The sequence below is a fragment of the Chryseobacterium sp. Marseille-Q3244 genome, from assembly GCF_940807095.1.
Classification (GTDB): Bacteria; Bacteroidota; Bacteroidia; order Flavobacteriales; family Weeksellaceae; genus Chryseobacterium.
On the sequence record NZ_CALNWX010000017.1, the window covers coordinates 35,001 to 92,671 of the forward strand.

Consider the following 57,671-nt stretch of genomic DNA (forward strand, 5'->3'; position numbering starts at 1 on the left):
CATCTCAGTTCTTAAAGGAGGAGCAGCTTCTGCTTTATATGGATCCAGAGGGGGTAATGGAGTTATCTTAATTACCACCAAAACAGGGAAAAGGAAAGGTGGTTTAGGAATTACTTATTCTACAAGCTTAGGTTTTGAAAGTATTTTTATGAAGCCGGATATGCAGAAGAGTTTTGGTTTAGGACTAAATGGGGTAGCTAACTCGGTAATTAGCGATAATTCTAGCTCTTGGGGCCCTGCTTTAGATGGATCTAATATGAAAAGATATGATAACCTGAAAAATTTCTTTAAGACAGGTATCAATTCACAACATACTTTGAGCTTTCAGGAAAACTTAGGAGAAGGTACCAGCTTATATACCTCGGCGAATTATCTGAACGATAATAGCCAGATCCCTAATTCTAAATTTGAAAGATTCAATTTTATGGCTAAGATGAACTCAAATTTTGGAGCAAATAAAAGATGGACTTCTGAGGTAAAGGTACAATATATAAGCACAAAGGCTAAAAACAGACCTTCAGGAGGAAAAGGAGATGGCAATTATTATCCTAATATTCTTCTCATGCCTCAAAACATTGATATAAGAGATTACGAACAAGGACAAACCCAAAATGATGTAAAATCACGCTGGATTACTCCTAACGGGATAAATCCTTATTGGTCTGCTTATAATAGCCTTAATGCAGATAAGAAAGATCGTTTCCTGCTAAATGGGTATCTTAAATATCAGTTTAATGATTGGCTGAGTGGAGATGTAAGAGTGGGGACGGATTTCTATGCTTTAAATGCTGATGCAAGAGTATGGACAGGATCTTCACGTAGAAATTCTTATGCAACCAGCGAAGAGAAATTCTATGAGAATAATTATATTGCGAGCCTTACTGCAAAAAAAGATAACTTATTTGGAAAATGGGGTGGATCGCTTTCTGTATATGGACAAATGATGGAGAGCAGAACCAAAGCCATTTATTTCAGTACTCAAAACTTGATTGTTCCTAATGTATTTAGTGTTAATAATACTAGTGATATTGCTGGTATTGCTAATAATGAAATTGATTTCTGGAAGAAGATTAATTCTGTATTTGCTTCTGCTGAGATTAATTATGACGGGTATTGGTTTATTAATGCAACGGCAAGAAATGACTGGTCTTCCACCCTCATTCTTGAAAATAGATCTTATTTCTATCCTTCTATCAGTACTTCTTTAGTTTTAACAGAGATGTTGAATAAATTAAACGGGACCAATTCTAAAGTATTAACTTTTGCTAAGCTTCGTGCTGCTTATGCGGTAACCGGAAATTCTTTAAATCCTTACGAACTGTATAATACTTATAAACTAGGTGCAGATCCAGGTGGTCATGCCATTCTTGGCAGAAAAAAAATTCTTTATGATCCTAATTTACATGCTGAGAAACTTAAAACTTTTGAAGTTGGTGCAGATCTTAAATTCTTTAACAGAGTTTCCTTAGATGTAAGTTATTTCAGGAATACTGCAACAGATCAGTTAATAGATTTACCAATGAATCCACTTTCCGGATATGAGTATAAAAAGATAAGTTCAGGAGGCCTTAGTAATAGCGGAATTGAAATAGTTGTAAATACAGATATTTTTAAAAAGCAGAATTTTACATGGAATGTAAATGCGAATTTTTCTAAACTAAAGAGTGTGATTGACCGGATTGATGGAGAAGTTTTAAAATATCCTTTGGCTGGTTTTGATAATGTAGGTTTTTTTGCAGAAGTAGGTAAGCCCTATGGATCTATTTATGGAACAAAATTTTTAAGAGTAGAGGATCCTAACAGTCCTCAATATGGAAAACTTATTGTTGGGCTGAATGGTTTGCCTCAGGCGACTGCTGAACAATATTATTTAGGTGATCAGACACCAAGGGCTTTGTTTGGAATAACCAATAGCTTTGTATATAAAAGTTTTGGACTTTCATTCCTTATTGACGGAAGAATTGGAGGGAAATTCTATTCATCCACTCAATCTGCTTTACAGAAAGTAGGTCTTGCTTCTGATACAGCTCCCGGAGGAAGAAGAGATAATATTGTGCTTGATGCAGTAGTACAACAAAATGGGGGTTATATAAGCAATACAAAAGAGATAACACAACAGGATTATTGGGCCGCTGTAACAGCTGGAAACTTAGGAATTACAGAACAGAACATTTACGATGCAACCAATATCAGGCTAAGAAATATTCAGGTATCATATAATTTTCCTAAAAGTTTATTTCAAAAATTTGCACTTCAGAGTGCTAAGGTTTCTTTCACAGCCAATAATGTATGGATGATCTACAGTAAAGCAAAGGGAATAGATCCTGAGTCTGTATTTGCTATCAATTCTAATGCTGTAGGATTTGAAAATCTTTCATTTCCAACCACAAGATCTTATTTATTCTCAATTACATTAGGCTTTTAATATTAATACTGACATCATGAAAAAATATATTTTATCCCTCATTGCGTTGGCTGTAGTTTGTACATCATGTAATGATTTTGAAGACATCAATAACGATCCGTTTTCTGTAGATATTAATAAAGCAGAACCGGAGTATTTTTTAAATAATTCTATTTTAGGAGCACAGCAAGATCCCAATATTGCTGAACGTACTTTTGTTTTGTATTGGAAAACTGCTGCAAGACAGCATTTGTCGACAGGCATTGCAGGTGGATCATATGATGATTCCTGGACTGTAGAATATTGGAAAGGAATTTCAGAATGGCTGAATAATGCCAATGCAACTATTGAAATTGCCAATGAAAAGAAAGCAATAGGTCAGGGCAAACCTCATTATGATAATCTTATCCAGGTAGCCAGGATTTGGAGAGCTTATCTGATGAGCGAGTTTTCTGATAATTTTGGTCCACAGCCTATTCAGGCATTTAAAGGAGTAAATCCCGGTTTTAATTCTGAAAAAGAGGTGTATTATTTTATTTTAGATGAGTTGAAGGATGCAGTTGCTAAAATGGATGTGAACCAACCTATTCCTTCCAATCCTAATGCTTATGATATGGTCTATAGCTTTAAATGGAGTCAATGGGTAAAATATGCTAACTCCATGAGAATGAGAGTGGCGATGAGAATTTCAGAAGTGGATCCTGCCAAAGCAAAAACAGAGTTTGAGGCCGCAGCTAATTCTAATATGCTCATCAGGACAAGCGATGATAATTTTAAAGTTAAAGAAGATACCGGTTGGAATCCTTTATCAGGGGTAATGTCTAGGGAATGGAATTCGCAGATTTTATCAGCTACCCTTAATAATATGTATATTGGTTTGGGGGGAGTTAATTCTACAGATCAATTGCCTGCTGCTCAGCATACAGCTGTGAAAGATGCTGATTATATCGGCATAAAATATGATGAACAGTTCTCAACAATGACCAATGACCCAAGTGCAGGATATTGGCTGGATGGGCTTCCAAATAAAATCGATCCAAGGGCTTATAAAACATTTTATATTCCCGGAGATTTCAACAATCCAATTTATTCCCTTTATCCTATTAATACCAATCAAGCGTCTACTAATAGTGGAGATCTTACTTTTGCCAACGGTTCTAAAGTTACTATCAATACGGTAAATACCTGGAATACGACTACTATAGGGAACTGGGGTGTAAAAGGCCAAAGAAACGGGTTAAGAGGAGTTATTGGATGCATGCCGGCTTTAGGAAAACAATATAGAGAAGGTAAGAACTTTCGAATCTTTTTTGCAAGTTGGGAAACTTATTTCCTGATGGCTGAAGCAGCCCTGAAAGGATGGGCAGTTCCAATGAGTGATGATGCGGCCTATAATAAAGGAATTCAGGATAGCTTTGCGTATAATGGAGTTTCACAATTTTATATTCAGTATATTACCTCAACGGATTATAACCGTGACGGAACTTCTGTAGCTTATAGCCATGTGGCAGAGCCTGGAGCCAGTCATACCATGAATTATAAAGATCCTTCTACTGGAAATATGGTTTCTGTTGAAATTAAATACCCGGTAAATACCATTTACAAAAATGGTTCAGTGAAAAATGATAAGCTTACAAAAATCATTACTCAAAAATATATTGCGAATATGCCATGGCTTCCTTTAGAATCCTGGAGCGATCAACGAAGACTGGGATTACCTTTCTTTGAAAACCCTGCAATAGAAACACCGTTGGTTAATTTACCTAATTTGAATTCAGGAAATTATATGACAAACTCTATTCAGAATTTCCCTCAGAGGTTAAGATATCCAAGTACTTTCAGGAATACAGACCAGGATGGGTACACAAAAGCAGTACAGTTACTGGGCGGACAAGATGTAGTTCTTACCCCTCTTTGGTGGGCAAAGCACTAAATTTAATATGCTTGAAAAAGAACCCTTTCCAAATTTTGGAAAGGGTTCTTTTTTATATCATAGAAGATACAATTTTATTTTTTTGGTTATCATTTTCAATAATCTTCCCTGGCATCAATTGGCAACGATGGTGAAAACTACCCGCGCGCCATAAGTGCTTGCAGGAATGGTGACAGAAACACCAGATACCTGTAGGAGTAAAACAATATCTGAGAAAGTAACACTATTCCCCAGTCCTAAAACCCCACCAAAAGTAAACGTTAGAAATGTTACATCAGGTGATTGTGGTATTGGAATATAGGTTGTTCCTCCATTGATTGTTGCCGTACACAGAAGACAGACCCCATGTATTGCTGTTGTTCCTCCGGTTCTTCTTGCAGAAAGCGTCATAGAAGTATTCCAGGGGTTGGAGGTGTAATGCATGGTCATTTTTGCTCCCGTACTTGAAAGGAGGTTGAGAAAAGATCCTGGTAATGTTCCGGAGAGTATGATCTGATTAGTACCGGTGTTGCCAGTGTTATCATAAGTTCCGGAATAATTATTTCCCGCTTCAGTAATAGAAGGTATACTGGCGGTCCAGCTTCCGGAGACATTTACTACCTGTGCCTCCATATAGCTGCTGCTTACAAATAAAATAAAAGTAAATAAATACCTTTTTATAAGTGTGTTTCCGAAGAAGAGTCCATTCATTTTCATATTTCCGTTTTATTCTGTAATGGTATAGACAATGGTAAGAACGGTATTGGTTTGTGCAGATAAATTTGCATACGTGCTTGGAACAAGAGATATCGTAAGACGGTGTCCATTATTAACCCCATTGCCTGTGTAAGCTCCTCCAATACCACTTATGATGGTAATAGGAGTATTGGTAAGGGTTACTTGTGCAGAAGGAGTTCCTAAGGTCCCGCCTCCTGCTCCGGATGCTGCTGCTGCCTGTAGCCTGATATTCACTCCCGGAATGAGGGTAGTACCGCTAATAGCTGCTGTAATTCTCCTGGTAAGTCCTCCTGAAGTAATTGCAGAAGTATAATTGATCCACTTTGAAGTATCAGGTGTTGGGTTGGCAAGAGGATTTCCGGCTTCAGTAGGTGCTGTAAATTTTAAAGTAATATTTCCTGTTGGTTCTATATCCATTAAGGTCACAACAGGTAAAGTTAGAGTAATGTTTGCCTGAGAATATAATACACCCGAAAAAATAAAAGATGCTAGTATTAGGGAGTGTTTCAAAATCATTTCTTATTTTTTATTTGATTATATCCTACTTTTAAGGATTCCTGCTGATATTTAATTTCTATCTGTTGTTTAACAATCTGGATGTTGAGTTTTTTTATTTCTGAAGGTTTTAAAGTAATTTGAAATTTATCTGTTGAAATTTTATATCGTTTATCAAGACCATTTCTATACAGTTTAACTGTCCAGTCTCCCGGCCGGAGATAGGTAAAATCGAATGCTTCTCCTATAAAACATATTTTACGAAAAGTCTGATCGTTGCCAATGGCTTCTACAATGATGCTTTCTCTCTTATTTTTTCCTTTTTTAGTTTGTAATGTTTCAATATCCGTTTGATTTTTTTCTTCCGTTTCCGAAAGTTGGATATAGCCTTGTATATTTGCGGCTGTAGTGAGTCCGAAATTAAAAATGTTTTCCTTGTTATTAAGGGATAATGCTGCTGGAATTGAGAGGGTTGGGATATCATTGATTTCTATGGTGGAACGATCTAATTCCAGGAAATAATTACCTGGAATCACATTTTTAAATAAATAATTACCTTCTTTGTCTGTAACGGATAGATAGCTTCCCAGCATTAATCTTATGCCTTCCTTTTTTTTGATTCCAAGGGTATTGATATTACCGGATAACGAAACATATTCGGCAGTTCTTTGCACAGGAATATTTGGCCGCCAGGTATAGCGCATTGAAAATATAAAATCCTTATCTCCTATTTGTCCCCTTTGTAGTGAGTATCTTCCTGAAAGATCCAGGTCGTTTCCTGGAAATAATTGCTGGTGGAATAATAATTCAAATAAATTTCTGTCTTTAAAGTATTCCTCAGGCATGTAGTTGTTTTGGTAAAAAATGCTTAAGCTCGTTTTATCTGAGAACCTGCTAAACACTCTTGCTCCATAATACAACTGTTTTTGGTTTTGTAATTGATATCTGGAAGTCATGGCATAACTTCCAAAGACGTTGAATGATGTTTTAAATTTTTCAAATGATAGATTTGCAGAATATAAAGTTGAATTTCCATTAAATCCTGTCAGATAATTATCTGTTTTTCCAAATTGCCCTTCAAGGTTAACCTGAAATATTCCGATATGCTGGTCTACAGAGACTCTGAGGAAACGCTCATAATAATCAAACTGTTTAGGCTCTAAACGATCCTGGTATTTTTGATAGCCATTATTAAGCATTATAAAGCCATTGGAAAGGTACTTATACTGTATTCCATATTGAAAATATTTTCTGTAAGGTGCGGCCAGAAATAAAGTATCTCTCTGAAAGTTTTTAGCATCCTCCATATAATTGGCAAAAACATTGATTTTTTTCGATACTCTGTATTGAAGATATCCACTGAAAGTACTGGTATTGGTAAAGTAGCCTGCAAACTGCGGGCTTGCTTTCATATACATCAAATTTCCATTGAGCTTTTCAAAATTCACTTCAGCCTGCGCCATATAGGCTGTCCCTTCATTTTTCTTTGTGGTGCTATAAGCAAATTCTCCCGAAAGGTTAATGTTTTTCGAAACTTTGAATTTTCCTTTAGTATAAGGAAGATGAGCTTCGGAATCTAATTGGATATTCCTAAAATCAGAATTTTCCTTCATCGGTATTTTGTAAAGATATCCAACGGAAATTTCAGACTCTTTACGGATTTTAAATGCTGAGTAAATATTAAATTCATCCTTAATATCTCTGAAAAATCGGGGATGGTTGTAAAAACCACCTAAACTTATTTTATTAAAATCATATCGGATTTCTGCCCCACGACCATATCTGGCAAATTCAGTTAAATAGGAGGAAGAGTATGTTTTATCACCCAGATGAACAAATAATTTATCCCTTTTATAGTTCACAAAATATTCTTCATACTGAGTAAAAGTATTGAATTCAATAGGATTGTGTGTGGCGGCATGAAACTCAATCTGGTTTTTATTTTCTTTATCCAGTGTTCCTTTGCCATAGATTTCGCCTTGAAAGCCATCATGATAAACTCCCATATTTTTCATTCCGATAAAGGATAATGAAGCAACCACCGGAATCCTGTGATAGATATCCAGACTGGCAGGTTGTACAGAGATCACCTGGGTACTGATATAAACGCTTTGATTTTCTTTAGGATTATCTTTAGAATATACCGAAAGATTTAGATTTTGAAATTCATTTTGACCAACTTCCGGATTGGTTTTTTTATGGATGGTAATAACTTTGGATTCGTTTGGAGCAAGAATAATTGATGCATCATGATCTACAAGGGCATTCTTACTTTCCAGGGTAAGATTTTCAGTAGTATTTCCATTGTTTTTTAAAAGGAAGGAAGCCTGGATGGTTTCTCCTGCCCGGATAAATTCCGGAGAATCCAATGCAGTAAGGGAAAGCTTTCTGCTTGCGGAAACCGTAATCTGTGAAGCTTTTGTAAAAATGAGACCCGTAGATCGATCTGTAATATGTAATACAATAGAGTAGTCACCCTGAACAGCTTCTGTTGAAATACGTAAAGGGACAAGATATACGGACGCTTCATGGGACTGAATCTGAAATTCCCCTTTTGCAAGGATGGGAGTGATAAGCGGGCTTGAAGTAGTGACTGAAATGTCATACACCTTATTTTCAAGCGAATTATTTTCCAGACTGAAAGGAATAGAAGTAGACGTTCCCGGCATTAAACTATCTTTTTTACTCGTTAATCGGTTAGATGACTGTTGAGAAAAAGTAAATAACGGGAATAATATAAAAATTAATAACGTCCAGGTTTTAATCATTTTTTACTTCTAGTTCCACATTGAGCGCGAAAGCATTCTCATCTTCGTCCGTTGCTATAACAGTAGCTTTGTACTGTGCAGGTGGTACTTTACTGATATCAATGTAAAATGTTTTAGAAGTAGAAGGCAATAACCCCATTGTCAAGCTTGAAAAAGTCCCTATTTTTTCTCCTGTTTTGCGGTTATAGATTTCAATAGATGCTGTAGGTTTGCAATAGAGATTTCCATTATTAGCTATTGCAATTTTTACAGTTTTTTTTCCTTCTTCTTTTTCTACTTTGATATTTTCAAATGTAAGGTCCGGTTTGGCCTTTTCCGTGTCGTAATCTGTAATGACCTGAATCGCATACCGTATCACAGAGGTAATGCTTACTCCAGGTTGCTTATCGCTGGGTTTGATATCATCTACAGGTTCTACGATGATAACACTCCAATAACTGCCGGGATCTATTGACTGATTAGGAACAGTTATTTCATAAAACACTTCTGTTTTTTCTTTCCCTTTAAGGGTTACTAAATTTGTATTAAGTTTTATCCAATCTCCATTAGTCCTTTTTTGAGTATGTAGAGCGGTATAATTAATCGTTCCGTCAGCATGATAAGTAAAGTCCTGCAAAAACAATTTTACACTTTGAGGATTATTACTTGTATTTTCAATGGCAACTTTTCCTTTGTAAACTTTCCCGTTTTCTACTTTATAGGAATGCGTAAGCCCGTTAAGAACCACAATGCCGGCATGTAAAAAGCTAAACTGCAAAATCAAAGTGATTAAAAAAAGAATACGCTTTATCATTATGTCAAATTTGGAATTTTTATTATTGATAATACAAAAACAGGAAGAAACTGGGATCCAATTTCTTCTTGGTTTTGAAATGCAGAATTGAATTTTATTTAAATTCTAGTTATCTGATATGGTATAAGTAACAGTAGCTACAGTAGTGGCAGTAGCTTGCAGGTCTGCATAAGTTGCTACACCCCCAGGTCCACTTCCTGCAGCAAGAGCATACGTAAGGTTATGGCCATTATTAGCTCCATTTCCAGTATAGGCACTTCCGATTCCGGAAATAATAGTCTGGTCAGCAGCACTTAATGTTAGTAGCCCTGCAGATGTTCCCAAAGTACCAGCTCCTGAACCTGTAGCAGCAGCAGCTGTTACGTGGATATCTACTCCTGGAATGATAGCATTAACCTTTACACTTACATTACGGGTAGGGTCTGCAACGGATTTGATAGAAGAATAATTAAGCCATAAAGTAGTGTTGGCTGCACTTGCAACAAGAGGGTTACCAGCTTCTGTAGGAGCCGTAAATCCTAATGTAATGTTTTTGGTAGCGGCAGGTTCAATGTCTACCAGTGCAACTTCTGGAATAGAAATCGTAATGGTGTGATTATCTGTATTAGTGTCCTGAGCACTCAGGTTTCCGGATATGGCTGCTGCAAATAAAGACATTGCAACGGTTAATTTTAATTTATTCATGATCTTAATTATTAGTTAAGTGAAAATAATAAAAATCAAACAGATTATGAAATAAATATATAATAATTTTTATATTGTTGATGATTTTTCTATCGTAATGCAATATAATTGAAAAATATTTCACTTTCCGTATATAAAAAATCCTGCACGTTTGTACAGGATTAATAATGTTTTTATAAGAATATAACTTTACGCCCAATGTGGATCCGAAACAGAAACTTTTCCTGTTTCTAATCTTCCTGCAAAATGCCAGATATGCTCGCCCCATGTTACTTTTAAGTCATACCAGCCTTTAAATGGGTTAAGGTCAATCACTATTTTCTCTTCCGGTTTGTGGATAGAAATTGTTTTTTTAGTTTTTTCATACAGGTTTTCCAAGATAATACTTTCTTTTTTCCCATTTTTAACGATCAGTTCAACCTGGCTTTTTGAAGCATTATTAATTAAGATAATTTCTGATTCCGGAATATTATTTCCTTTGAATTTTCGGAAGAAACCATTAGGACCAAAAACTTCATAATCATAACTTCCTGATTGTCTTGTGGGATGAGACAGTTCTTGCCCGGAATACAATGCATAAGAAAAATAATAATGATGGCTGTTCAATTGGGTTCTGTCATAAAGATGGAGAGGAACTCCATTTTCTTTTGCATTAGTCATTCTAATCTTACCTGCTTCCAGATTCACATGAAAATTATAAGGAAGAGTATGGGAAGGCTTCATTCCTCTTTCCTGAATTTCAAGTAAATCATTCTTCAGTTCATTTTCAGAATACCATTTTAGCTGTGGAACAGGTTTATTTTTGGCTGCATTAATGGTTTTAGCATAATCCTTTTGATCAAGATAATCCATTTTTGGAGCTTTGCTATTGGGCGAATTAAAAGCTGAGGTAAGATCACCACAAATAGCTCTTCTCCATTCACTGATATTGTCTACATGAACATTTTTATTAAATTTCTTCATGATAAATTTCTCAAGGAACTGCAAAACAGAAGTATGATCTGAAACTTCAGAATTAACAAAACCGCCTTTCGTCCATGGGGAAGCAATAATCATAGGTACTCTGTAACCCAATCCTACTGTTCCTTCTGCTTTTTCATAATCCTTTAATGTTGGATCAGACATATATTCCTGAGCTTTATCTACATATTCCACACCGCTTTTTCCATTGATATCAACCGGTTGGCTTGGATTTAATGGGGGAGCAAAAGGAATCACGTGGTCAAAATACCCGTCATTTTCATCATAATTGATAATGAAAATTGTTTTTTTCCACATTTCAGGATCTTTGGTCAGAATATTTAAAACCTCAGAAATATACCATGCTCCATACCATGGTGATCCGGGATGATCTGAGAAGTGCTCAGGAGCTACCAGCCAGGAAACCGAGGGCAATTTTTTCTCTTCCACATCCTTACGAAACTGGAAGAGTACATCTCCTTTGGGAACAACCAGTCTTTCTCCATGTTCATCTTTTCCAATTTCCAGATTGTGATAATCGGGATCTTTTGAATTTGTTGTAAAGGCTTTTTCGTGGAGGTTTTTCTCCTGCTGGGAAAGTTTTGAATAATTATCCGGATGATATTTTACCAGATCTTCCTGAAGTTCAGTAATGATGGCCCCCAGTCTTTCTTTCCGGTTAGGTTTTTTCAGGATTTCCTGCTTTAGTGAGGCGATGATGTTGGGAATATGCTCATAGTATCCTTTTGAAAACTTAACATTAAATTTTGAAAACCATTCAATAGGATTATCTGTAAAATTACTTAACCATGCTTCCTGTTCCCCTGATAAACCTTTTGGAAGACTGATCTCATTTTGATAAATACGCCATGAAACATTTTGCTCCTCTAAAATTTCGGGGAAGCTTTTCCATTTTGCCTGTCTTGCTTTATCATAATCAATATCATCATTCACCACATTAGCTTTTGATTTACCATTTTGCTGTTCTCTAAGCGTTCCCGACCAATGGAAAAGTCGGTTGGGAGTGGTTCCTGTCATTGAAGAACAGAAATATTGGTCAAATATGGTAAAAGCATCTGCAAGCTGATAGTAGAATGGAAGATCTTCACGGTTGTAGTAGCCCAAGGTAAGTGGAATATTTTTATAATTTTCGTTACCCGAAGCCTTAGCCTGAAGCCATTGGTCATATTTTCCTTTATTGAATGCCTGCTGCTGGTTTTCCCACGAATGGGGAAGGGAACTCATCCATGTTGATTTGGTATTTCTCAAATCCAGACGGGCCGGAGCTGCATATTTTCCTGTATTTTCCTTTTGAAAAAAAGCGGAATGCCCATCCTGCTTAATAAAGGTCCTTTTATCCAGGAACCCACGAACTCCTTTGAGAGCTCCAAAAGCATGATCGAATGAACGGTTTTCCTGCATCAAAATAACTACATGTTCTGCATCATAAAAAGTAGACTGTGCAGCAGGTTCTATCGCTAAAGCCTTTAGAATAGCAGGGTGTAAAACATTTGAAGTTCCTAGTCCAGCTAATAAAATACTTGATTTTTCTAAAAATTCTCTTCTGTCCATGATCTATCGTAATAAGAAAGAAACCGCAAGTTAATAGGATTTTCCTGCGATTTCTTTGTTTTGTGTAAAAAAAATCAGATTCTTACTGTAACCACCAAGGTTTAGAGTTGATATTGTCATTTCCACCATATTGAGTGGTAAGAGCTGCCTTTAAATTGGTGCTGTTATAATTGTACTCAGACTGAGGATATCTGAATCTGAATGGTGCTGCTACACCTGGTTTTAAAGGGTAATTAGGATATCCTGTTCTCAGGTAATCATAATAAGAAGTCCATTGTGACTGGTGGAACATAATCATGTACTTTTGCGTCATAATTTTTTCCAATTGTACCTGCAGAGACGCAGAGTTATCATAAACAACCAAAGGAGTAGCCAGGTATTGGTTGACATCAAATCCTGTAAAATATTGTCCTGAATTTTTTACGTAAGTCTGATAAAAACTGAAACTGGCTTTGATTCCATTGTCATAATGTGTTTTTGCTGATCCGGATATCCAGCCTCTGGCTGTTGCTTCTGCCAGGATAAACTCCAGTTCAGAGTAGCTTAAAATTGATGAAGGTTCGTTAGTTGGATCTTTGTAGAAACGGTCATTCACCTTAGAAATGTTTTTAGCAGTAATTAAGGCAGCATTGTCAGAATATGGAGAAGTAGGATTTCCTCCATTATATCCGCTAAAATCTGTGATGGTTTTTCCTGCTTCTTTAGCTCCAGTAGTTTGAGAGGCAAATGTAAATAAACGTGGATCTTTTCTGTCTTTAAATAAATTGATGAAATAATCAGCCATATATAAACTGGATCCATATCCACTGTTGTTGAACATAGAATATCTACTGTCTGCTGCGTCAGCAAACTTAAGTTCCCCATTATCTGAAATAGAGGTCATCAAAGGCTGGCTTCCTGCAATAGAAGCAAACTCTGTTGCAATATTGTAACTTCCAACGGTTGTTTTTTTAGATAGAGTGATTAAGATTTTCAAACGGAATGAATTGATGAGTTTTTTCCATTTGTTAGCATCTCCGTTGAAAATAATATCTCCTTCAATTTTATCATTGGTATTAATAAGATCATTGGCTTCTTTTAATTCTGATAAAACTCCGGCCATCACAACATCCTGACTGTCATATTTAGGTTGGGTAATACCCGATTCACCTTTTACTGCTTCAGAATAGGGAATACTGCCCACTTTTAAACTTGTATTAAAGAAATAATAAGCTCTTAGAAATTTACCTACGGCAACATAGTTTTTATTATTTCTTTTTTCAGACTCCTGCATCATTTTTACTGTATTAAGAAGCCCTTTTGAATAGACTTCAAAAGATGCGTCATTCCATTTCATGTACTGAAAAGGATTTTCACCATCGGTACCAATCATCATTCTTGAAGCATACATATTGTCTCCATTCACCCAAAAGGCATCTTTAGCAACATAGGTGAGAAGATATTTAGGATCAATACTTGCCTGATCATTCGGGTTTTCATTGATTTTATCAAGATTGGATTCACATGATGTCAATGCCAATACTCCTGCTGTCAATACAGATGTGATTAGTCTTTTTGCTTTTTTACTTTTTAAGTCTTTCGTTTTGAATATATTATTTTTCATTGTAATGTCGCCTTTAAATTAAAACTTAAGATTAAATCCGATTCCGAACCATCTGCTTGAAGGATCCTGAATATCATTAGCGATATCGCCAGTTCTTCCCGATCTGATCTGGAAGTCCGGATCTGAATAAAGGTTTTTAGACTTTTTCCACATAGCCAGATTGTAAGCCGAGATATTGGCAGTGAACCCTTTAACCATTCCTTTTGGATTCAATAGGGAAGAGAAGTCATATTCTAATACTACAGATCTTAACTTGATAAAGGTTCTGTCGAAAACATTCGCAAATTCTTCACTTTCATCCTGAGTTACTCTGGCCTGGTATGGATAATTCTGTGCCCAATCCTGGAAGTTGATAGGATTGGTATGCTGAGTATAAAGCCCTGTTGCAGGATTGTAATTCACTCCATCCGGTACAAAATAATACTTTCCAGGATTAGCATATTCAAGATCTCTGTAGGCAACAGAATTCGGATGTTTTCCACCCCACCACATTTTTTCAACGACCTGAGATCTCATGATTCCACCGATGCTTCCATCAATTCCGATATTTAAGGATAGTTTTTTATACTTGAAGGTATTGTTGAAACCAAAAGTCCAGTCCGGATTGAAGTGTCCCAGATTACTTGGAGCATTAGCTTTTGTTGGCATTCCTGATTTGGTATCCAGAATTACCTTCCCATCCGGAGATTTTTGCCATGTGTAATCATAATAGCTGTCCATTCTTTCACCTAACTTGATATTGTTGTAGTTAGGCATGTTATCATAAATAGAAGTTAGCTTTTGTTCATACGTACTCCAGTTGATTAATGTTTTCCAGGTGAAATCAGTAGTCTTTATTGGGACCATTCCGAGTGAAATTTCGAATCCTTTTGTAGTATATTCATTACCATTCACATACTGAGAGACAAAACCTGATGACTCAGCACTTGGGAACTCCAGAATATTGTTGTAATCAAGAGTTCTGAAATAAGTAGCATCTAAAGTAATTCTGTTATTGAAAAGACCGGCACTTAATCCCAATTCATAAGATTTGGTCTGTTCAGGTTTCAATGTATTTTCTACATTTAGGATGGTAGGATACAAATAGGTTGGATTACCATTAAAACTTATTCCTTTATTATTTGAATAATAATTTCTGATAGAGTAAGGTTGGAAATCATAAGCCACTTTTGCCCATGAAGCAGAAAGTTTAAGCATATTGACAGCCTCAGGCATTTTTACCAGATTGGAAATAACAGCACTGATGGATGCGGAAGGGTAGAAGTAAGATCTATTGGCTTTTGGTAAAGTAGATGACCAGTCATTACGTCCGGAAATATTGATGAAGAAAGCATTGTATAACCCGATATCAATAGTAGAGTAAGCACTGTAAATTAGCTTTTCTTTCAGATAAGTGTAATTTTTGAGAGCTCCGATGGAATTGTCAAATGAATATATTTCCGGGATCTTTAAACCGTCGGTAGACATTTCATTCCTATTATTTTTAAAGTAAAATGCAGAACCTCCGGCATTGATCGTAAAATCAAAATTATCAGAGATTTTCTTTTTATAAGTAGCCAAAACATCGTAGTTGAGGTTCCAGGTTTTCAGATCTTTTACAATATATCCACCACTTCTTGGAGCACTGTAATTGAAATAAGAATAGGGACTGAATGTTTCTGATTTGCTATGATTTTCAACAAGGGAAATTTTTCCTTTTACGGAAAGGTCTTTTGTCGCCTTATATTCTAATCCGGTTTGGGCATTAATAATATTGGTCCTGTTTTGATTTTTATAGTATTCAGCTCCGAACCATGGGTTATTGTACCATGCATAATTCCAATTAGCCTGAGCTTTGCCTTCTTTTCCCGGAATCCACATGTGGTTTTTTAGGGCATTTCCATCCACATCAGCCCCCATCCAGATCAAGATGGTATACATGTGTCCACTAGGGTTGTACTCGTAATTAGGAACGTTAGGAGTAAAAGCCTGATTGAAATTAAATTTTGTATCAAAGATGAACTTGTCTCCCAGGTGATTTTCAGAAGAGAAATTAACTCCGTACTTCTGTAGATAAGAGTTGGGAACCCTGTCATCATAATTCATGAAGTTTCCAGAAAACCTGTAGATATCTTTATTATTTCGATAGCTGATCGCAAAATTATTATTGTTGATAATAGCAGGTTTTAAGAAAGTATTTAAATTATCATGGTATTTCCAGTCAATCGGAACTCTTTCATATCTTGCTTTATCATTATACTGAGTACCGGTTACAGCTCCATACCACGGAACGACCTGTCCGGTTACTTTATCCCTGATCGGGCTGTTCCATTGGGCAATCTTGAGTCCGGGAACAAATTTAGGACCCCAGATCATATCTCCATCATTTACTCCACCATCGGCTCCATCCCAGAATTCGTACTTTCCCTGAGAACCATTACCATATTCAGTCTGAGTTTTTGGAAGATTGGTAAACCCTCCTGTAATCATAGTGTTCTGAGAAAATTCTACAGAGAAACCTTTCTTCTTCGCACTTTTTGTAGTGATCAGAATAGCTCCATATCGACCTCTTGAACCATAAAGCGCAGAAGCGGTAGCTCCTTTCAGGACGTTGATGTTTTCTATATTGTTAGGATCTAAATTCTGGAAAACTTCTTTTTCTACAATCACTCCATCAATAACAAATACCAAATTAGAATTTCCTCTTAAGGTAAATTGTGGAGCCTGCTGCATTCCGGTTGGGTTGGAAACATTCAAGCCGGCCACCTGTCCTGAGAATAAATTTCCGATACTTGGTGTAGTAATGGTTTCAAACTGTTTGGTTCCTACTTCCTGAGTAGAATATCCAATCTTTTCCTTTTTCTTAGCGATCCCAAGAGCGGTAATAACAACACCTTCAATCTGCTTTTCATTGGCTTTTCTTAAAACAACAGCGTATTGTTTTTTTGAAGAAACCTCCACCGTGTAAACGGAAAAATCGGGAGAAAAGAATTCCAGAATATCTTTGGGGTTGGCTGAAATGGTAAAATTCCCATTTTCATCTGTTATCGTCGTTTTTCCTGTATTTTTGTCGGTAATATTTACTCCTGAAACACTGGTTCCATTTTCAGATTTTACATTTCCGGAAACGGCAATCTCCTGAGCTGTAATATATAACGGAAGTAAAAAAACGGCAAACGTAGCTAAAGTTTTCTTCATTCTTTTTGAATGCAAATTTAGCCGGGTACTATTACGTAAATTTTACGATCATATTAAGATAAAAATACAATTTATATATTTTTTAACAGAAATAATTAATGAAATGGTAAAATGAGAAAGTATTGTTGTATGGGTGTTTTTGCTTTATTATTAAGGCTGGAAGCTGGAAGTCAGAGGTTGGAAGTTATTGAGATTTTGAAAACCGCTGAAAGACATTTTATTAACTTTCAATAAGAGGGTAACTATTAAAAATAGTAACCTCATAGTAATTTCCAGTTTCCTTTCTCTCCTAAAACCTACTCAGAATTCCCCAGTGGATTTTTATGTCATTGAACTTAAATGGATTTCCAAACTCATTACCATTCGACAGCTGGAAACTCATCAGCCCAATCGGAATGAAGAAGTTGAAACCGAGCCCAACACTGTAAAGCTTGGGTTTTACATTCAGGGATTTATTATTGAGCTGGCCATATTGCCCAAAGAAGTCAAAGAAAGCCTGGTTACCTATAAGGTAACGGTATTCCAGACTCCCGTAATAATAAAAGTCGGCGGCGAGGGAGTTTTCGTTAAAGCCCCGCATGGAATTCCAGCCACCAAAACGGTAAAGTTCGTTGGCCGAAAACTCAATTTTAGAATCCATCATAGCACCTTCCCCTTTGATATTGAGGAAATGGTTTCCTGAAATATGATAATTATGTTCCCCGGAGAAATAAAACTGGTTTTGAGCAGCTTTTATATTTCCTTTGGTATAGGTGGTTGTTAAATAATCGTATCCGGCATTGATTCTTGTTTTGTAAAGAAACAGATCAATATCGGTAGGCTCAGTCATTTCAAACCAGATTCCGATCCCTTTTTTGTTGTAATCTTTTCCAATAGCATACAGTGAATCAATCACCGTTGAGGTTTCCAAGGTTGCACGCAGACCGATTTTGTTACGGTTATTGATATGGTAATAGAAAGCAGGAAGGAATTTTACATTAGCAAACGTAGAATCCTGTCTGTAAATATTCACCTTTGTATTCATCCCGACATTGGATTTAAAAAGATAAGGTATGTCTACCTGAAGATCAAAGGTCTGGCCTTTGTCAGGGTTTCTCTGCCAATAAAGGTTAACCGCTTCAAAACCATTGAACATATTCCTGAAATTTACATTCATGGTACCGTTTAAGGTAAATTTATCCGTCTTATCATTTCCAAAACCGATGACCCCATCAAAGGTATTGGTCTTTTTCTTTTGTAAAAACAGGTAGATATTGGTGGAATCCTTGGTGAATAAGGTCTGTGGCTGCCGGTCAAGCATCACAAAAGGATGGCTTTGAAAACTCTTGTTGATGGCTAATAAGTTCTTCTCATCATAGTTTTTTCCTTTGAACTCTTTTTCAAGATTTTTAATGAACCTTTTTGGAACCCTGTCATAGCCTTTTACAACAAAACCATTGATTGTTCTTTTATCATTCTTATTGATATCCAGCTCTATAATTGGATATCCATTTTTCTGACCTTTATATTTTGATTTGATTCTGCTGAATGAATAGCCTTCATCAATATAACTTTTATTGATACTTTTTTTGGTAGAATCTAAATTTTTAGTGAAAAAATCTTTCTGAACTTTCAGCTTATGAACAATGGAATCAGAAAGATTCACATAGGTTTCATTAAAGTTTTTTCCTTTGTCGAAAAAAATCTCTGTACTGTCACCTTTTACCTTTACCTCCTTCAGCTGAGTGAAAAAATAATTGTTCTGAGTTAGAGAATCCAGAAACTTTACCGCAGAAGTTGAATCTTTTACTTTTTTTCTGACCTTTGTTTCAGTATCAATAAGCCAATACTGTTTCTTCTGCGCTTGTGTAAAAACGCAGAACAAAACAAAAAATATTTTTAAAAATAACTTCAATTGACCATTCCGAATATAAGTTGAAGGCTTGTGAAAAAATACAAAGATTCTTCACTGCATTTCATTCCGTTCAAAATGACAATGCGTTTTATCAATCAACTAATTTTAATCCAGTTTATTATATTTCTTCATTAAATTCTCATAAATTCCTTGTGGAAGAATCCATTTCAAGGGAACTCCGATTTTCTGCCCGAATTTACCAAAATAATAATGAGCTTTCCATTTATTCTTTCCTAAAAGTTTTTCAATGTATTCTGCTACCTCCAGTGGTTCAGTTCCCTCGTCTACATGAGCATTCATTAAAGCATACACTTTATCGAAAACATTTTTATAAGGCTGGGAGACCTGGGCAATCACTCTGTTGTCTGCAATATTGGTTTTAATATCACCTAAATGTAAAGAGCACACATCGATATTCCAAGGATACACTTCATATCTCATCGCTTCCGTTACTTTATCCAAAGCAGATTTTGAAGCAGAGTAAAACCCGCGGAAAGGTAATCCCATTTCACTTCCGATACTGGATACATTAATGATTTTTCCGAATTTATGTGCTCTCATTGTAGGAAGAACCGCGCTCATCATCTGAACAGGCCCGGTAAGATTAAGGCTGAAAAGTTTAAGGATATCTTCTTTGGTAGAATCTTCCACAGCACCTACCATTCCCATTCCGGCATTGTTGATAAGGACATCAATTTTGGTTTCTATTTTCAGGACCTCAGCAATAGCATTCTGAACAGCGGTGTTGTCAGTAACATCTGTCGGGATAGATTTGAAATACTGACTTTCCGTATATTTTCGGCTTAAACCAAATACTTTGTGTCCTTTTTTACCGAAGTATTCGGCCAAAGCAAATCCAATTCCGGAGGAAGTTCCTGTGATGATAATGGTCATTTAATTCGTACTGTTTTTATGAGTTTCATTTTTCCTGGTCATTACTAATCCGTTTTTTTGATGATCGGTGAGCAGGAAAATCTATTTTCAGCAAATGTAAAAAAAGAAAAGGGAAGTCTGTCATTTATTACCCTGGAATACTTCAGTAGAAAGATGTGAAATCTGTTATTCCATTATTATTTATTACCTCCTGATGGATGACAAACTTAAAATAAAGTTAATCTCAGTTATGCATAGAATATTTCAGGAATAATTATTTTATTAATTTATTGTATTGAAAATAAGAGTATTAGTTTTTGGGAGAGAAATCGAGGCTTGTTGAAAAACTAAAATTTCTTAATAAAAACATAAGGAAATCTTAATGTAACAGGAGGTGGGGCTGTTCTAATTTTGCATCTAATTAAAAAGGATGTCATGAATGTATTTAAAATCCCTGTCTCAGTAACATACTTAACGGGTAGGGTATTACTTATTGGTGCAATTTCAGCTTCACCGATGTTCCTCTCTCAAAAAAAAGACAGTTTAAAAGAAAAATCCATCGATGAGATTGTTGTTGTTGGATACGGAACGCAAAAGAAGAGTAAGGTTTCCGGTGCTGTTTCGGAGGCTTCATTGGATAAACTTACTTCCAGATCTCTGTCTGGAGTAGGGGAAGTTCTCCAGGGAAAAGCTCCCGGAGTAACTGTTGTGAACGAAGGTGGAGATCCTAATGGCTCTCCTAAAGTAAATATCCGTGGTCTGGGCGGGGTGAATGGAGAATCTCCTCTTTATGTTGTGGATGGCGTTGTTTTTAACGGAACTCCTGCTATTAACCCTAACGATATTCAGGATATTTCTGTGCTTAAGGATGCTTCAGCCGCTATTTATGGAGCAAGATCTTCCGGAGGAGTGATCCTGATTACTACCAAAAGAGGTAAAAAAGGAACTTTGACAGTAGATTTTGATGTTAAATATGGAATTAATCAGGCGTGGAGGTTAAAAAAATCTTTAAATGCTGCAGAGTTCCAGGATGTAATGAGGCAAGCGTATGAAAATGCGGGAAAACTGAGCAACCTTCCATTGGCATTCAATGCAGATCAATATGCTGACGGAAGAATTACCCGAACCGACTGGATGAAAGAGATCTTCCGTACAGGGACTATCCAGGAATATAATGTAAATCTAAGCGGAGGAGGTGATAAATCCAAATTCTTCGTAGGAATGAACCATAGAAGCCTTGAGGGGATTTTATTAAATACGCAGGCAAAACGATACAATTTCAGAGTAAATTCTGAACATAAAGTGAAAGACTGGTTGACCATCGGAGAGAATATGTATTATAATTATTCTGACGGAAATACAGCCAACACAAGGAACGGATACACAGGAGCTTTGGTTGCAGCAATGTACTATCCACCCAACGTTCCGGTATATACACCATCCGGAGCCTTTTCAGGATTACCGATTGATGTGGCAGGAGGATATGGAGATATGATTAACCCTGTTGCTTATTTGAAAAGAATCAGCATTCAGAATCCTACCCATGAGATTTTGATCAATCCTTATATCGAAATTGCTTTAGCTAAAGATTTGAAATTCAGATCCAATTTTGCTCAAACATTTAAAATTGGAAATGTTAAAGAATTTACTTCCAGAGTGCTGGAAGTAGGAAAGATTTTTGATACCAACAGTTTGGAATATCAGAACAACAATGTATCCACTTCTCTGGCAGAGCAACTCCTTACTTATAAATTCACGACAGGTAAACATAGTTTTGACTTCCTTGCAGGGTTAACATTCCAGAAAACCACTGAAGACGGGTTCCGTGCAAAAACTTTTGATTTCAGGAATGAAGCGGAAGCCTTCCGATATCTTCAAAATGCTGCAGATACTTATAAAGAAGCAGAAAGTTATAAATACAGGAGTGCTTTAACTTCTTATCTGGCAAGGGTAAACTATGACTATGCCGGGAAATATATGATCAGCTTATTGGGAAGGAGAGATGGAACATCTTTAGTCTCTAAAGAAAAACATTTTTCTGATTATTATTCCATTTCAGGAGCATGGATGGTATCCAAAGAAAATTTCATGAAAGATATTGTATGGCTCTCCAATCTGAAATTAAGAGGAAGTCATGGTATTTTAGGAAACCTTGGCGGCGTTTCTTATCAGGCAGTAAATCCGCAGATGATTCGTGATAATAACATTATTTTCGGCCAGGATCCATCACAGAATATTGCTTATTATGCGAGGACAAGACCCAATTCGGATTTAAAATGGGGGAAATCAGAACAAACCAACTTTGGGGTGGATGCTTCCTTCTTCCGCAACAGGCTTTCTATGCAATTTGATTACTTCGTGAAGAAATCAACCGATCAGATCTTTAATGTCAACCTTCAAAGTACAGCAACCTATGTAGATCAGTATGTAAATGCAGGATTATTTGAGGATAAAGGATATGAATTGGGAATTAATTTTAATGGTAAAAATACCGGAGATTTTACCTATTCAGTTGGAGCAACATTGAGTCAACTAAAAAATACGGTGAAGCAATTAGCTGATGTAGATGAGATCTTTATCAACAGTAATAACGTACGTGGGGTCTTGAAACCTACCCGTGTAAAAGTGGGAGAGTCTCTTTATTCTTATTATGGTTATAAAACCGATGGAATTTTCCAAAATCAAGCAGAAATCAACAATTATAAAGATGCTAATGGAAATCTTATTCAGCCTAATGCTAAGCCTGGAGATATTAAATTCCTGAAAAAAGAAGGCAATACAGGAGCATTGAATAATAATGATTTTGTAAACCTTGGAAATCCATACCCTAAGTTCTCCTACGGATTATCTTACAACATGACCTGGAAGAACTTTGATCTTAATTTATTCTTCCAGGGTGTATATGGAAACAAAATATTCAACGGATTGAAATTTATTTCTTTAAACCCAGGGGGAACAGGACAGAATTATAACATGGACAGAGATATTCTGAATGCATGGACTCCTCAGAATACCAATACCAATATTCCAAGAGTGGTACAGGGCGATCCAAGTGGTAATTACTCTAAAGTATCGGATTTCTATGTGGAAGACGGTTCTTATTTGAGGCTTAAAAACCTTACGGTTGGATATTCATTACCAAAAGAACTTTATAAGAAACTTGATGTGAATAAAATCAGAGTGTATGTGACCAGCAATAACCTGTTCACCATTACTAAATATACAGGCTTTGATCCTGAAGTAGGAATGGAGAGCTATGGTGTAGATACCGGAAGATATCCTCAGGCCCGTTCATTTATTTTCGGATTGGAAGTCGGGTTTTAATCTAAAAACAAATTTAAAAGTAAAAAGATGAAGATTTTCAATACAATAATTTTAATAACAGGGCTGTCTGCATCAGTATTATCATGTACCAATGAACTGAATATAGAGCCGGAAGGTACTCCAACTGAAGCTAACTTCTGGAAAAGCGAAAATGACTTGATTACCGGAGCTAATGCAATGTATAAACCGCTTTCTGACAGCGAATTTTATGGAAGAGGCTTTTTCTGGTTTATTAATGCCAGTGATGATATGGTAACAGGAAGATCAAAAAGTGAGGCAGATAATGTGAAGAATTTTAGCAGTAATTATATTGCTGCCGGAGATCTGGAAACCCAATGGAACAAAAGATATACAGTAATTGGTGTTGCGAATCGTGTTATCCGTAATATTGATAATATTCAGACTTCACAAGCTATCAAAAATAAGTATCTGGGAGAAGCGTTGTTTATGAGCAGCAGAATGTATTTTGAAATGGCTTACAGTTATGGAAATGAAAAAGCTGGTATTCCAATCATAGACCGTACGAAAGAACCGGATCCTAACCCAATTCCAAGAGCAGCCAATGTCATGGAAAACTACAATTATATTGTAAATGATCTGAAAAAAGCAGCAGAATTACTGCCTAGCCAGGAAGAACTTCCAACCAAAGATTATGGAAGACCTCATAAAGCCGCAGCTTGGGCATTGCTGGCAAAAGTATATCTGTTTATGAAAGATTGGAAGAATGCAGAATATTGGGCGAATGAAGTAATGACTAAAGGAAACAGAAATTTACTGAATAATTTTGGCGATGTTTTTAAAGCTGAAAACAATTACAGTTCAGAATATATTTGGTCAGTCCCAAGTACTACTAAATTTAATGGAGTAGGAAGTATCCTTCCGGGGGTAATGTTAGAAAACAAAGGTTGGGGAAAATATAATGGTTGGGGATACTTCCAGCCCACAAAAGAGTTGTATGATGAATATGAAACCGGAGACCTTAGACGAAGTGTAACCATCCTTAAAGAAGGAGATCAGTTTACTTTTGATGGAGCGGTAAGAACGTATGCTACTTCAAACTCCCTTACAAAAGCCCAGTTTAACAAATATATGGATGCTTTCAAATATCCATTTAAAGAAGGGCACGTAAATGCTAATGGAGATTATCCTTGTACAGACCTTGCAGTTCCTATTATGCGTTATGCTGAGGTAATTCTTATTAAAGCGGAAGCATTGCTTATGCAAAATAAACCTGCAGATCAGGAAATCAATATGATCAGAAAACGTGCTGGTCTTACTTCTAAAAGCGGTTGTACAATGGCAGACCTGAAACATGAAAGACGCTGCGAGCTTGCCGGTGAATGGGCAGACAGACACAGAGACCTTGTCCGTTGGGGAGATGCACAGGCAACGTATGCTAAACCACTTCATGGAATGGACGGAAAAGAAGCTTGGGCTGCAAGAAACTTTAATCCGGCAATCCATAATGTTTGGGCGGTGCCGCAGGTTGAGATTGTAAACAGCCACGGCGTTATTAAGCAAAACGAAGGTTGGTAAAATTTTAGTCATATATATTATCACTATATCATTGCAGAAATTCTGTGATGATATAGTCTTTTTAAAAAGGAAGGTGAAAGATTCCATCTGACGTATAAAAACAATACAATAAACGAATGAAACTATCAAAAATATTGGGTTTACTTGCTCTTGCTGTTTTCTCTGAAAACCAAGCACAGAATTATTTGAATTATAATGTAGGAAATGCCCATTCTCATAATGATTATATGCAGGAAATCCCTTTTTGGCAAGCGTATTATGCCAATTTTGGGTCTATTGAAGCAGATGTTTTTCTGGTGAAAGGAAAGCTTTGGGTGGCCCATACGGAAAAGGAACTTTCTGCAGACAGAACGTTGGAGAATCTTTATCTGGACAATATTTCAAAGCAGATCAAACTGAACAAAGGAAATATCTATAAGGATACCACTAAAAAGCTACAATTGTTGATCGATATTAAACAGGATTATAAGACAACCCTGAGCGCTTTGGTCAATACATTGAAAAAATATCCTGAAATTACCGGTAATTCAGGAGTGAAAATAGTGATTACAGGTGGAAGACCTCAGCCAGGTGATTTTAAAAACTATCCCAATTATCTGTATTTTGATGGAGATCTGAATAAAGATTATTCTACCGATCAGTTAAAAAGAGTGGGAATGTTCAGTGCAGATTTGCCAGAACTGGTAAAATGGAACGGAAAAGGAATTCCGAGAGACGAAGAAACGGAGAAAATCAAAAAGGCTGTAGATAAGGCCCATGCTCAACAGAAACCGATGCGTTTCTATGGAGCTCCTGATTTTCCTAATGCCTGGGTAAATCTGATGGATATGGGAGTAGATTATATCAATACAGATCATATTCCGGATTTAAAAAAGTTCATGAATACTATTCCAAGGAATTTCTATAAAAATACCAAAGAATATGCTGCTTATGCACCAACTTATAAAACAGATGGAATCAGTAAAAAAGTAAAAAATGTAATTCTTTTAATTCCGGATGGAACTTCCTTACCTCAATATTATGCAGCTTTTACAGCTAATAAAGGAAAGCTGAATGTTTTCAATATGAGATCTACAGGTTTATCCAAGACCAATTCATCGAACGCCTATATTACTGATTCAGCACCAGGTTCTACCGCTTTTTCTACAGGAGTAAAAACAAAAAATACATTTGTTGGAGTAGATGGAACAGGTAAATCCCTGGCCCAAATTCCAGATATTATTGCTGCAAAAGGGTTAGTCTCCGGATTGATCTCTACCGGCGATGTAACCGATGCAACACCAGCGGATTTCTATGCTCATTCTGATAACAGAAATAGTTCTGAACCTATTCTGAAAGATTTTGCAACCTCCAAAACAAAAATTCTGATTGGTGGTCCTACGAGCGGATTGACACCGGAAACAGAAAAGAAATTGAAAGAAGCAAAAGTAGATCTATACCATAGCCTTACGTCAGCTGAAAAAATAAACAACAGAACACTGATTATTGATCCTTTGGCCTCACAACGAGTAACAAGCGGAAGAGGAAACTGGTTAGCAGATGCTTTTGATCTTACCTTAAATGACCTGAAGAATAATAAAAAAGGATTCTTTATGATGGTGGAAGCTTCCCAAACTGATGGCGGCGGACACAGCAACAATATAGAACAATTGGTTACGGAGTTACTGGACTTCGATCATGTAGTAGGAAAAGCAATGAAATTTGCTGATGAAAATAAGGAAACTTTAGTAGTCGTAGTGGGAGATCATGAAACCGGTGGTTTAACACTTTTAGATGGAAGCCTGAAAGAGGGTTGGGTATTCGGAAATTTTAGTACCAACGACCATACTTCTATTCCGTCAAGTGTTTTTGCCTATGGCCCGAATTCCAAAGAGTTCACAGGATTATTTGAAAATACAGAAATTTTCAACAAAATCATGGCTGCTTATGGCATTGAAAAATAGCTGAATCCAATCAACTTCTATTCTTAATAAAAAAGTAGCCTCTATCTGATAAAGACTACTTTTTATTTGTTGTCAATATCACGACATTAAAAAATATCCAATGAAAATCGCCAGATTTTCAAAACTTTAGTGTATTTATTTTATTTCCCACAGATTGTACGGATTTACACAGATACTTCCGGATAAGAAAATTATAGTATTGATTTTTATGGCCAACAAATAATCTGCGTTATCTGCTCAATCTGCGAGAGTAAAAAAGCTGCCTCAACAAAGAGACAGCTTCAAGACTACAATTTATATTTAACGATACTAAAAATTCGTTTTTACAATCAGTTCTGCCAGTTCAGCATTCACAAAATCCATAGGCATTATCCCATACGATCCTTTTGTATTGCTTTGGAAGAACGTTTTAAGTTTCGGATTGATAGCGTTGGAAACCGTAGGAATACTAGGAATTCCGAATATCCCCGGTTTATAACCACTGGTGAAATTGATGAAAAGCTTGTCGCTATTACTGTTTTTAGCTTCATTGAAGAGATTGGAAATTCCGTTCCATTTATCATCATTATTGGTAACCTTATAGTAATCCTGAACCTTCAGCTGAGCTCCCGGATTATTGATTTCAAAGGTTGTGTTATCTGCCCATGAAGTAGCATTAATACCTTTAGCGGTGTTGGCTGAAAACCTTCTTAAGAGTCTGATCTTTCCTCTTACCTCTCCAAGAGTAGGAATCGTAGTTCCAAGATTCCATTTTGAAGGATTTTTCTGAATATATGAATCAAAAGTACTTTCAAAACTTCTTGTTGTGTTGGAGGCGTCATGTTCTTCTTTTACAGACATGATGATGGTTTCCGACGGATGACTTTCAAGGAATGAATAACAAGCATTAAGGACATCATCAAAATTTAAATTCTGATAAATAGCACCATGATGAATCGTAAATGAATTATCAATATGTCTGCAACGGATATCCAGGAATCGAACTCCTGCATTCAGCTGCTCAGCAATACTGAGGTTTTGTGTTTTCGCCGTACCTGTTACTACAGGAGCATCTATACGCGCTCCGGAATCATGAGTTCCGGGAATAGAGATTTTTGAAATTGAAATATTATCCTGCAGGCCAGCCATCCAGCTGTTCATTTCCACAGGAACGGCTGATGCCATTTTGTAATTTGCTTTATTAAGAGAGGTAAGACCTGTGTCATTAGAATCTCTTTCTGCCATATCTTCCGAGCATGAGTAGAATACAGCTGCAGTTGCAATACTAAGTGTAAAAATTTTTACATATTTGATTGGGCGCTTGAACATAGTTTATATTTTAATTGTAGCTAAAATTAAGAATATGTCAAGCAATGAGGAGTTAACTTAGTTTTAAGAGATGATTAAGTTGTTGTGTAGAGACAGGAAGTTAGGAGTTAGAAGAAAGAAATACTTTGAGTCAGGGGTAGATCAACTCCAGCTTCCATCATCCCTCTCCTACTTAAAACACAAAATCTTCTTTCATTCCCGGAATTTTGAATCTATGTTCTCCCATTTTGAAATTATCCATTGTAATAAGAGGCTGAATTTTATGGATAAACTCCTTATGAATATTTTCTGGTACTTTTACCTCATCATCACATGAGGAGTACTCTCTGTCTACAATGACTTTTCCGGTAGAAAAATTAATTTCATTGGTAAAATCAAATTCACAGGTGTCATTAAAATTATCAAAGGAACCAATCAGGTAAAAATCACCGTTCTGAAATCTGAAGGTATGTTTGTTAACCTGAGTATGCCTTGAATTGGAGAAAAAACTTTGTTCTACAATTAGGCAGTTATTTTTTATCTGAATGTTAAGAATATTATCATCTGGGTAAAAGCCTAATCCGCTTGAATAGAGTAGAGAGGAATTCTCTTTCCAAATTTTAGCTTGTCCCTGTTCATTTTTCAGGATATAGAAAACTCTTTGATAATCCTTTTTCCCGGGAGCCCTTTCATAGTCAGATGCCGTTTTATCTGTATCAAATACAATAACCGTTTCTTCTTTTCCGTCTTTATCCAAATCTCCTTTGATCTCAGTAACTTTCTTGTAACCTTTTGGAACGGAAAAAATTTTCAGATTTTGAGCATATGATAGAGTAGCCAGTAGGATGAAAATAAAAGAAAATATCTTTTTCATTGGGCATAATATTCAGAAATTATAATCCGGTATCCTCTTTTACGATTAGTTTAGATTCGTCCAAGCTGCTTAGGTTACCCTTTATTGATTTGTATATTCCAGTAATATCGGTTTCTTTGCCTTTGGCATCAGTTACGGTAACTCCAGTAGAATAAGATGCGTCTTCTGCATAGTAAGATTTGTATACCTGATATTGATAACCATTATGAGAAAATGACAGATAATGAAGTTCCATTCCGGCATTCTGTTTCCCTCCGCCTCTCATATAAAACCTGTAGCTGAATTGTTTCCAGCTATCCTTGGTTTTTGTTGACGGGAACTCCATTTCTACTTTATTTTTGTTTCCGAAGCGATATTGGATGTATGCATCTTTTTTATCCTTTACCAATGCCATTTTCTTTCCATTTTTTGTTTCAAAAGAATAGATGATTTCTTCATTGGGTAAAAGATATTGTGCCCAAATTGACAACGGAAGTGCCAAGGCAAACAAGACCAGTAATTTTTTCATGATTGGGTGTAGTTTATAGTTGATGCAGTAACTTGAGAATGCTCAATGATTCATTCTCAAATTACTGCATTTTTAGATTTTCAAATTATTTCGTCATTATATCGGCAAGATCTTCCCAGAACATCGGATAAGACTTTTCCACAACCTCTTCATCTTCAATAGTAAGCTCTCCAATGAGGCAGTAAGGCGCAAAGCTCATAGCCATTCTATGATCTTGGTATGTTTTAATTGAAATATGTGCTTCAGGCTCTCCGAAACTTACAGACTCAATGGTTAAATCGGTAATTTTTGTTTCAGTGCCGAGCTTTTTCAGTTCATTATATAGAGCCTGCAATCTATCAGTTTCTTTTACTCTTAACGTTCCTAATCCTGAAATTTCAAAAGGAATTTTCAGAGCTGCAGCAGTTACACAAAGGGTTTGTGCAATATCTGGACAGTTGTTCATATCCAGAACAATTTTTTCAGGGAAAGTAAAATCAGGCTGAGGTTCTAAAGTCAGTTTGTGCTCCGCTTCAGAATAGGTTGTTTTAATTCCGAAGAAATCCTCATAGATTTTTGCAATGGCAGAATCTCCTTGTGTAGATTCTTTGTAAAAACTTTTTAAATGAATAGTTTCTCTTCCCAATGCACAGATCGAGTAGAAATAGGAGGCCGAACTCCAGTCACTTTCCACTTCGTAACTTTTGAGAGAAGCTTCATCATTTGGAGTGAAGGGTTTTACCTTAATCGTATTTCCTTCAAAACTGTTTGTAATTCCGAATCTTGTAAGAATATCAAGGGTCATTTCAATATAAGACCTTGAAGTCACTTCACCCACAAGGTGAATCTCCAATCCGTTTTCAAGTTTTCCTGCAATAAGTAGCAGGGAAGTAATAAACTGGCTGGAAATATTAGCCGGAACATTTACAGAAGTCTGTGTAATCTTTTTTCCTGTAATTTTTAAAGGCGGAAAACCTTCGTTTTCCATATATTCAATTTCAGCACCAAGATCTTTCAAGGCACTTACCAGATTTTTAATAGGTCTTTCCTTCATTCTTCCGGAACCGGTAAGAATCGTGGTTTTTCCTTCCTGAATAGAGTAGTAGGACGTAAGAAAACGCATGGCTGTTCCTGCATGGTGAATGTCCACTACTTCTTTAACTTCAGACAAGGCTTTTTTCAGCAATTGGGTATCCTGAGAATTGGATAAATTCCCGATTTTTATATTACTAAACAGGCTTTCCAGAATCAATAAACGATTCGAAATACTTTTCGAACCGCTGATCTGTACTGTTTTATTTCCTATTAATGTTGATTTTTCTAGCTTCTTCATTATTTCTTCATATTTCAATCCTGGTCACATACTTTAAATACCTTCCTATATATCAGAAGTATGTGACCAGGAATCTTATTTTAATTTTTCATTATTCTGATGCCGTTCCTTATCGCGGTCAGTTTTGATCTTCATTTTTTTATCAAAAGCATCTTGCAGATTAACTCCGGTTTGGTTAGCCAGGCATAATGTTACAAAAAGCACATCAGCCAGTTCTTCTCCGAGGTCTTTACTTTTATCACTTTCCTTTTCGCTCTGCTCACCATATCTTCTGGCGATAATTCTTGCTACTTCACCTACTTCCTCCGTCAGCATAGCCATATTGGTCAGTTCATTAAAATATCTTACGCCGATGGTTTTAATCCATTCGTCAACCTGTTGTTGTAATTGAGTGATTTCCATTATTGATAAGCTCCGATAGTAGGATTAGTGGTTCTTGGTTCGTTTACGATATCAAAAGGTACGGTTCCTGCTATGGTGGTATTTCCTTTGCCTTTGGCCGGAGAAGTTGTTTTAACTCTCAGATTCATTTTTGCAGCGAAATAATTCATAAACTGCGGATCTGTATTTTTGATGCTCTGTATCACATTCACATTATTGTCGAAGGTAAAACCTGCTTCAGATGTACTGGAGTATTTTAACAGACAGTTTTGAATTAAATATTCAAATTGTTGCCCTGGTGTTTGTTCAAACTGTACAGCGTTATCCCTGTCAGAATATACAATACTGTTATATAAATTAAATTGCTGCAAGGCTCCCTGTTCTGTTTGCCCAGCATCATTTTTCCATTCATTTGTTGCAAAGATTCCTTTTCTGTCAAACGTTCCCATCGATTTAGAGTAGTTGGCAATCGTAGCATGGGTATAGTTATGTTTTCCACCCTTGAAGATTCCAATACATGACAAGCCACAGTTATTCATGACTAAATTACTTGCAGTAACGGTAGAGTTTACAGCATACATTCCATATTCAAAGAAAGTATGAATGAAGGAATTGGAGATATTAGCCGTTGTTTGCTTCATTTCTAAGCCTCTTGTTCCGCCAAATAGCCTTGCATGGTTCATATTAAGAATAGAATTAGGTTCCATTTTAATAGAATTCCAGTTTTTAGAAATGGTATCATAATAAGGGTCATTTCTATCCCCACGAAGAATGATCTGATTGTCCAGGGTTCCGTTGATATTTAAAACAGCATTTGAAGAAACCTTCATTCCGCTGTTTTTATGAAAATATACCTTTGTCCCTGGATCTATATCCAATGTTACATTCTTATCAAGAGTAAGATCACCGTAGATGATTTTCGCTTTATTATTGGTCCATGTGGTAGAACTTGTAATTACATTAGGATTGGTTGGTGTCTGAATAAAGAATTCAGCATCCTGAACTACGGAGAACAAAGTAACATGCTGTTGTCCGGCAGGTCCGGAAAAAATCACTTTGTCTTCGGCAATGGCTTCAGGTCCTGTTGCCTGAGGAGCAATTTCTACATATATATAGAGACTGTCTTTTTTTCTTAATGGAACATCCTTAAAATCATATCCCGGTTTTCCATCCACATTAATTCTGTATAACGAGGTCGCTCCTTTCTCAAGATTTACCCTTGGGATCAAAACATCTTTATCTTCATTATTATATACTTTTACTACATAGGTTTCTGAACGTACCTGATGATAAACTGTGTCGCAGAATACAGTATCCCTTGAAAACCTCAGTTGTTGTGTAGGGGTATCAAAGGTAATATCATCCTTATTACATGATACTGCTACCAGGAGCATCCAGAAAGAAAAAGCCAGTAATAATTTGAATTTCATTGAAATTAAAGTTTAAGTAAGTTCCAAATTTAACGAAAATACTTTGAATTTCTTATCAAGAAAAAAATATTGAATTCAGTATTTGGAAATTAGAAAAAAAGTTGTACTTTTGCAACCTAAAATTAGCAGAGAAATATCCATTACTATTTCGAAAGCAAACTTTAATTTTTTAAAAATAGCATTATGAAAAACGGAATCCACCCAGAAAATTATAGACTTGTTGTTTTCAAAGATATGAGTAACGACGAGGTGTTTCTTTGCAAGTCTACTGCAGAAACAAAAGATACTATCGAGTTCGAAGGACAAGAGTATCCATTAATCAAAATGGAAATCTCTTCAACTTCTCACCCTTTCTACACTGGTAAAGTGAAATTAGTTGACACTGCAGGTAGAGTTGATAAGTTCATGAACAAATACAAAAAATTCGCTAAGTAATTTTTGTATACTCAAAATATTAAAGCCTTTCATTTTTTTTGGAAGGCTTTTTTGTTGTTTTAAATTCAATAGAAATGGGCTTTAACCCATTTACAATAAATAAAAAAATCCACTGACTTTAGCCAAAATCTAAAATTTCGCTGGAATATAGATATTCAGGTTGATCTGTTTATTATCTTTTAACTTACATCTTAACTTCTCTCATCTTTTTGTATTTTTGTTTCTAGGCAGTATAAGGATCTGCTTTAGCCTTTGCCTTTTAACCTTTAACTTCTAAAAAATGCAATTAGTATTTTCAGACGCACAATATTGGGAAGATTTTCTTCCGCTTACCTTTACCCGACCGGTTGCAGCCATGCGATGCGGAATCCTTACTTTCTCTGAAAGATGGCAGAGAATTCTTGAGAATACTGAAATTTCTTATTTTACAGAAATGTATCTTCAGGATAAATTTAAAACTCCGGAAGAAAAGGAAAGTCTTTTCATTGTTCCGAACTTTATCCCCACAGCATCCGTTATCCAGCAGATCAAAGATCTTAAACAAGGGGAAGCTTTGGTGTATGAAGATGAATTGGTAGCCGCGAAGATCAATATGAAAGGATTTTCCCTGAATCAGATCGAAAAAATGACAGATATCAAAGAAGAGCTTATTTTCTTTAAAAAGCCTACTGATCTGTTTACTTATAATCATCACGCCATTGATTTTGATTTTGATCTGCTTACCAACGGTAGAACATCACAGGAGTTATCTTCTACCAACGGGTTTTTAGGAGATAAAAAAGATTTGTTCATTGAAGAAGGTGCTCAAATCGAGTTTTCCACATTGAATACTAAAACCGGAAAGATCTATATCGGTAAGAATGCTGAAGTGATGGAAGGTTGCAATCTTCGTGGTCCTATAACTCTTGGGGATGATTCCAAATTTAATTTAGGATCAAAAATTTATGGAGCCACTACCATTGGTCCGCACTGTAAAGTAGGAGGGGAGGTGAATAATATTGTAATCTTCGGATATACGAGCAAAGGACATGAAGGATTTGTAGGAAATTCTGTAATAGGAGAGTGGTGTAATTTTGGAGCAGATACCAATTCTTCCAATCTTAAAAATAACTATAGCCATGTTAAGCTATGGAATTACAGAACCAAAGCTTTCGAAGACACTGGTTTACAGTTTGCAGGTCTGATCATGGGAGACCATTCCAAAACAGCGATCAATACCCAGTTGAATACCGGAACTGTAATAGGAGTTGCCTCTAATATCTTCAAACCAGGTTTTCCACCGAATCTTGTGGAAAACTATTCATGGGGTGGCTTAAAAGATGATGAAAGATTCAGATTGGATAAAGTCTATGAAGTGGCAGAACGAGCAATGGCCAGAAGAAAAGTAGCTTTAACTGAGGAAGATAAGGCTATTTTGAAGCATGTTTTTGAGACGTATTAATTCTATTATAATAAAAACTTCAAATATTTTTGAAGTTTTTTTATTTTTGATGTAATAGATTGTAAAGACTGGTTGTCTTACCTATAAGAAACAAAACTCATGACCCAAGAAACTTTCAAGAATACGGTGTTTATTCTCAAAGACGAGATGTATCGTTTTGCGAAGCGATTCGTCATGAGTAGTGATGAGGCGGAAGATGTAGTACAGGATATCATGATAAAACTCTGGCAGAAACGGGAAGAACTGGGACAATTTGGAAACTTAAAATCCTATGCGCTGAAGTCTGTCCGGAATGAATGCCTGAACCGTCTGAAGCATCACGATGTGAAGATAGGCTTTGCGGATATGCAGCTTCACCGGTCGGAGCTTTACAGTATGGAAGTTGATAACCTTAAGGAACATATTGTAGGATTTATCAATCAGCTCCCCGAGAAACAAAAGCTGGTGATCCACTTGAAAGATGTAGAAGAGTACGACGTTTCCGAAATTTCTGAAATGCTGGAAATGGAGGAAAATGCAGTAAGGGTAAACCTTATGCGGGCAAGACAAAAAGTAAAAGAACAAATCTCACAACTGATGAGCTATGAAAAAAGATCAATTACAAGATAAATACGACGAAATCTTCCGGGATATAAAGGAAGAAAAAATGGAATGGAGTTTTGATGATTTCCTTCAGCAGGCAGAAAATAAAACTTCTGAAGAAAACACAACCCCTATTATTCCATTAGAAGAAAAGAAAAAGCCCTCATTTCCCAAATGGTTCTGGATGGCTGCCAGTGTAATGTTGGTCTTTGGGATCGGATTTTTCCTTAAAAATAATTCAGGAACAGGAGTTCATGACAAGGAAAGTCTGGTGAAAAACGAAGTGTTAAAGCAAAAGTCCGGGTTTATTGAAGAAAATAATAATCACCAGGAACAAGTAGCAGTGAATCATACCGATTCTATTTCAGGAGCTAAAAAAGATTCCATCTTTCAGGATAATCATGTGGCAGAAAAAGATGTTATGGATGAAATCTTACCGAAAAGAGGAAGGCTTAAAAAAGAAAGAAGGCCAAGATATGCTGATAATTCCTCTTTTAAAAATAACAAATCTAAAGATTCTACAGGATATGAAAATTCTTACGTTATTGTAAACGGGAAAAGAATTGACAATGTAGAAGAAGCTATTAATGTAACAAAATACTCATTCCAGATATTTGCAAATAACGTTAGTGAAAAATTGGCACAGCCTACGGTGGTAGATGATGATTATTAATCAGAATAACAGTTGCCATCATTAACTTAAAAATAAAATTGACTCATGAAAAAACTATTCATAATATTCGCCCTCGCTTTTTCCCATTTCTTTAATGTATATGGACAAAAAGATAAATTTGACCAACTCTTTGATAAATATCAGGAAGTAGAGGGAGTAACCTCTATTAAGATTGCCAAACCGATGTTCGGCATGCTTAGCAGTCTTAATATTGATGATTCCCAGCTGGATCAGATAAAACCGCTATTGTCAAAAATTAACGGGCTCAAGATTCTTATTACGGAAAATCCAGAGAAAGGAAATACTGCGGAAGGGCGTAAAGTTCAGAGTAACATGTCCCAATTGAGTAAAGATATTTCTTCTTATCTAAAGAATCTGAACTACAACGAAATCATGTCAGTGAATAATGCCGGAGCTAAAGTGAAATTTTTATCCGCGGAAGCTAAAAACGGTATTCTGGATGATCTGTTACTAAGTATTGACGGCGGAAGTGGGGAAAGTATTTTTGTAATGCTTGACGGAAAGCTTTCTATGGACGATGTAAGCAAGATCATTAACTCCAGTGAAACCAAAAAGAATCCAATTTCCAATACAAGAAATAATCTTACTTCAGGTAATAATTCGTCTTATCTTAACGGAGAAGCCAGAAACGTTGGTGATTTTTCAGGAATTCAGGTCAGCACCGGTGTCAATGTAATTTTTAAACAGGAAACACCAACCAGTGTAAAAGTGATTGCAGATGCAGATAAATTAGAATACATTATTACCAAGGTGGAGAATGGTACTTTAAAAATTTATATTGATAATAAAGGAGTAAGAAATCTGAGATTTAAAAACTTAAGTGTCAATGTGTCTTCTCCAAAAATGGACAATATTGATGTGTCATCCGGTTCTAATCTTACTGTTGTAAACTCTATTCAGGAGAAAAATATGAAGATTGATGCTTCATCCGGAGCTAATATTACCGGTGACTTTAAAGTCTCAAATGCAGCAAGTATTTCAGTATCCTCAGGGTCAAATATCAGAGCAGGAATTACTGCCGGAAATATCGGAATTAAAAGTTCAAGCGGATCTAATATGAGTCTGAGTGGAAAAGCAGATTCCGGAACTATAGATATTAGCAGTGGGGCATTATGTAAAGCAGATGATTTGAAATTTACTTATCTTGAAACGGAAGCTACTTCCGGAGGGAATGTTACCGTAAACGTATCGGATAAATTAAAAGTAAGAGCATCTTCAGGAGGATCTGTGAGATATAAAGGAAGACCGGAAATAGAGTCCAACATCAGTAAGACATCAGGAGGATTACTAAGACCAATGGATTAAAATGATTACCATGAAAACGCTCAAAACTATTTTCTTCTCAATTTTGGTAATCGGTAGTCTTCAATCCTGTATTGTTTCTGAAAAACCTAACATGGACTTCTTTTCAGATGCAAGATATGATTTTAAAGATGCCAAGTTTACAAGTTTTAATGTGCCGTTACTGCTGGCTAAGCCCTATATCAAGAAGGCTTTAAGAGAAGACGGAGAGAGTGAAGAACTTATTAGTCTCATTAAAAAGGTTTCTAAAATAAAAGTTCTTACCGTAGAAAACGGCAGCAAAGAAATGTTGAATGATTATGCCAAATTTTTGAATACTAATCATTATGAAGACTGGGCTACCATAAAACATAATGGTGAAAATGTAAACCTGCGAGTAAAGCAAAAAGGAGAGGCTATTAAGAATATGCTGATTACAGTGAATTCAGATAAAGAATTAGTCTTTGTAGATGTAAGAGGGAGTTTTACACCTGATGATATTTCAAAAATGATTAATGCTGTTTCAGATAAGTAATTGATTTCACTTCAAAAATCTTCCTATGGAAAAGCTTATTAAAGAAGTTCGTATGTTAAAGATATATGCAGCTTCGCTTACTGTAGTTTGTGTATTACTTTTTATACTGGCATTTAAAGCCAATCCTTCTGTAGAACGTTTTAAAGAAATAGATGTAGAACGCATCAATATTGTTGAAAAAGATGGAACTTTAAAAATGGTCATCAGTAATAAAGAGCGTCAGCATCCGGGAATGGTGAATCATAAAAATATGAATCAGAGAGAAAGGGATGCAGGATTGATTTTCTTTAATTCATTAGGGGATGAATGTGGGGGACTTGTATATGATGCTGATGAAAAAGGATCAGGAATGGTATATTCAATAGATCAGAGAAATACAGATCAAATCATGCAGCTCCAGTATCTTGAAGAAACCGGAAAAGATAAAAAAAGAGTGTACGGCTTAAAACTTTGGGATCGTCCGGATGATTTCCCTTTGGAAGCTATTATTAAGTTTGAGGATTCCCTGAAAAAGCTCAATGATCCTGTTGCCAGTAAAAAAGCATACGCAATGCTTAGAGAACAAGGCAGGTTAACCAATGAACGATTTTTTGCAGGGAAAACAGCAAACGGAGATGTTGGAGTTTTTATCCGTGATACCAAAGGAAAAGTAAGGCTAAAATTATATGTAGATAAAAATAATCAGACCCATATTGAGAATCTGGACGAGAATGGGAATCTTGTAAAATAATTGTTATTGATCAAAATATTGATCCCAGACAAGTAGTTTCAGACATACTAAATTTATTTTGTGAAGGAAAACCGTTCTTAAAAAGGGCGGTTTTTCGATTTAACTTATTGATTATTAAATTTTATTTAAACTATTAAAAATGATTTTCATATGTCATCAAAATAACCTAATTTTGCAAAGAAAGTAAAGATGTCTATTCATAACAAAATTGTAGAGACAGCCATCACTTTCGATGACGTTCTTCTAGTCCCTTCTTATTCAGAAGTTTTACCTAACCAGGTTTCATTAAAATCAAGACTTACCGACAAAATCACGCTGAATGTTCCGATAGTTTCCGCTGCAATGGACACTGTTACTGAAGGTGATTTAGCAATTGCCCTGGCAAGAGTTGGTGGGTTAGGCTTTATCCACAAAAACATGACGATTGCCGAGCAGGCAGCACAGGTAAACCGTGTGAAACGTTCCGAAAACGGAATGATCTCCGATCCGGTTACCCTTTCAAAAGACCACACTTTAGGACAGGCTAAAGAGATGATGGCTCAGTTCAAAATCTCAGGACTTCCTGTTGTGGATGCTGATAATGTTCTTATCGGAATTATTACCAACAGAGATGTAAAATATCAGGAGGATCTTGATATGAAAGTGGAGGAGATCATGACCAAAGAAAACCTGATCACTTCAGACAAAGATACCAACCTTGAAAAAGCGAAAGAAATTCTTCTTAAAAGCAGAGTTGAAAAATTACCAATCGTAGATAAGGATAACAAGCTTGTAGGTTTAATTACGATTAAAGATATCGATAATCAACTTGAATATCCAAATGCCAACAAAGACCAGAGCGGTCGTCTTATCGTAGGGGCCGGAGTTGGAGTTGGAGAAGATACTTTAGACAGAATTGAAGCTTTAGTACAGGCTGGAGTGGATATTATTGCAATTGATTCTGCTCACGGACATTCTAAAGGTGTTTTAGATAAAATTTCTGAGATCAGAAAGGCCTATCCAAACTTAGATATCGTAGGAGGAAATATTGTAACGGCTGAAGCGGCTGCAGATCTAATCAAAGCAGGAGCTAACGTTCTTAAAGTAGGGGTTGGCCCAGGTTCTATCTGTACAACAAGAGTGGTTGCCGGAGTTGGAGTACCTCAGTTATCCGCTATTTACAATGTATACGAATATGCTAAATCTCAAAACGTAACAGTAATTGCTGACGGTGGAATCAAGCTTTCAGGAGATATTGTAAAAGCTATTGCAAGTGGAGCAGGAGCAGTAATGCTAGGTTCTCTTTTAGCAGGTACAGACGAAGCTCCGGGAGACGAAATTATTTTCCAGGGAAGAAAATTCAAGTCTTACCAAGGAATGGGAAGCCTTTCCGCAATGAAGAGAGGTGGAAAAGAAAGATATTTCCAGAGTGAAGCTAAAAAATTCGTTCCGGAAGGAATTGAAGGAAGAGTACCACACAAAGGGAAATTAGAAGATGTGATCTTCCAGTTAACCGGAGGTTTAAGAGCGGGTATGGGATACTGTGGAGCTAAAGATATTGAAACTTTACAGAAAGATTCCAAATTAGTAATGATTACAGGAAGCGGATTGAAAGAATCGCACCCACATGATGTGATTATCACTCAGGAAGCTCCAAACTATTCTTTATAGAGAAAGAATATTCATAATATAAAAGAAGCTGCACATCTGTGCGGCTTTTTTTATATTCAGATTCTTGAGTCTATTTTTTTAATGGTTTTAAAATTGTTAATCAAAATAAATATTTAGAATTATGTAACAAAAATATATGTTTTCCGACTAACTATTGTGATTTTAAAAATATGTTTGTTTTTTATATGTAGAAAATGAATGTAACTGATTGAAATGTGTTTGAAATCTAAAATTTAAAAACCTATTTAAAAATTATAGAAATGAAGAAAACTTTCCTTTATGGAGCAGCGCTATTTTCGCTTTCGCTGTCTGCGCAGCAACAGCTGCCAAAACAGAAACTATGTGGATTTGACCAGCTTTTAGAACAGCAAGATAAAGAAAATCCAGGAGCAAGGGAAGCCCTTGAAAACATTGCAAGAAAAATTCAATTAGAACAGAAAAAAAATCCATCTGCCTTTAATAAAACGGTAAATGGAATTTATGAAATTCCAGTTGTTGTTCATGTAATTGAAGGGGGAGATGGTGGATTTAGCAGAACAAATGCACAGATTCAGACATGGATAGAGAATGCTAATAAAATGTATGCAGGAACATATCCATGGCCTTCTAATGGCGTGCCGGCTGATTTTGGTACAGCAGCTGTATTCCCAATTAGATTAGTACTGGCAAAAAGAACTCCACAATGTACGGAAACAACAGGTATTGTAAGATATAACGGAAGTTCTCTTCCTGGATATAGTACTTCTGGAATGGCTCAACAGACAGCTAATGGTGCTACGAGAGCAGCTATTAAGGGATTAGCTCCACACTGGCCTGAATCTTCTTATTTCAATATTTATTTGATCAATATGTTTGATGGAGACCCTACTCCAAATGCCGGTTTAATGGGATTTGCTGCATTTCCGAATTCGCAGGATAGCCAATATGAATCTTTTATGAAGGCCGGAACTGTAAGTACTCTTCATGATACAACTTTTGCTCATGAGTTTGGGCATGCTATGGGGCTATATCATACATTCCAGGGAGGAAATTATCAAGTAAGCAGTTCCAATGCTAACTATTGTCCACCTGCTACTACAGGAGATTGTACAAAAGATAATGATATGGTTTGCGATACGGAAAGAGCGGGGGCAGCTTATTTTGGTGTTCCACCTACAAATGCACAGACCAATCCTTGTACATCAACTAATTATCAGGGAGTACAGTATAATATGATGAATTATACAAATTCAATAGCACAGAAATTTACTCTTGGGCAAGGGGATAAAATACAGGGATTGTTTATGTTACTTAGAAGTAGCTTGACGACCTCATCAGGTGGTACGCCAATTTCTACATCTACAGGATCTACTACACCTATAGCAGCTTGTGCTCCAACTGGTGTAACGAATATGGGAGATTATTTGATCGGTCCTACTTCTGTTAAACTAGGACAAATTAATAATGCTAGCTCAGGGCTATGGACTGGTGATCCTTCTTATTATGTAGATTATACCTTACAATCTTGTTTGAAAAACTCTCATACTACCTTAGCTGTTAATCAACCACAAACTATTGAGGTGGAAATTTTCCAAAATCCTCAGTTTGTAAGAGTTTGGATTGATTATAACAATAATGGTTTATTTGAAGAATCAGAATTAGTTGCCAGTGGAGATGATATTCAACTGGGTGCAGATTTAAGAGGACTTTTCACGGGAACATTTACTCCTCCTTCCACAGCGGTTATGAATACTCCTTTAAGAATGAGAGTGATAGCTGAAGGTTTTGATGAGGGAGATCCAATAGCATTTGCAACTTGTGGGCAGTTAAACTATGGACAGGCAGAGGACTATTCTGTGACATTAGTTTCAAACCTTGGAACAAGCGAAACAAAAGCTAATAATAATGATTTAGTGATTTATCCTAACCCGGTTGCTACTGGAGATAAGATTTTCATTAAAGCCAAAAATGGAAAGAATCTTAAAGTTTCAATTTCTGATATGGCAGGAAGAGTAGTGGCTAACCCAACCGTATCTCAGGAAGAAAATGGAGTTTATAAAGTAAGTCAACAACTTGAAAAAGGAGTTTATATGATTCAGGTTTCTAATGGAAAAGATAGTAAAACATCTAAGCTGATTATTAAATAACTTTACTAAATTAAATAAATATACATGCCTCCAGTAAATGGGGGCATTTTTTATTTTAATTTTTTATAACTGAATCTACGTTTGATAACCGAATTCAAAAATTTCCCCTTGGAAGATGCCTTACCAAAGTCTTCAGCAATATGGGAAGGAACCTTAAAATAATCATACACCGCTCCGGACTGATAGAAAATTCTTATTATTTCAGTTTCCGGAAAATAGATAAAATGATTGATAACACTGGATGGCATATTCTATGTCCAGCAAAAAATATTCCCTAAAAATGAAATAAAAAGGCTTCCGGAAATTCCGAAAGCCATTATTGATTTTTACTAGTATAAATTTAAAAAGAAAAACCCTTTCAGATTGAACTAAAAGGGTTGAATTTATTAATGGATTTTGCTGTTTCTATAGATATTTTCTCTAGGAATTCAGCAAATCATGATAATTGGTAATATGTAGATATCCTTCTTCTTTGATACTGACCTCTAATTGATGTTTGACTGCTATATCGTAAATTTCTTTTGGAGACATACTTCCTTTTTTACTAAGGGTTTTGCTCATATTTTTAAGCAAATCAAGATGTAGAATCAGATCTTCTCTTGTTTTTTGTACGAGTTCCTGCATCAGTGTTTCGATTCTTTCGTCGGTGATGTGCTGCTGCATACGATGAGGATAGGCTTCCAGATTATAAGCAGCCTGATACTCTTCTTCAAAACCGTATTTTCTGATGAAATCAATGACAAGGCTTGTTGCCTGCTCCCTGTCGTGGCTTCTGCCGATACTGGCATGCTGGTTTCCAAAAATAATTTCTTCAGCAATTCCTCCTGCCAGATAGATTTTGATTCTGTTTAGAATACTTTCCTTGGTATCATGAATTTGATGTGGGAAAGTAAAACCGGCTGCATAACTGCTTGCTACTTTGCTTTTAAGCTGTAGTGGGGCAAAACCTGTATACAGCATATAAGAAACGGCATGCCCGCATTCATGAACACTGATATTGGCCACTGCATCCTGTTGATTAGCCTGACGTATACTGTCGATTCTGCCTAGATATGGAATTTCAATAGTTCTGGAACCCCTCTTTCCGGTAATAATCTTTTTATCCTGGAGATAATCGATTTCGATATTTTTATCTTCATGGATAATGGCTTCAAACAGAAATTTGCTGAGGTTAGTGTCTAAAATATCCACAACGCTGCTGAATACTGGACGCACTCCCTGAACCGGAAAAACTCCGTTTCTGTAGATCAGTTCATTGATGGCTTTATTTATTTTTAAAGAAACCCCGAATTTCGTTTTCGTTTTATGCTTCAGGTTATTGATTTCCCGTTGGATAAGCTTATGAAAATCCTCAGTTTTTAATGAAAAATAAATTAAATGAATATTCCCGAATCTTGCTACCTGTTCAGGGCGAAACTTTCTGGCTAAAGCATTTTTAATATCAACTACCGTTATTTTTTTTGTGAAAGCATGGTAAATATTGGCATCAACATCTGCCTCACTGGTTTCTCTTGACATCTGAAACGCTTCGTCCAGGTTTCCACTAATAATGATAAGCATTTTGCTGTAATCTACGGGTTCATAGATTTTCTTTTCTTTCTGCTTTTTGCGGATCAGCTTAATCATATCTTCCTCTTTCATATCAATGATGCTCATGACATCATCATCCATGCTGAGGTATTTTTTTAATTCTTTGGCATCCCACAGGTTCAGATATGGATTTTCATCCAGCTCCGTTTCTCCGTTCTGCTTTCGTCTGTCATTTTCTTTTTTTCGGAAAAGATAGGAGAATAGATAATGTTCAAGATCTTCCCGTTCTCTTTTGCTCAAACGCCCATCACTCAAAAGCTCCCAAAAATCAGTGAACTTGGTTTGAGGAACCGGAATACCATCCGGATCTATGGTATTGAAACGCTGGATCTCATCAAAAAGAGCAATGCTTGGTTTCTCATCACTTAATCCATTAGTTTGTAAGATGTCTGAAACACTTTTGCTCCAAGATGTTTCATCTGTATTGCTTAATTCAATTTCCACAAAACGATTTTGAAAATCAAGAAAACGAACCATCTTCCTCACCAGATCCGTTTTTCCTACTCCGGTCATTCCCCATAAATTGATTACCACGGGACGGGTTAAGATCTCAGGCATCAGATACCAGATCTGGATATATTCCATGATATCATCGATGATCTTATCTATACCAATGAATTCTTTTTTTAGATAAGCTTTACAATCGTCCAGCTTTTTCTTTTTCTTCCGAATTTCTTCTTTATCAATAATCATGGATGAAAAATACACTATTTTTTTAGATTATCCTTAAAATCCTCAACCCTGAAATCAGTCAGAGCATTTCCTTTTTCAATTTTTTCCTTAGAATAGAGCCTGAAGTCATTTTCCGTTTTTTCCAGGAGATAATCATAAGGGCCTACATGGGAAATGAGTTTTACCAGAACGGGAGAGATTTCAAGACAGATAAAAAGTCCCATGATAAAGGTAGCTGCCAGTCCTATAATAGCAGAGTTTTTACCCAATTCATCCAGGGCCTGAAGTCGAGCTGCAAATCCATTAAACTTATCTTCAAAGGTTTCTGTAGATTTTCTTTCGGTTTCAAGATTGGTATAGACTTTTGAGATCTCTTTATCCAGATACTCTAGTCTTGGAGCTACCTGTTTCTGATAATTCTCAAGATCTTGTCTGCGTTGCTCCTTCAACTGTTGTTTACGTTTGGCATTAGGTCCATATCCTTCTTTTCCACTAGTTAAACCAGACTCTTTTCCCAGAATTTCCTTTTCAAGTTCTACAGATGCAGAATCGTATGATTGCTGATATAAAGCTGTTTTTTCTGCAATCTGTTTCTTTTCAGTTTCAAAAGGACCGCTTTGCTGAAGAATTCTTCCGGTCATTTCGCCCTGAAGCTGTTTTTTATTCCTTTGAATAATGGTGTTTAATTGCTTATTTACCTCCTTTTCAAAGATTTTAAGTTCTAACGGTTTTGAAATGATAATCCCTAGAAATGTGGCGAGGATTAAACGGGGAATAGACATCAGGATCTGATTCCACCATGTCCCGGTTTTTTTGATGGAAGACACAATGTATCGGTCAAGGTTAAAAATCATTAACCCCCACAGAATTCCAAATCCTATGGATGCCCAGATATCATCAAATACGGTATACATAGCATAACCTGCAGAAAGAGTGGCAAACACTGCCGTGAAAAGTACAATTCCCCCGATACCGGAAAATTTATTCCATTCACTTGGGGTCTTTCTTAGAATATGGATGTTCCCTCCGGAGCATACCATCAGGAACTTCTGGAACCAGTTTATTTTATGATTCGGTTGATTTATAGTTTGTTGGTTTGTTTTCATCATAGAAAATTTATACAAAGGTAGTATTAAAAATCATACCAATGTAAAAGATAGTATTATGTTTTACCAAGTAATTTAAACATTGGCTTCAAATAGCTTATTGTCACTGTGGTTTATGAATAAAAAAATATTATTTTTAAACAAATTAAAGTACAAAGTGAAAAGCTAATTAAAAGAGAAAGAAAAATAATCTCTTTCTAAATTTTTATACTACGATGAAACCAATTATACTTTCTTTTTTTATTCTGGTGTCTATTGCCTGCTTAGGCCAGGAAAAGCAAACTGAATTTATTTATAAATTTCATATTGATAATATTAATAAAGGAGAGGTAATTCTTGAAATTGAAAATTTCAAGAAAGCATGGATTAGGGTTTCTGATCATATTGATAATAATGCTTTGGTGGTGACAGCATTTCAAAAAAGTGATGCTGAAGATGGGCCATATGAAGATATTGATTTTCCAAAGAAGCATTTTGATTGTTTTATGGAGCCATGTTTCCCCTATATGTTTTTACTAAAAAAGAATAAGACAAAACAATATAAGTTCGATATATTTAGTACTTCTCCTCTAGAAAAAAATAAGTGGTATCGTTTTAAAGTCTCTTTAGAAACGAAGATCTGTAAAGATTGCAGCTATATAAATAGTGAGTGGATTTATTTTAAAAGGTCATTAAATTGATTCTGAAAGGAAATTTTTTGACGTGATATTTTCGAATTATTATAAAAAATATTGAAAAAAAGTATGAAACTGATTGTATTACCGATAGTCTTTACAATATCCTTGAGCTGCACTCGAAAAGAAGTAAAACTTAAATTTTGTGATGCAGTATATCACACCAATCAGAATTCCTGTTTTGTACTTAAAAATAATACGGATGTAAAATATATTTTTTATCCACCTTCATTTGTTGATGACGAAAAATGGGGCTATTTGGGAGGACGTGTATGGATTACTGATAAGGAAGGAAAAGAGCCTGTTGTCCATACAGCTTATATTAATAAGGGCACGCCTACGGGAAAAGAAATGGATCAGTTTATACTCAATGAGCACAAAGATTCTTTACTATGGAAAAAATTATTGGTTCAGGGGCTTCGGGTTGATTACTGGGGAGCAAAGAATCACAAGGTAATTACCAAAACAAAATTTGTCTTGACTCCTGGCGGTGAAAAGAAAATTCCAAAGAAAATTTCAATTTTTAAAAAAGATCTTGAGTCTTCAGGTACTTATTATAGTTTTGATAAAAAAAGGAAATATTTTATTCAGATTGAGTTAAACTTTGACAGTACTGAGATAAAAAAGTACCTGCCAACGGGACAATTAGATTCCCTGAAAAAAAACAATATTAAAATATTTCATGGTATTCTAAAAACAAAGAAAATTCCAATAGTATTAGACTGATAATGAAAATGGTTTATTTAAGTCTATCCGGATTCTGTTTTAAAAAGCTATCCCATCCGGAATACGATTTTGTATCCGTAATGGTTCCGGAATTAAAATGATGACATACCGCCACTGCAAGACCATCGGAAGCATCTAAATATTTTGTTGGGAATTCCTTTAGTTTAAAAAGATTCTGAAGCATTCCTGCTACCTGTTCTTTACTGGCATTCCCATTTCCGGTGATGGCCATTTTAATCTTTTTAGGAGAATATTCAGTGATGGGCACATTTCTATACAGGCTGGCAGCCATAGCTACTCCCTGTGCGCGTCCCAATTTCAGCATACTCTGTACATTTTTTCCAAAGAAAGGTGCTTCAAGCGCTACTTCGTCAGGGTGATATTCGTCAATTAATGCTAATGTTTTTTCAAAAATATATTTTAGTTTGGTCTCGTGGTTGGGATATTTTTTTAGAATCAATTCATGAAGGGCAATCATTTCCATTTTACCTTTTTTAACGGAAATAAGACCAAATCCCATCACCGTTGTTCCGGGATCAATACCTAAAATTATCTTCTCTGCAATCATTGGGTCAAAGATAGGACTTTATAAGATAATAATGAGAAGGAAGACGAATAGATAAGAGACAAAAAGATCATAGAAGGAAACTGTGACCTCTAAGAATTGAGAATAAGTAAGGAGCTTTTTTATTGCACTTCCGTAAAGGCTTTCTCTGCAATACGAACCCATTTCCCATCATGTCGTAATAATAGGATTTTACTAACTAAAAATTTAGTTTTATATTCTGTATGTTCATATTTTTCCCAGGCTTTAAGATAATTTTCCCATGTTAGATCTCTGTATCCTACGGTCACATGTGGAGTAAAAGAATATTTTGAAAAATTGAACTGCTGCTTTACCCTGTTATAAAGATCTGTTAAATGAGTATTGTCTTCAGGATGTACAAAGATCACCGGATTTTGAGGATTGGGAAAACTTCTAAAGCCATTCAATTCAATTTCAAATGGTAGTAGATTGGTATCAATTTTCTGAAATGCGATGTGAATATCTTCTTCTAATTCCAGTTCTCTGGAGAAAGGAGGAAAGAGAGTGATGTGAGCTTCATTTTTTAACGCCTTAGAGTTTCCATAAGAAAAAGCCAGATCTTTTTTAAAAGTCCTTATCTCCTCAATGATTTCTTCTGGTGGGTAAATGGCGATAAAGTACATTTTTTTCATAATGAAAATTAAGAATTTTAAAATAAATTTTAATACATAAGAAAATTATGCATAGATTTGCAATGTATTGAAATGACCACCATGAAAAAAAATAGTCTTTATAAAGGAACTTTACAGAACATTATTTTGAAGCTGCTTTCAAAAGAGGTTAAAATGTATGGTTACCAAATTACCCAAAGGGCCAAAGAGCTTACCCAAGGTGAACTCGAAATGACAGAAGGGGCACTTTATCCGTTATTGCATAAGCTGGAGGGAGACGGAATGATTACTTCAGAAATTCAGAAAATAAACGGAAGAGACCGCAAATATTATCTGCTCACTGAAAAAGGAAAAAAACAGCAGACAGAGCAGGAGAATGAAATGAAAAGCTATCTGGTAAATCTTCAATCTATATTTAGTATATAATGAATACCCTGCAGGAACACAAAATTACAGACTATCTTGTTTCCCGAAATCTTTCACTGGATATACAGATAGAAATTAAAGATCATATGATCCATCAGATCATGGATCTGCAGCTGGAGGAAAATCTTAGTTTTGAAGATGCTTTTTCCAAAGTAAAGGAATCATGGAAGGACGAGTTTATCACAGCAAATTATTGGATGTTTTTTCGGGAACCTATTCCATTAATTGCAAAAAAAATCATCCGTGAAAAGTACAACAAGTTGTTGAAGAAATCTTTTTTGACCGGGCTTCTGTTTTTAGGCGTTAATATCCTGTTGATCTACCTGGCCAATAATGCAGATACTTACAGTTTTCTTTTTAAAGGATTGAACGGAATGTTTTTATTGGCATTGGCAGCAGTATGGATCCTGAATTTTAAAATCCGCCAATACATGAAACCGGATTTTAAGTACAAAGGCAAATGCCTATATACAATGTATCAGCAAAATATGGGATTAATGTTCTTGTGTGCTCTGTCTATGCTCCAAATGATGATGAGGGATGGCCATTATGCTTATCAGTTTTTCAGAGAACAGAATCATGCAGATAATTTTATGATGATGATTACTTTACTGATCCCTTTTTTGTTGCAGACCGGAGTCATTTTTACATTGTTCAATTTTTATGAACATAAGAAAAATCTGCTGAAAATGCACGATTTTCTTACTCTTACTACTGATGGTAAGTAAACAGACTAATTTTAAAAAATTAAAAACTAATAACCATTTTTATATGATTACTCTTACACAAGAAAAACAAATACAGCAGTATCTTTTGTCAAAGAACCTGAATCACAAATTATTTATTGAAATTAAAGACCATTTTATCCAACAGATTTCAGGTCTTATGGAAGAACAGCAATTTAACTTTGATGAAGCTTTTCAGAATACGAAAGAGAGCTGGAAACAAGAGCTGAATCTTATAAAAGCAGATCTATTTTCATTCAGGAAAATTACAAGACTCGAAAAAGAAATCCTTCAGAAAAGATTTAGAAATATGATGCTGTATGCAGCCGTTTTCACATTGCTTCTTTCCAAATTTATATTTACTGTTCCAGATGTATTTATGTATTCTGAAATGATAGTAATAGGAACCATGATTTCCCTGCTTGCTTATAATATCATCTTTCGAAAAATGAAGCTGTACCATTATATACAACTTAGCTTTCACCCTTTGATTCTAAAGAATGCCCTTGTTGGTATTGTGCTTTTTGCCTCTGTTTATCTTTTTTATGATGACTTGGCAATGGCGGGAAGCGGAATCATGAAATTTTTCTTTTTATATGCGATGGCAGTAAAAATTCAGCTCCTGTATTACAAGGCACGAAAAGCTAGTGTCCTGATCTAAGCTGAGTAAGGGTGTTTTCAAGATGATCTGTAATCTTTTTCACTTCAATATGTGGTTTGAAGACCAAGCCTTTTCCTTTTTCTTCATCTGCAATATTAGACAGAATAATAACAGAAGTCTTTGTTTCAGGATAATAGATATTCAGAGAAGGAGATCCTTTTACATATCCACTGTGAAAATAAGAATTGGGCTTGCCGATGTTCAACATGATTCCATAGGCATAGCCCATTTTTCCAAAGATGGCATGGCGTCTCTCTGCACTTTTTGCCATAAAGAGCTTAAGCGTTTCCGGTTTCAGAATCTTTCCTCCATACAGTGCATTATTCCATGTATGAAGATCCTGAATAGTAGAAAGAATTCCTCCGGCAGGTGTCCCGATTTCTTTTCCACCTAATCTTTTAGGCATGTTGGGAACTTCCTGAAATTTATTTGTATTTCCAAGGTAGGCTGACGCAAAATCAGAGCCTTTAAAAATATCTCCGGTTGAAGACTGGGTCATTCCTGCTTTTTTAAACAATTCCAATGCGTTGTCATCATATGATTTTCCGGATACGGTTTCTACAATTTTCCCGAGAGCATTAAATCCATCATTGGAATAGTAAAAATCAGTTCCACTTTTAAACATCAGTTTTCCTCCCATCATATTCAGTCCGGAAGTATGGTTCAGAAGTTGATGAATCGTAATATTTTCATATTCTTTGATTTGGAATTCCTTTAGATATTTGGAAACTTTATCCGTAACATTTAATTTTCCCTGTTCCATCTGAAGAAGAATCATAACAGCAGTGAACTGTTTACTTATTGATCCTATGGCAAAGATGGTACTACTGTCTATTTTAGCTTTTCTCTTAAAATCAGAATATCCATTTTCTTTTCTGTAAAGAGGAAGGGAATCCTTGAAAACCGCAATACTTCCGTTGAAATGATACTTTTTGAATACAGAATCAATCTGCTGTTCCAAAAGTGTTTTCTGAAAAGCCGTAATGGTGGAATCAACAATGGCTTTTTTATCGACAGGCGGTAGTGGAGTTTCTGTTTTACATGATAATAAAAAACAAAAGGGAAGAAGGAACATTAAATTTTTGATCACGGGTGTTTATTTTTTGAAATTAAAATTGATATTCTTAAAGATACTGAAATTTTTAAGAGCGTTGTAAGATGCAAAATGCGTGCTAAGAAGGGATATTTAAAGTAATTAATGTACATTTAATGGTTCTTTGAAGACTATTCAATACATTTGAATAGATTATATGTAATCCCTAAATCATGAAAGAGCATTTGAACAACGATTCAGTGAATATAAGCCATCTGTTGGACATTATAAAAAAGCAAGGAACTGAATATCTGAAAAGTCTTGCAGACAGACCTACCTCCATCAATAATGCTCTCATACCGGAAACAATAGATCTTCCAGAGTATGGTTATGGAACAGAAGAAGTCATAAAACTATTCAATAATAGATTTGAACCTATTATGGTAGGATCGGCTGGACCGAGGTATCTTGGATTTGTTACCGGCGGTACTACTCCAGCTTCTATAGCCGGTGATTGGCTTACCACCATTTATGACCAAAATACCCAATCAACAAAAGGATCTGGAGATATTTCAGCGAATGTAGAAATGGAAACGGTTAAACTTATTCTTGAATTGCTGGAGCTTCCTGACCATTTTTTAGGAGGCTTTGTAACCGGAGCAACCATGTCTAATTTTACCTGTCTGGCAGTGGCCCGCCAATGGCTAGGAAAAGAAAAAGGGAAAGACTTTGCTAAAGATGGAGTTTCTGAAACCATGAAAGTTTTAACGGCAACTCCCCATTCATCATCCATAAAGTCATTATCTCTTTTAGGAATGGGCAGCAATAATATCATCAAAATTAAAACAGATGGAAATGATCGTGAAGCTATTTCTATTAAAGATCTGGAAGAGCATATCCTAAAACTGGACCATGAACCCTTTATATTGATTTCAAGTGGTGGAACAGTAAATACTGTAGACTTCGATGATTTTATGGAGATCAAAAAATTAAAGGAAAAATATACATTCTGGTGGCACATTGATGCCGCATTTGGAGGTTTTGCAGCGTGTTCAGAACATTATAAACATCTTGTAGAAGGTTGGGAATATGCAGACAGTATTACGATAGATTGTCATAAATGGCTGAATGTTCCCTATGAAAGTGCCCTATTTCTGGTGAAAGAAGAATACAATAGGTTGCAGGTAGAAACCTTTCAGAACTCAAATGCTCCTTATTTGGGTGATCCATTGAATAATTTCAGCTATTTAAATTTTCTTCCTGAGAATTCAAGACGTTTAAAGGCGCTTCCAGCATGGTTTTCTTTAATGGCTTATGGAAAACAAGGCTATAAAGATATTGTAGAAAATAATGTTTCGCTGGCCAGAAACTTTGGAAGATTGATTGAAAACAGTAATGATTTTAAACTCTTAGCTTCGGTTCGACTCAATACAGTATGTTTCACCCTCAAAGATGACAAAAAACAGGATGAAGTAGAGAGATTTCTTGGAATGCTGAATAGTACAGGAAAAGTTTTTATGACTCCCACTTTCTATAATCAGCGTAAAGGGATCAGAGCTGCTTTTGTCAACTGGAAAACCACAGAAACAGATGTTCAGTTGATCTTTGAAACCATGAACAGTATCATTACACAGTTAAAATAAATTTTTAATGCCACGAATACACAAATTTTTTAATTGTGTTTTCATCGCTAAGGTATCCTGCTGAGCTATTTAATGATTATTCTCCATTGGTAATAATCAAAGTATTCTAAGCATTTTTATTCGTGGATTCGTGGCAAAAATATTGCTGATTTATTTTGGAATCAGGTCGCAGAACCAGAAAATATATTCTTCATCCTCGTCTTCCGGATTGGTTTTCGGTTTAGGATAAGTTTTTTTAACTGTTTCTCCAATTTCAAATTGAACGGGACATTTAAAAATAGGCCCATCAAAAGTAAACGTATGGAATTCCCCATTTTCTCCACAGGGATCTACATTGCCCGGGAGATCATCAAGAAATTTCTGGTCAATGATTCTTCCAGCAAAGCTTTTATCCAGATAAGTACCATTCACACAGGTGACAATGGTTTTAAATTCTAAATGTAAAAACTCCCGGATAAGGTCGGAGGTGTTTTGTTTCCAAAGAGGGAATACAGCCTGCATCCCAATGGTATTTAATTGTTTCTCCCTGTATTGACGAAGATCTTCCAGAAAAATATCCCCGAAAATAGAGTGGGTAATACCCTGAGCCTGTATTTCTGCCATTGTTGTATTCATGATTTCCTGATATTCTTCCATAGAAGGTTCCTTTGGAAGTTCCATTTTAGTAAGCGGAATGCCAAGGAGGGAAGCTTGTTGTTCCAAAAGAAGAATATGAACACCATGCATGGAAATTCTTTGAAACTCTTTATTAATGCTGGTTAATAGAGTGCATACTTCATATTGATCCTGCTGTAGGATTTTGTAAAGAGCCAATGCAGAATCTTTTCCGCTGCTCCAGTTGAATAAGGCTTTAGGCTTCATTACTTTCAATTTCTATTAATCCTGCAATTTTATGACAAAATTTGTAACAATTCGGTGATTTATGGAGTCTAATTAGTATAATATACTTGAAAACATACAAAATTAAACAGATTTAAAATAAAACACATGAAAAATCTATTGGTTGGGACTGCCGTCCTATTTTTCACGGTAATTGCGACCCCATTATTTTCGCAGAAAGCTGAAGCTCCAAAATTTGTAAGCAATACAGAGGGGGTAAAAGAATACACCCTGGGCAACGGGATGAAAGTCCTTTTGGTTCCGGATGCTTCACAAAGCAATATGGTGGTAAACATTATTTATAATGTAGGCTCTAAGCACGAAGGGTATGGCGAAAAAGGAATGGCTCACTTACTGGAGCATATGTTGTTTAAAAGCACAAAGAAATTAGGGGATATTAAAAAACAATTGTCAGATAAAGGAGGAGATGCAAATGGTACAACCTGGTATGACAGAACAAATTATTATGAAATTTTCCCTTCAAGTGACGATAACCTGAAGTGGGCTCTAGAGATGGAAGCCGACAGAATGGTGAATGCTACAATTCTTCAGACTGATTTGGATAAAGAATTTTCTGTGGTAAGAAATGAATTTGAGATTGGTGAAAATAATCCGGGTTCGGTTTTAATGGAGCGTATTGTATCCACTGCTTATTTATGGCATAACTATGGAAACAGTACCATCGGAAGTAAAGAAGATATCGAAAGAGTAAAAGCACCAACGCTTAGAAAGTTCTATGAGAAACATTATCAGCCGGATAATGCTACCCTAGTTGTAGCAGGTAAATTTGATGAAAAACAGGCTTTAAATTATATTTCCCAATACTTCTCTGTAATTCCGAGACCCACAAGAGTTTTAGATCAGACCTATACTGTTGAGCCAGCTCAGGATGGAGAACGCTTTGTAGAATTGAAACGTTCAGGAGATAGCAAAATTGTAGGGGCATTATATCATACAGCGCCTTATGCAGATAAAGATTATGCAGCATTAGATGCATTATCAGAAATTTTAACAGCAGATCCTTCAGGGTATTTATATAAAGCAATGATTGATTCTCATAAAGCAGCTTCTGTATATTCTTACCAACCAACAGTAAGAGATGCTGCATTTATGTATTTCGGTTTGGAAGTTCCTGCAGATAAAGATGTAAAAGCGGTAGAAGGTGAGTTCAGAACAGAGCTCGATAAAGTTTCAACCATTAAATACACAGAACAGGATGTTGCAAGAGCCAAGGCTAAGATTTTAAAGCAAATTGAAAATACTAAAAATAATACGATCAATTTTGCGATTGGGCTTACTGAGATTGTAGGAGCGGGAAGTTATAAATTAGGAATGTTATATCGTGATAATGTTGAAAAATTAACATTGGCCGACATCCAAAGAGTTGCGGATAAATATTTTAAAACCAATAACAGAACGGTAGGAGTATTTGTTCCCTCCAAAGATGAAATAAGAGTAAAAAATATAGAATATTCTGATGGTCAGATTGCGGCCTTGACGAAAGACTACAAAGGGAAAGCTTTAGAAAAAGAAGTGGCTCCTTTTGAAGCAAGCATTAAAAATCTAAAAGCGAATCTCTCTGAAGGAAAATTAAGCAACGGAATGAAGTATGGAGTTATTAAGAAAGAGATTAAAGGAGGGAAAGTGTTGGGAAGCTTCCGTTTTCCTGTAAGTAATGCTAAAGATTTAAGTGGAAAAGCTCAAATAGGGGCTTTAATGGCTCAGGTGATGAAAACCGGAACTAAAACTCATACCAAAGAACAGATTCAGGATATGCTGGATCAGTGGAAATCTTCTATCAGTTTCTCATTCAAAGGGCAAACATTATCTGCGAATATCAATACATACAAAGAACATTTGCCCAAAGTAATGGATCTGATGAAAGAAATCCTTACAGAATCTAACTTCCCTGAAGCAGAACTAGTAAAAACTGTTAATGAATACAATACTTATCTTGAAGGTTCTTTAAATGATCCACAAGCATTGGCATTTACTGAGATAGGAAAAGTAACGGAAAATTACCCTAAAGAAAGTATTTACTATACTCCATCTTTCAAGGAACAGATTGAAGCTAATAAAACAATCAAAAGACAGGAACTTGTAGACTTTTACAATAAAATTATAGGAAGTAATAATGGAGTAGGAACCATGATTGGAGATCTTGATTCTAAAACAGCATCTTCTTTAATGGAAAATACATTTGGGAAATGGAATTCTAAGTCTAACTACGAACAAATCAAACCTGAACTTTTTGCGACTAAAAAAGAAGATAAAATCTATTTGACTCCGGATAAAGAAAATGGAGCTGCTGTTGGGAAAATAAGCTTCTCTATGGATAGAAAAAGCCCTGATTATCCGGCATTATTGATTGCCAATGAAATGTTGGGTAGTGGAGGGTTCATGACCGCAAGAATTCCTATGAGGCTTCGTGAAAAAGAAGGAATCAGTTATGGTGCAGGTTCATACATGGGAGTTCCGGCAGATAATAATGTGGCCTCTTGGGGTTGGTATGCATTTTTTAATCCTACTAAAAAAGATGCTGTAAATGCAGCATTAAAAGAAGAATTGAATAAAGCGGTGAAAGAAGGATTCACTGAGGAAGAATTTAAATCCAACTTAACTTCATGGCTGACTTCAAGAAAAACAAGCTTAGGAAATGAGAGCACATTGATGGGACTTGTAAACACTCAGCTTCAGTATGGTATTCCTTTGGAGGACTATGATACACTGGAAGCGAAAGTTTCAGCCTTAAAAGTTGGACAGGTAAATGATGTTCTTAAAAAATATATCAGTGAAGACAAACTGACTTCTGTGTTTGCAGGAGATTTCAATAAGAAATAGTTTTCATACCCATAAAGTAAAACCGCAGAATCCTCTGCGGTTTTTGTTTTTTTTAATATCGTTGGTGATGCCAGTCAGTAATGATATGACGAAAACAACTTCCAGCTTTCATCCAACACCTATCTTTTATTCTCAACTTCTTTGATAGGAATAAAATCCCCATTGAAGTAATCAATTTTCATTTCAAATGGAGCAATAGGATTACTGGTGAAAGAAACCCCTACACTTCCATAGGAGAATGAAGGAAGAATATTTAAATTAGGTGAGTTTGGATTTAATTTTATTTTTCCGATAAAGTAATAATCGTTGTCTCTCTTTTCAGCCTTTGTAAATAAGTTTTCTATGGAAAGATAGGGATAAAGTTCACCTTTGTAGACGATCGCATAAATATGATCTTTTTTAATTTCTTTTTCTTTGCCATCTACAGTTTCATAGATTCTTACTATTTTCGGGGCATTACCGTAGAATTTTACATTGGTAATTTCTTTGTTGGGCAGCTGATTTCTTAAAGCCTGATAATCATTATATACGCCATCTTTCAATTCAGAAGAGCGGAAAAAGCTGATGGATTCCTTAGCAATCCCTTCAAAATCTTTAATCTGCTCATAAGTATAATGATTCCCGGATTGTGGTTTTTTAGATGCATTTGCAGCAATAAAATCAACAAGGAACTCGCTTCCTTTCTGAAGCATTTCTTTGGTAACATCAGACTTAGCCTTATGGTCAATAACATGATTGACCTGATCCATGAGAGAATAGGTGCCATCTTGATTTTTTGAAAATAAAAATGCCTGGAAATAAAAATAGCCATGAACGGTAACTTCTGTAAAAAACAATTGTCTGAGATATAAAACTAAAGTCCCGTTTTCGGTATTCTCTCCATTGAGGCTGTTTAAAACATTTTGAAACTGATCAGAAAGAGGTTGGGCTGCAAACAGATTTGCAGGAGTATTTAAGAGTCCCTTTCGGAAAGTTCCTAATGAAGTAGTATCAATTCTGCGGTCAATCAGTTTAATGGTTTTATAATAGCTCTTATCCAGTTTTTTAGCGGGAAGGCTGATAGTGAATTCGTCAGGTTGCTTTTGTGCTGATGTTATTATTGTAAAACACAGAGCAGATAAAAATAAAAGTCTTTTGAAATAGTTTTTCATAATTATAGTCTTTTGTGATGTTTGTGATGGGTAAAGCAGAATGGAAAATTTATTTTCGATAAGCTACAATAGCACCATTTTCGAAATAATAATCGGATCCAAATAGTTCCTCAGCATAGATTTCCGGTAGAAAATAGGAGTCGATCTTATTTTCTTGCTGGTATTGTTCAAACTCTTTTTTGGTGATCTCCTCTCCATCCAGAAAATAAATGAAGTCTTTATTTTTAGGATTAAAAGAAAACTTCTTTGCCTGGTCCAGATTGAGATTCAGACTTCCATCTTCCTTAATATTTCTCTTATTGACCAGAAGAAAAGATTTGTTGTCATTCAGAACTCCATTTTGAGAATCTGTTCCTTCAAAAATGAATATATTGCTCATCCTGACATTATCTGCAGGAATATTGA

Annotated in this window: 46 protein-coding genes (2 of these 46 cut by a window edge); 21 read left to right on the forward strand and 25 right to left on the reverse strand. The window is 35.8% G+C overall.

Features of this window, described 5'->3' with window-relative positions; translation table 11 throughout:
- Both NBX25_RS21080 and NBX25_RS21085 read left to right on the forward strand, forming a co-directional pair.
- On the forward strand, positions 1-2,425 hold the 3' portion of the coding sequence (locus NBX25_RS21080; RefSeq protein WP_250255300.1) for a SusC/RagA family TonB-linked outer membrane protein. 479 nt of this gene lie to the left of the window's left edge; 2,425 of the gene's 2,904 nt are visible here — the last part of the coding sequence; its start codon lies off the left edge, out of view; the stop codon is at positions 2,423-2,425.
- A 16-nt stretch (positions 2,426-2,441) separates the two neighbouring features.
- Entirely contained in the window at positions 2,442-4,337 is a 1,896-nt protein-coding gene (locus NBX25_RS21085) for a SusD/RagB family nutrient-binding outer membrane lipoprotein (RefSeq protein ID WP_250255301.1), read from the forward strand.
- Between the two features lie 114 nt (positions 4,338-4,451).
- On the opposite strand, the gene NBX25_RS21090 is transcribed toward NBX25_RS21085, so the two are convergent.
- The 10 genes from NBX25_RS21090 to NBX25_RS21135 form a co-directional block, all read right to left on the reverse strand.
- Entirely contained in the window at positions 4,452-5,033 is a 582-nt protein-coding gene (locus NBX25_RS21090) for a hypothetical protein (protein WP_123858068.1), read from the reverse strand.
- Positions 5,034-5,042: 9 nt separating this feature from the next.
- Complete coding sequence (locus NBX25_RS21095) at positions 5,043-5,570, reverse strand: hypothetical protein (RefSeq protein ID WP_123858066.1); 528 nt, start codon at positions 5,568-5,570, stop codon at positions 5,043-5,045.
- On the reverse strand, positions 5,567-8,317 hold the full coding sequence (locus tag NBX25_RS21100) for a COG1470 family protein (protein WP_250255302.1): 2,751 nt from the start codon (positions 8,315-8,317) through the stop codon (positions 5,567-5,569). The genes NBX25_RS21095 and NBX25_RS21100 overlap by 4 nt, the downstream gene beginning before the upstream one ends.
- Complete coding sequence (locus tag NBX25_RS21105) at positions 8,310-9,110, reverse strand: WxL protein host-binding domain-containing protein (RefSeq protein WP_123909827.1); 801 nt, start codon at positions 9,108-9,110, stop codon at positions 8,310-8,312. Before NBX25_RS21105 ends, NBX25_RS21100 begins: the two co-directional genes overlap by 8 nt.
- A gap of 105 nt (positions 9,111-9,215) precedes the next feature.
- The gene (locus NBX25_RS21110) at positions 9,216-9,794 is read right to left on the reverse strand and encodes a hypothetical protein (protein WP_250255303.1); all 579 of its coding nucleotides are present in this window, start codon (positions 9,792-9,794) and stop codon (positions 9,216-9,218) included.
- Positions 9,795-9,983: 189 nt separating this feature from the next.
- On the reverse strand, positions 9,984-12,326 hold the full coding sequence (locus NBX25_RS21115) for a phosphocholine-specific phospholipase C (protein WP_250255304.1): 2,343 nt from the start codon (positions 12,324-12,326) through the stop codon (positions 9,984-9,986).
- An 82-nt stretch (positions 12,327-12,408) separates the two neighbouring features.
- Positions 12,409-13,929 (reverse strand): SusD/RagB family nutrient-binding outer membrane lipoprotein, encoded by a 1,521-nt coding sequence (locus NBX25_RS21120; RefSeq protein WP_123909830.1) that lies wholly within the window; start codon positions 13,927-13,929, stop codon positions 12,409-12,411.
- 18 nt (positions 13,930-13,947) lie between these two features.
- A complete protein-coding gene (locus tag NBX25_RS21125; protein ID WP_250255305.1) occupies positions 13,948-17,106 on the reverse strand; it encodes a SusC/RagA family TonB-linked outer membrane protein in 3,159 nt (1,052 codons plus the stop codon).
- Positions 17,107-17,395: 289 nt separating this feature from the next.
- Positions 17,396-18,970: an autotransporter assembly complex protein TamA gene (locus NBX25_RS21130; protein ID WP_250255306.1), complete on the reverse strand. Its 1,575-nt coding sequence runs from the start codon at positions 18,968-18,970 to the stop codon at positions 17,396-17,398.
- 135 nt (positions 18,971-19,105) lie between these two features.
- The gene (locus NBX25_RS21135) at positions 19,106-19,894 is read right to left on the reverse strand and encodes an SDR family oxidoreductase (protein ID WP_250255307.1); all 789 of its coding nucleotides are present in this window, start codon (positions 19,892-19,894) and stop codon (positions 19,106-19,108) included.
- 414 nt (positions 19,895-20,308) lie between these two features.
- Between NBX25_RS21135 and NBX25_RS21140 the strand changes: the two genes are divergently transcribed.
- The 3 genes from NBX25_RS21140 to NBX25_RS21150 all read left to right on the forward strand — a co-directional run bounded on the left by NBX25_RS21140 (position 20,309) and on the right by NBX25_RS21150 (position 26,676).
- On the forward strand, positions 20,309-23,197 hold the full coding sequence (locus NBX25_RS21140; protein WP_250255308.1) for a SusC/RagA family TonB-linked outer membrane protein: 2,889 nt from the start codon (positions 20,309-20,311) through the stop codon (positions 23,195-23,197).
- Positions 23,198-23,224: 27 nt separating this feature from the next.
- The gene (locus NBX25_RS21145; protein ID WP_123909834.1) at positions 23,225-24,733 is read left to right on the forward strand and encodes a RagB/SusD family nutrient uptake outer membrane protein; all 1,509 of its coding nucleotides are present in this window, start codon (positions 23,225-23,227) and stop codon (positions 24,731-24,733) included.
- 116 nt (positions 24,734-24,849) lie between these two features.
- Entirely contained in the window at positions 24,850-26,676 is a 1,827-nt protein-coding gene (locus tag NBX25_RS21150; RefSeq protein WP_250255309.1) for an alkaline phosphatase, read from the forward strand.
- A gap of 309 nt (positions 26,677-26,985) precedes the next feature.
- On the opposite strand, the gene NBX25_RS21155 is transcribed toward NBX25_RS21150, so the two are convergent.
- The 6 genes from NBX25_RS21155 to NBX25_RS21180 form a co-directional block, all read right to left on the reverse strand.
- A complete protein-coding gene (locus tag NBX25_RS21155; protein ID WP_123909836.1) occupies positions 26,986-27,984 on the reverse strand; it encodes a phosphatidylinositol-specific phospholipase C in 999 nt (332 codons plus the stop codon).
- Between the two features lie 172 nt (positions 27,985-28,156).
- Positions 28,157-28,837: a hypothetical protein gene (locus tag NBX25_RS21160; RefSeq protein ID WP_250255310.1), complete on the reverse strand. Its 681-nt coding sequence runs from the start codon at positions 28,835-28,837 to the stop codon at positions 28,157-28,159.
- A gap of 19 nt (positions 28,838-28,856) precedes the next feature.
- The gene (locus NBX25_RS21165; RefSeq protein WP_250255311.1) at positions 28,857-29,345 is read right to left on the reverse strand and encodes a hypothetical protein; all 489 of its coding nucleotides are present in this window, start codon (positions 29,343-29,345) and stop codon (positions 28,857-28,859) included.
- A gap of 85 nt (positions 29,346-29,430) precedes the next feature.
- On the reverse strand, positions 29,431-30,657 hold the full coding sequence (locus tag NBX25_RS21170; RefSeq protein WP_250255312.1) for a 3-phosphoshikimate 1-carboxyvinyltransferase: 1,227 nt from the start codon (positions 30,655-30,657) through the stop codon (positions 29,431-29,433).
- Between the two features lie 75 nt (positions 30,658-30,732).
- On the reverse strand, positions 30,733-31,059 hold the full coding sequence (locus NBX25_RS21175; protein ID WP_076510699.1) for a nucleotide pyrophosphohydrolase: 327 nt from the start codon (positions 31,057-31,059) through the stop codon (positions 30,733-30,735).
- Positions 31,059-32,468, reverse strand: coding sequence for a hypothetical protein (locus NBX25_RS21180; RefSeq protein ID WP_250255313.1), 1,410 nt, complete (start codon positions 32,466-32,468; stop codon positions 31,059-31,061). The genes NBX25_RS21175 and NBX25_RS21180 overlap by 1 nt, the downstream gene beginning before the upstream one ends.
- Positions 32,469-32,651: 183 nt before the next feature.
- On the opposite strand from NBX25_RS21180, the gene NBX25_RS21185 reads away from it, so the two are divergent.
- The 9 genes from NBX25_RS21185 (at position 32,652) to NBX25_RS21225 (ending at position 41,942) form a co-directional block, all read left to right on the forward strand.
- A complete protein-coding gene (locus tag NBX25_RS21185; RefSeq protein WP_027375398.1) occupies positions 32,652-32,903 on the forward strand; it encodes a type B 50S ribosomal protein L31 in 252 nt (83 codons plus the stop codon).
- A 280-nt stretch (positions 32,904-33,183) separates the two neighbouring features.
- Positions 33,184-34,344 carry a putative sugar nucleotidyl transferase gene (locus NBX25_RS21190; RefSeq protein ID WP_250255314.1) on the forward strand — a complete coding sequence of 387 codons (1,161 nt, stop codon included), beginning with the start codon at positions 33,184-33,186 and terminating at the stop codon, positions 34,342-34,344.
- Positions 34,345-34,443: 99 nt separating this feature from the next.
- The gene (locus tag NBX25_RS21195; protein WP_250255315.1) at positions 34,444-34,953 is read left to right on the forward strand and encodes a GFO_1088 family ECF-type sigma factor; all 510 of its coding nucleotides are present in this window, start codon (positions 34,444-34,446) and stop codon (positions 34,951-34,953) included.
- On the forward strand, positions 34,928-35,599 hold the full coding sequence (locus NBX25_RS21200; protein ID WP_250255316.1) for a hypothetical protein: 672 nt from the start codon (positions 34,928-34,930) through the stop codon (positions 35,597-35,599). Before NBX25_RS21195 ends, NBX25_RS21200 begins: the two co-directional genes overlap by 26 nt.
- Positions 35,600-35,644: 45 nt before the next feature.
- Positions 35,645-36,925, forward strand: a complete 1,281-nt coding sequence (locus NBX25_RS21205) for a DUF4252 domain-containing protein (protein WP_123909843.1) — start codon at positions 35,645-35,647, stop codon at positions 36,923-36,925.
- 10 nt (positions 36,926-36,935) lie between these two features.
- A complete protein-coding gene (locus NBX25_RS21210) occupies positions 36,936-37,436 on the forward strand; it encodes a DUF4252 domain-containing protein (protein ID WP_250255317.1) in 501 nt (166 codons plus the stop codon).
- A gap of 25 nt (positions 37,437-37,461) precedes the next feature.
- A complete protein-coding gene (locus tag NBX25_RS21215; protein ID WP_250255318.1) occupies positions 37,462-38,166 on the forward strand; it encodes a hypothetical protein in 705 nt (234 codons plus the stop codon).
- A 189-nt stretch (positions 38,167-38,355) separates the two neighbouring features.
- Entirely contained in the window at positions 38,356-39,816 is a 1,461-nt protein-coding gene (gene guaB / locus NBX25_RS21220; protein ID WP_123909846.1) for an IMP dehydrogenase, read from the forward strand.
- Between the two features lie 260 nt (positions 39,817-40,076).
- Positions 40,077-41,942, forward strand: coding sequence for a T9SS type A sorting domain-containing protein (locus tag NBX25_RS21225; protein WP_250255319.1), 1,866 nt, complete (start codon positions 40,077-40,079; stop codon positions 41,940-41,942).
- Positions 41,943-41,992: 50 nt separating this feature from the next.
- Here the strand turns inward: NBX25_RS21225 and NBX25_RS21230 are convergent, their stop codons facing one another.
- The 3 genes from NBX25_RS21230 to NBX25_RS21240 form a co-directional block, all read right to left on the reverse strand.
- Positions 41,993-42,190, reverse strand: coding sequence for a KTSC domain-containing protein (locus NBX25_RS21230; RefSeq protein ID WP_123858013.1), 198 nt, complete (start codon positions 42,188-42,190; stop codon positions 41,993-41,995).
- Positions 42,191-42,362: 172 nt separating this feature from the next.
- On the reverse strand, positions 42,363-44,225 hold the full coding sequence (locus tag NBX25_RS21235; protein WP_250255320.1) for an AAA family ATPase: 1,863 nt from the start codon (positions 44,223-44,225) through the stop codon (positions 42,363-42,365).
- Positions 44,226-44,239: 14 nt separating this feature from the next.
- Positions 44,240-45,310 carry a DUF4407 domain-containing protein gene (locus tag NBX25_RS21240; RefSeq protein ID WP_123911816.1) on the reverse strand — a complete coding sequence of 357 codons (1,071 nt, stop codon included), beginning with the start codon at positions 45,308-45,310 and terminating at the stop codon, positions 44,240-44,242.
- Positions 45,311-45,525: 215 nt separating this feature from the next.
- Here NBX25_RS21240 and NBX25_RS21245 point away from each other — a divergent pair, with 215 nt between their 5' ends.
- Together NBX25_RS21245 and NBX25_RS21250 are read left to right on the forward strand one after the other, a co-directional pair.
- Positions 45,526-45,990: a hypothetical protein gene (locus NBX25_RS21245; protein WP_250255321.1), complete on the forward strand. Its 465-nt coding sequence runs from the start codon at positions 45,526-45,528 to the stop codon at positions 45,988-45,990.
- 63 nt (positions 45,991-46,053) lie between these two features.
- On the forward strand, positions 46,054-46,710 hold the full coding sequence (locus NBX25_RS21250; RefSeq protein WP_250255322.1) for a hypothetical protein: 657 nt from the start codon (positions 46,054-46,056) through the stop codon (positions 46,708-46,710).
- A gap of 13 nt (positions 46,711-46,723) precedes the next feature.
- Here the strand turns inward: NBX25_RS21250 and ruvC are convergent, their stop codons facing one another.
- Positions 46,724-47,278, reverse strand: a complete 555-nt coding sequence (gene ruvC / locus NBX25_RS21255) for a crossover junction endodeoxyribonuclease RuvC (RefSeq protein ID WP_123909851.1) — start codon at positions 47,276-47,278, stop codon at positions 46,724-46,726.
- A gap of 119 nt (positions 47,279-47,397) precedes the next feature.
- A complete protein-coding gene (locus NBX25_RS21260; RefSeq protein ID WP_250255323.1) occupies positions 47,398-47,928 on the reverse strand; it encodes a 2'-5' RNA ligase family protein in 531 nt (176 codons plus the stop codon).
- 81 nt (positions 47,929-48,009) lie between these two features.
- Between NBX25_RS21260 and NBX25_RS21265 the strand changes: the two genes are divergently transcribed.
- From NBX25_RS21265 to NBX25_RS21275, 3 genes are read left to right on the forward strand one after another with little or no spacing between them, the layout of a single operon-like run.
- Positions 48,010-48,333 carry a PadR family transcriptional regulator gene (locus NBX25_RS21265; protein WP_250255324.1) on the forward strand — a complete coding sequence of 108 codons (324 nt, stop codon included), beginning with the start codon at positions 48,010-48,012 and terminating at the stop codon, positions 48,331-48,333.
- The gene (locus tag NBX25_RS21270; RefSeq protein WP_250255325.1) at positions 48,333-49,061 is read left to right on the forward strand and encodes a hypothetical protein; all 729 of its coding nucleotides are present in this window, start codon (positions 48,333-48,335) and stop codon (positions 49,059-49,061) included. The genes NBX25_RS21265 and NBX25_RS21270 overlap by 1 nt, the downstream gene beginning before the upstream one ends.
- A 43-nt stretch (positions 49,062-49,104) precedes the next feature.
- Positions 49,105-49,719 carry a hypothetical protein gene (locus NBX25_RS21275; RefSeq protein ID WP_250255326.1) on the forward strand — a complete coding sequence of 205 codons (615 nt, stop codon included), beginning with the start codon at positions 49,105-49,107 and terminating at the stop codon, positions 49,717-49,719.
- Here NBX25_RS21275 and NBX25_RS21280 read toward each other — a convergent pair.
- Complete coding sequence (locus NBX25_RS21280; protein ID WP_250255327.1) at positions 49,703-50,809, reverse strand: serine hydrolase domain-containing protein; 1,107 nt, start codon at positions 50,807-50,809, stop codon at positions 49,703-49,705. The two genes, NBX25_RS21275 and NBX25_RS21280, sit on opposite strands and share 17 nt — an antisense overlap.
- A 176-nt stretch (positions 50,810-50,985) precedes the next feature.
- Here NBX25_RS21280 and NBX25_RS21285 point away from each other — a divergent pair, with 176 nt between their 5' ends.
- Entirely contained in the window at positions 50,986-52,395 is a 1,410-nt protein-coding gene (locus tag NBX25_RS21285) for a pyridoxal phosphate-dependent decarboxylase family protein (protein WP_250255328.1), read from the forward strand.
- A 150-nt stretch (positions 52,396-52,545) separates the two neighbouring features.
- On the opposite strand, the gene NBX25_RS21290 is transcribed toward NBX25_RS21285, so the two are convergent.
- Positions 52,546-53,256, reverse strand: a complete 711-nt coding sequence (locus NBX25_RS21290) for a Dph6-related ATP pyrophosphatase (protein ID WP_250255329.1) — start codon at positions 53,254-53,256, stop codon at positions 52,546-52,548.
- A 126-nt stretch (positions 53,257-53,382) separates the two neighbouring features.
- Here NBX25_RS21290 and NBX25_RS21295 point away from each other — a divergent pair, with 126 nt between their 5' ends.
- Complete coding sequence (locus NBX25_RS21295) at positions 53,383-56,115, forward strand: M16 family metallopeptidase (protein ID WP_250255330.1); 2,733 nt, start codon at positions 53,383-53,385, stop codon at positions 56,113-56,115.
- 119 nt (positions 56,116-56,234) lie between these two features.
- Here the strand turns inward: NBX25_RS21295 and NBX25_RS21300 are convergent, their stop codons facing one another.
- Positions 56,235-57,266 (reverse strand): hypothetical protein, encoded by a 1,032-nt coding sequence (locus NBX25_RS21300; protein ID WP_250255331.1) that lies wholly within the window; start codon positions 57,264-57,266, stop codon positions 56,235-56,237.
- 49 nt (positions 57,267-57,315) lie between these two features.
- Positions 57,316-57,671: the end of a hypothetical protein gene (locus NBX25_RS21305; protein WP_250255332.1), read on the reverse strand. It continues 526 nt past the right edge of the window; the window shows 356 of its 882 coding nt (coding positions 527-882); its start codon lies off the right edge, out of view; it ends in the stop codon at positions 57,316-57,318.

Bases quoted from the DNA above. Each gene is read 5' to 3' on its own strand.
- NBX25_RS21085 (WP_250255301.1), top strand. From the start codon at position 2,442: ATGAAAAAATATATTTTATCCCTCATTGCGTTGGCTGTAGTTTGTACA.
- NBX25_RS21090 (WP_123858068.1), bottom strand. From the start codon at position 5,033: ATGAAAATGAATGGACTCTTCTTCGGAAACACACTTATAAAAAGGTAT.
- NBX25_RS21095 (WP_123858066.1), bottom strand. From the start codon at position 5,570: ATGATTTTGAAACACTCCCTAATACTAGCATCTTTTATTTTTTCGGGT.
- NBX25_RS21100 (WP_250255302.1), bottom strand. From the start codon at position 8,317: ATGATTAAAACCTGGACGTTATTAATTTTTATATTATTCCCGTTATTT.
- NBX25_RS21105 (WP_123909827.1), bottom strand. From the start codon at position 9,110: ATGATAAAGCGTATTCTTTTTTTAATCACTTTGATTTTGCAGTTTAGC.
- NBX25_RS21110 (WP_250255303.1), bottom strand. From the start codon at position 9,794: ATGAATAAATTAAAATTAACCGTTGCAATGTCTTTATTTGCAGCAGCC.
- NBX25_RS21115 (WP_250255304.1), bottom strand. From the start codon at position 12,326: ATGGACAGAAGAGAATTTTTAGAAAAATCAAGTATTTTATTAGCTGGA.
- NBX25_RS21120 (WP_123909830.1), bottom strand. From the start codon at position 13,929: ATGAAAAATAATATATTCAAAACGAAAGACTTAAAAAGTAAAAAAGCA.
- NBX25_RS21125 (WP_250255305.1), bottom strand. From the start codon at position 17,106: ATGAAGAAAACTTTAGCTACGTTTGCCGTTTTTTTACTTCCGTTATAT.
- NBX25_RS21135 (WP_250255307.1), bottom strand. From the start codon at position 19,894: ATGACCATTATCATCACAGGAACTTCCTCCGGAATTGGATTTGCTTTG.
- NBX25_RS21140 (WP_250255308.1), top strand. From the start codon at position 20,309: ATGAATGTATTTAAAATCCCTGTCTCAGTAACATACTTAACGGGTAGG.
- NBX25_RS21145 (WP_123909834.1), top strand. From the start codon at position 23,225: ATGAAGATTTTCAATACAATAATTTTAATAACAGGGCTGTCTGCATCA.
- NBX25_RS21150 (WP_250255309.1), top strand. From the start codon at position 24,850: ATGAAACTATCAAAAATATTGGGTTTACTTGCTCTTGCTGTTTTCTCT.
- NBX25_RS21155 (WP_123909836.1), bottom strand. From the start codon at position 27,984: ATGTTCAAGCGCCCAATCAAATATGTAAAAATTTTTACACTTAGTATT.
- NBX25_RS21160 (WP_250255310.1), bottom strand. From the start codon at position 28,837: ATGAAAAAGATATTTTCTTTTATTTTCATCCTACTGGCTACTCTATCA.
- NBX25_RS21165 (WP_250255311.1), bottom strand. From the start codon at position 29,345: ATGAAAAAATTACTGGTCTTGTTTGCCTTGGCACTTCCGTTGTCAATT.
- NBX25_RS21170 (WP_250255312.1), bottom strand. From the start codon at position 30,657: ATGAAGAAGCTAGAAAAATCAACATTAATAGGAAATAAAACAGTACAG.
- NBX25_RS21175 (WP_076510699.1), bottom strand. From the start codon at position 31,059: ATGGAAATCACTCAATTACAACAACAGGTTGACGAATGGATTAAAACC.
- NBX25_RS21180 (WP_250255313.1), bottom strand. From the start codon at position 32,468: ATGAAATTCAAATTATTACTGGCTTTTTCTTTCTGGATGCTCCTGGTA.
- NBX25_RS21185 (WP_027375398.1), top strand. From the start codon at position 32,652: ATGAAAAACGGAATCCACCCAGAAAATTATAGACTTGTTGTTTTCAAA.
- NBX25_RS21190 (WP_250255314.1), top strand. From the start codon at position 33,184: ATGCAATTAGTATTTTCAGACGCACAATATTGGGAAGATTTTCTTCCG.
- NBX25_RS21195 (WP_250255315.1), top strand. From the start codon at position 34,444: ATGACCCAAGAAACTTTCAAGAATACGGTGTTTATTCTCAAAGACGAG.
- NBX25_RS21200 (WP_250255316.1), top strand. From the start codon at position 34,928: ATGAAAAAAGATCAATTACAAGATAAATACGACGAAATCTTCCGGGAT.
- NBX25_RS21205 (WP_123909843.1), top strand. From the start codon at position 35,645: ATGAAAAAACTATTCATAATATTCGCCCTCGCTTTTTCCCATTTCTTT.
- NBX25_RS21210 (WP_250255317.1), top strand. From the start codon at position 36,936: ATGAAAACGCTCAAAACTATTTTCTTCTCAATTTTGGTAATCGGTAGT.
- NBX25_RS21215 (WP_250255318.1), top strand. From the start codon at position 37,462: ATGGAAAAGCTTATTAAAGAAGTTCGTATGTTAAAGATATATGCAGCT.
- guaB (WP_123909846.1), top strand. From the start codon at position 38,356: ATGTCTATTCATAACAAAATTGTAGAGACAGCCATCACTTTCGATGAC.
- NBX25_RS21225 (WP_250255319.1), top strand. From the start codon at position 40,077: ATGAAGAAAACTTTCCTTTATGGAGCAGCGCTATTTTCGCTTTCGCTG.
- NBX25_RS21230 (WP_123858013.1), bottom strand. From the start codon at position 42,190: ATGCCATCCAGTGTTATCAATCATTTTATCTATTTTCCGGAAACTGAA.
- NBX25_RS21235 (WP_250255320.1), bottom strand. From the start codon at position 44,225: ATGATTATTGATAAAGAAGAAATTCGGAAGAAAAAGAAAAAGCTGGAC.
- NBX25_RS21240 (WP_123911816.1), bottom strand. From the start codon at position 45,310: ATGAAAACAAACCAACAAACTATAAATCAACCGAATCATAAAATAAAC.
- NBX25_RS21245 (WP_250255321.1), top strand. From the start codon at position 45,526: ATGAAACCAATTATACTTTCTTTTTTTATTCTGGTGTCTATTGCCTGC.
- NBX25_RS21250 (WP_250255322.1), top strand. From the start codon at position 46,054: ATGAAACTGATTGTATTACCGATAGTCTTTACAATATCCTTGAGCTGC.
- ruvC (WP_123909851.1), bottom strand. From the start codon at position 47,278: ATGATTGCAGAGAAGATAATTTTAGGTATTGATCCCGGAACAACGGTG.
- NBX25_RS21260 (WP_250255323.1), bottom strand. From the start codon at position 47,928: ATGAAAAAAATGTACTTTATCGCCATTTACCCACCAGAAGAAATCATT.
- NBX25_RS21265 (WP_250255324.1), top strand. From the start codon at position 48,010: ATGAAAAAAAATAGTCTTTATAAAGGAACTTTACAGAACATTATTTTG.
- NBX25_RS21270 (WP_250255325.1), top strand. From the start codon at position 48,333: ATGAATACCCTGCAGGAACACAAAATTACAGACTATCTTGTTTCCCGA.
- NBX25_RS21275 (WP_250255326.1), top strand. From the start codon at position 49,105: ATGATTACTCTTACACAAGAAAAACAAATACAGCAGTATCTTTTGTCA.
- NBX25_RS21285 (WP_250255328.1), top strand. From the start codon at position 50,986: ATGAAAGAGCATTTGAACAACGATTCAGTGAATATAAGCCATCTGTTG.
- NBX25_RS21290 (WP_250255329.1), bottom strand. From the start codon at position 53,256: ATGAAGCCTAAAGCCTTATTCAACTGGAGCAGCGGAAAAGATTCTGCA.
- NBX25_RS21295 (WP_250255330.1), top strand. From the start codon at position 53,383: ATGAAAAATCTATTGGTTGGGACTGCCGTCCTATTTTTCACGGTAATT.
- NBX25_RS21300 (WP_250255331.1), bottom strand. From the start codon at position 57,266: ATGAAAAACTATTTCAAAAGACTTTTATTTTTATCTGCTCTGTGTTTT.